Annotated in this window: 51 protein-coding genes, 1 tRNA gene and 1 pseudogene; 26 read left to right on the top strand and 27 right to left on the bottom strand. The window is 60.1% G+C overall.

What is annotated here, in order from left to right; all coding sequences use genetic code 11:
• Positions 1 to 141 precede the first annotated feature (141 nt).
• The 4 genes from AEQ67_RS22420 to AEQ67_RS22400 form a co-directional block, all read right to left on the bottom strand.
• Complete coding sequence (locus AEQ67_RS22420; RefSeq protein ID WP_059406001.1) at positions 142 to 816, bottom strand: polysaccharide lyase family 7 protein; 675 nt, start codon at positions 814 to 816, stop codon at positions 142 to 144.
• Between the two features lie 1,109 nt (positions 817 to 1,925).
• Entirely contained in the window at positions 1,926 to 2,219 is a 294-nt protein-coding gene (locus AEQ67_RS22410) for a hypothetical protein (RefSeq protein WP_059406043.1), read from the bottom strand.
• 107 nt (positions 2,220 to 2,326) lie between these two features.
• Positions 2,327 to 2,515 carry a UPF0146 family protein gene (locus tag AEQ67_RS22405; protein ID WP_059405999.1) on the bottom strand — a complete coding sequence of 63 codons (189 nt, stop codon included), beginning with the start codon at positions 2,513 to 2,515 and terminating at the stop codon, positions 2,327 to 2,329.
• 21 nt (positions 2,516 to 2,536) lie between these two features.
• Positions 2,537 to 3,241, bottom strand: coding sequence for a S24 family peptidase (locus tag AEQ67_RS22400; RefSeq protein ID WP_442965666.1), 705 nt, complete (start codon positions 3,239 to 3,241; stop codon positions 2,537 to 2,539).
• Positions 3,242 to 3,508: 267 nt separating this feature from the next.
• Here AEQ67_RS22400 and AEQ67_RS22395 point away from each other — a divergent pair, with 267 nt between their 5' ends.
• From AEQ67_RS22395 to AEQ67_RS22380, 4 genes are all read left to right on the top strand, one after another.
• Positions 3,509 to 4,231, top strand: coding sequence for a GntR family transcriptional regulator (locus AEQ67_RS22395; RefSeq protein WP_059405997.1), 723 nt, complete (start codon positions 3,509 to 3,511; stop codon positions 4,229 to 4,231).
• Positions 4,228 to 5,016, top strand: coding sequence for an SDR family oxidoreductase (locus AEQ67_RS22390; RefSeq protein WP_059405996.1), 789 nt, complete (start codon positions 4,228 to 4,230; stop codon positions 5,014 to 5,016). The genes AEQ67_RS22395 and AEQ67_RS22390 overlap by 4 nt, the downstream gene beginning before the upstream one ends.
• A 91-nt stretch (positions 5,017 to 5,107) precedes the next feature.
• The gene (locus AEQ67_RS22385) at positions 5,108 to 6,040 is read left to right on the top strand and encodes a 3-keto-5-aminohexanoate cleavage protein (protein WP_059405995.1); all 933 of its coding nucleotides are present in this window, start codon (positions 5,108 to 5,110) and stop codon (positions 6,038 to 6,040) included.
• 96 nt (positions 6,041 to 6,136) lie between these two features.
• Entirely contained in the window at positions 6,137 to 7,468 is a 1,332-nt protein-coding gene (locus AEQ67_RS22380) for an MFS transporter (RefSeq protein WP_059405994.1), read from the top strand.
• A 336-nt stretch (positions 7,469 to 7,804) separates the two neighbouring features.
• Here AEQ67_RS22380 and AEQ67_RS22375 read toward each other — a convergent pair.
• Positions 7,805 to 7,892: transfer RNA gene (locus AEQ67_RS22375), tRNA-Ser, on the bottom strand.
• Positions 7,893 to 8,015: 123 nt separating this feature from the next.
• Between AEQ67_RS22375 and AEQ67_RS22370 the strand changes: the two genes are divergently transcribed.
• A complete protein-coding gene (locus tag AEQ67_RS22370; protein WP_059405993.1) occupies positions 8,016 to 8,687 on the top strand; it encodes a Bax inhibitor-1/YccA family protein in 672 nt (223 codons plus the stop codon).
• Between the two features lie 65 nt (positions 8,688 to 8,752).
• Here the strand turns inward: AEQ67_RS22370 and AEQ67_RS22365 are convergent, their stop codons facing one another.
• On the bottom strand, positions 8,753 to 9,190 hold the full coding sequence (locus tag AEQ67_RS22365; protein ID WP_059405992.1) for an Lrp/AsnC family transcriptional regulator: 438 nt from the start codon (positions 9,188 to 9,190) through the stop codon (positions 8,753 to 8,755).
• Between the two features lie 135 nt (positions 9,191 to 9,325).
• Here AEQ67_RS22365 and AEQ67_RS22360 point away from each other — a divergent pair, with 135 nt between their 5' ends.
• The gene (locus AEQ67_RS22360) at positions 9,326 to 10,219 is read left to right on the top strand and encodes a DMT family transporter (RefSeq protein WP_059405991.1); all 894 of its coding nucleotides are present in this window, start codon (positions 9,326 to 9,328) and stop codon (positions 10,217 to 10,219) included.
• A gap of 14 nt (positions 10,220 to 10,233) precedes the next feature.
• Here AEQ67_RS22360 and AEQ67_RS22355 read toward each other — a convergent pair whose 3' ends face one another.
• From AEQ67_RS22355 to AEQ67_RS22340, 4 genes are all read right to left on the bottom strand, one after another.
• Positions 10,234 to 11,445, bottom strand: coding sequence for a hypothetical protein (locus tag AEQ67_RS22355; RefSeq protein WP_059405990.1), 1,212 nt, complete (start codon positions 11,443 to 11,445; stop codon positions 10,234 to 10,236).
• A 111-nt stretch (positions 11,446 to 11,556) separates the two neighbouring features.
• Positions 11,557 to 13,563 (bottom strand): hypothetical protein, encoded by a 2,007-nt coding sequence (locus AEQ67_RS22350; RefSeq protein ID WP_059405989.1) that lies wholly within the window; start codon positions 13,561 to 13,563, stop codon positions 11,557 to 11,559.
• 269 nt (positions 13,564 to 13,832) lie between these two features.
• Complete coding sequence (locus AEQ67_RS22345) at positions 13,833 to 14,873, bottom strand: FUSC family protein (RefSeq protein ID WP_177333671.1); 1,041 nt, start codon at positions 14,871 to 14,873, stop codon at positions 13,833 to 13,835.
• 47 nt (positions 14,874 to 14,920) lie between these two features.
• Positions 14,921 to 16,546 (bottom strand): NADP-dependent glyceraldehyde-3-phosphate dehydrogenase, encoded by a 1,626-nt coding sequence (locus AEQ67_RS22340; RefSeq protein WP_059405988.1) that lies wholly within the window; start codon positions 16,544 to 16,546, stop codon positions 14,921 to 14,923.
• Between the two features lie 259 nt (positions 16,547 to 16,805).
• On the opposite strand from AEQ67_RS22340, the gene AEQ67_RS22335 reads away from it, so the two are divergent.
• From AEQ67_RS22335 to AEQ67_RS22275, 13 genes are all read left to right on the top strand, one after another.
• The gene (locus tag AEQ67_RS22335) at positions 16,806 to 17,693 is read left to right on the top strand and encodes a Dyp-type peroxidase (RefSeq protein ID WP_059405987.1); all 888 of its coding nucleotides are present in this window, start codon (positions 16,806 to 16,808) and stop codon (positions 17,691 to 17,693) included.
• Positions 17,694 to 18,031: 338 nt separating this feature from the next.
• Positions 18,032 to 18,784: a GntR family transcriptional regulator gene (locus AEQ67_RS22330; RefSeq protein ID WP_059405986.1), complete on the top strand. Its 753-nt coding sequence runs from the start codon at positions 18,032 to 18,034 to the stop codon at positions 18,782 to 18,784.
• An 11-nt stretch (positions 18,785 to 18,795) separates the two neighbouring features.
• Positions 18,796 to 20,526, top strand: coding sequence for a fumarate reductase/succinate dehydrogenase flavoprotein subunit (locus tag AEQ67_RS22325; protein WP_059406041.1), 1,731 nt, complete (start codon positions 18,796 to 18,798; stop codon positions 20,524 to 20,526).
• Positions 20,527 to 20,552: 26 nt separating this feature from the next.
• Positions 20,553 to 20,798 carry a 4Fe-4S dicluster domain-containing protein gene (locus AEQ67_RS22320; protein ID WP_007946457.1) on the top strand — a complete coding sequence of 82 codons (246 nt, stop codon included), beginning with the start codon at positions 20,553 to 20,555 and terminating at the stop codon, positions 20,796 to 20,798.
• 234 nt (positions 20,799 to 21,032) lie between these two features.
• Complete coding sequence (locus tag AEQ67_RS22315) at positions 21,033 to 22,439, top strand: ABC transporter substrate-binding protein (RefSeq protein ID WP_059405985.1); 1,407 nt, start codon at positions 21,033 to 21,035, stop codon at positions 22,437 to 22,439.
• A 267-nt stretch (positions 22,440 to 22,706) separates the two neighbouring features.
• Positions 22,707 to 23,489 carry an ABC transporter permease gene (locus AEQ67_RS22310; protein WP_059405984.1) on the top strand — a complete coding sequence of 261 codons (783 nt, stop codon included), beginning with the start codon at positions 22,707 to 22,709 and terminating at the stop codon, positions 23,487 to 23,489.
• On the top strand, positions 23,489 to 24,337 hold the full coding sequence (locus AEQ67_RS22305; RefSeq protein ID WP_059405983.1) for an ABC transporter ATP-binding protein: 849 nt from the start codon (positions 23,489 to 23,491) through the stop codon (positions 24,335 to 24,337). Before AEQ67_RS22310 ends, AEQ67_RS22305 begins: the two co-directional genes overlap by 1 nt.
• A complete protein-coding gene (locus tag AEQ67_RS22300; RefSeq protein ID WP_059405982.1) occupies positions 24,334 to 25,296 on the top strand; it encodes a HEAT repeat domain-containing protein in 963 nt (320 codons plus the stop codon). Before AEQ67_RS22305 ends, AEQ67_RS22300 begins: the two co-directional genes overlap by 4 nt.
• Complete coding sequence (locus AEQ67_RS22295; RefSeq protein ID WP_059405981.1) at positions 25,293 to 25,580, top strand: DUF971 domain-containing protein; 288 nt, start codon at positions 25,293 to 25,295, stop codon at positions 25,578 to 25,580. Before AEQ67_RS22300 ends, AEQ67_RS22295 begins: the two co-directional genes overlap by 4 nt.
• A 171-nt stretch (positions 25,581 to 25,751) precedes the next feature.
• Positions 25,752 to 26,369, top strand: a complete 618-nt coding sequence (gene lexA, locus AEQ67_RS22290; RefSeq protein ID WP_059405980.1) for a transcriptional repressor LexA — start codon at positions 25,752 to 25,754, stop codon at positions 26,367 to 26,369.
• A complete protein-coding gene (gene imuA / locus AEQ67_RS22285) occupies positions 26,369 to 26,986 on the top strand; it encodes a translesion DNA synthesis-associated protein ImuA (RefSeq protein ID WP_059405979.1) in 618 nt (205 codons plus the stop codon). Before lexA ends, imuA begins: the two co-directional genes overlap by 1 nt.
• Before the next feature lie 7 nt (positions 26,987 to 26,993).
• Positions 26,994 to 28,409, top strand: coding sequence for a Y-family DNA polymerase (locus AEQ67_RS22280; protein WP_059405978.1), 1,416 nt, complete (start codon positions 26,994 to 26,996; stop codon positions 28,407 to 28,409).
• Positions 28,385 to 31,483 (top strand): error-prone DNA polymerase, encoded by a 3,099-nt coding sequence (locus AEQ67_RS22275; RefSeq protein ID WP_201782097.1) that lies wholly within the window; start codon positions 28,385 to 28,387, stop codon positions 31,481 to 31,483. The genes AEQ67_RS22280 and AEQ67_RS22275 overlap by 25 nt, the downstream gene beginning before the upstream one ends.
• 388 nt (positions 31,484 to 31,871) lie before the next feature.
• On the opposite strand, the gene AEQ67_RS22270 is transcribed toward AEQ67_RS22275, so the two are convergent.
• From AEQ67_RS22270 to AEQ67_RS22240, 7 genes are all read right to left on the bottom strand, one after another.
• A complete protein-coding gene (locus AEQ67_RS22270; protein WP_059405976.1) occupies positions 31,872 to 32,534 on the bottom strand; it encodes a flavin reductase family protein in 663 nt (220 codons plus the stop codon).
• A gap of 12 nt (positions 32,535 to 32,546) precedes the next feature.
• Entirely contained in the window at positions 32,547 to 34,034 is a 1,488-nt protein-coding gene (locus tag AEQ67_RS22265) for an amidohydrolase family protein (protein ID WP_059405975.1), read from the bottom strand.
• Positions 34,031 to 35,227 carry an amidohydrolase family protein gene (locus tag AEQ67_RS22260; protein ID WP_059405974.1) on the bottom strand — a complete coding sequence of 399 codons (1,197 nt, stop codon included), beginning with the start codon at positions 35,225 to 35,227 and terminating at the stop codon, positions 34,031 to 34,033. The genes AEQ67_RS22265 and AEQ67_RS22260 overlap by 4 nt, the downstream gene beginning before the upstream one ends.
• 156 nt (positions 35,228 to 35,383) lie before the next feature.
• Complete coding sequence (locus tag AEQ67_RS22255) at positions 35,384 to 36,436, bottom strand: extracellular solute-binding protein (RefSeq protein ID WP_059405973.1); 1,053 nt, start codon at positions 36,434 to 36,436, stop codon at positions 35,384 to 35,386.
• Between the two features lie 17 nt (positions 36,437 to 36,453).
• A complete protein-coding gene (locus AEQ67_RS22250; protein ID WP_059405972.1) occupies positions 36,454 to 37,242 on the bottom strand; it encodes an ABC transporter permease in 789 nt (262 codons plus the stop codon).
• Positions 37,239 to 38,156, bottom strand: a complete 918-nt coding sequence (locus AEQ67_RS22245) for an ABC transporter permease (RefSeq protein WP_059405971.1) — start codon at positions 38,154 to 38,156, stop codon at positions 37,239 to 37,241. The genes AEQ67_RS22250 and AEQ67_RS22245 overlap by 4 nt, the downstream gene beginning before the upstream one ends.
• A 1-nt stretch (position 38,157) precedes the next feature.
• Complete coding sequence (locus AEQ67_RS22240) at positions 38,158 to 39,243, bottom strand: ABC transporter ATP-binding protein (RefSeq protein ID WP_059405970.1); 1,086 nt, start codon at positions 39,241 to 39,243, stop codon at positions 38,158 to 38,160.
• Between the two features lie 141 nt (positions 39,244 to 39,384).
• Between AEQ67_RS22240 and AEQ67_RS22235 the strand changes: the two genes are divergently transcribed.
• The 3 genes from AEQ67_RS22235 to AEQ67_RS22225 all read left to right on the top strand — a co-directional run bounded on the left by AEQ67_RS22235 (position 39,385) and on the right by AEQ67_RS22225 (position 45,326).
• On the top strand, positions 39,385 to 40,074 hold the full coding sequence (locus AEQ67_RS22235; RefSeq protein ID WP_059405969.1) for a GntR family transcriptional regulator: 690 nt from the start codon (positions 39,385 to 39,387) through the stop codon (positions 40,072 to 40,074).
• Positions 40,075 to 40,362: 288 nt separating this feature from the next.
• Positions 40,363 to 42,426, top strand: coding sequence for a hybrid sensor histidine kinase/response regulator (locus tag AEQ67_RS22230; RefSeq protein ID WP_059405968.1), 2,064 nt, complete (start codon positions 40,363 to 40,365; stop codon positions 42,424 to 42,426).
• Positions 42,427 to 42,701: 275 nt separating this feature from the next.
• Positions 42,702 to 45,326: an excinuclease ABC subunit UvrA gene (locus AEQ67_RS22225; RefSeq protein WP_059405967.1), complete on the top strand. Its 2,625-nt coding sequence runs from the start codon at positions 42,702 to 42,704 to the stop codon at positions 45,324 to 45,326.
• A gap of 104 nt (positions 45,327 to 45,430) precedes the next feature.
• On the opposite strand, the gene AEQ67_RS22220 is transcribed toward AEQ67_RS22225, so the two are convergent.
• From AEQ67_RS22220 to AEQ67_RS22195, 6 genes are read right to left on the bottom strand one after another with little or no spacing between them, the layout of a single operon-like run.
• A complete protein-coding gene (locus AEQ67_RS22220; RefSeq protein ID WP_059405966.1) occupies positions 45,431 to 47,374 on the bottom strand; it encodes a response regulator in 1,944 nt (647 codons plus the stop codon).
• Complete coding sequence (locus AEQ67_RS22215; protein ID WP_059405965.1) at positions 47,364 to 48,224, bottom strand: sensor histidine kinase; 861 nt, start codon at positions 48,222 to 48,224, stop codon at positions 47,364 to 47,366. The genes AEQ67_RS22220 and AEQ67_RS22215 overlap by 11 nt, the downstream gene beginning before the upstream one ends.
• Entirely contained in the window at positions 48,221 to 49,228 is a 1,008-nt protein-coding gene (locus tag AEQ67_RS22210; protein WP_059406040.1) for an ATP-binding protein, read from the bottom strand. The genes AEQ67_RS22215 and AEQ67_RS22210 overlap by 4 nt, the downstream gene beginning before the upstream one ends.
• The gene (locus AEQ67_RS22205) at positions 49,225 to 49,629 is read right to left on the bottom strand and encodes an anti-sigma regulatory factor (protein WP_059405964.1); all 405 of its coding nucleotides are present in this window, start codon (positions 49,627 to 49,629) and stop codon (positions 49,225 to 49,227) included. The genes AEQ67_RS22210 and AEQ67_RS22205 overlap by 4 nt, the downstream gene beginning before the upstream one ends.
• On the bottom strand, positions 49,626 to 49,988 hold the full coding sequence (locus AEQ67_RS22200) for an STAS domain-containing protein (protein ID WP_059405963.1): 363 nt from the start codon (positions 49,986 to 49,988) through the stop codon (positions 49,626 to 49,628). Before AEQ67_RS22200 ends, AEQ67_RS22205 begins: the two co-directional genes overlap by 4 nt.
• 4 nt (positions 49,989 to 49,992) lie before the next feature.
• Positions 49,993 to 50,844 carry an STAS domain-containing protein gene (locus AEQ67_RS22195; protein ID WP_059405962.1) on the bottom strand — a complete coding sequence of 284 codons (852 nt, stop codon included), beginning with the start codon at positions 50,842 to 50,844 and terminating at the stop codon, positions 49,993 to 49,995.
• Between the two features lie 251 nt (positions 50,845 to 51,095).
• Between AEQ67_RS22195 and AEQ67_RS22190 the strand changes: the two genes are divergently transcribed.
• On the top strand, positions 51,096 to 51,281 hold the full coding sequence (locus tag AEQ67_RS22190) for a hypothetical protein (RefSeq protein ID WP_059405961.1): 186 nt from the start codon (positions 51,096 to 51,098) through the stop codon (positions 51,279 to 51,281).
• Positions 51,282 to 51,343: 62 nt separating this feature from the next.
• Positions 51,344 to 51,634 carry a hypothetical protein gene (locus AEQ67_RS36005; RefSeq protein WP_059405960.1) on the top strand — a complete coding sequence of 97 codons (291 nt, stop codon included), beginning with the start codon at positions 51,344 to 51,346 and terminating at the stop codon, positions 51,632 to 51,634.
• A gap of 31 nt (positions 51,635 to 51,665) precedes the next feature.
• On the opposite strand, the gene AEQ67_RS22180 is transcribed toward AEQ67_RS36005, so the two are convergent.
• The gene (locus AEQ67_RS22180) at positions 51,666 to 52,187 is read right to left on the bottom strand and encodes a DUF4142 domain-containing protein (RefSeq protein WP_059405959.1); all 522 of its coding nucleotides are present in this window, start codon (positions 52,185 to 52,187) and stop codon (positions 51,666 to 51,668) included.
• Between the two features lie 217 nt (positions 52,188 to 52,404).
• Here AEQ67_RS22180 and AEQ67_RS22175 point away from each other — a divergent pair, with 217 nt between their 5' ends.
• Positions 52,405 to 52,647 (top strand): DUF465 domain-containing protein, encoded by a 243-nt coding sequence (locus AEQ67_RS22175; protein ID WP_059405958.1) that lies wholly within the window; start codon positions 52,405 to 52,407, stop codon positions 52,645 to 52,647.
• A 110-nt stretch (positions 52,648 to 52,757) separates the two neighbouring features.
• Positions 52,758 to 53,018, top strand: coding sequence for a hypothetical protein (locus AEQ67_RS22170; protein WP_059405957.1), 261 nt, complete (start codon positions 52,758 to 52,760; stop codon positions 53,016 to 53,018).
• Positions 53,019 to 53,129: 111 nt separating this feature from the next.
• On the opposite strand, the gene AEQ67_RS22165 is transcribed toward AEQ67_RS22170, so the two are convergent.
• From AEQ67_RS22165 to AEQ67_RS22155, 3 genes and pseudogenes are all read right to left on the bottom strand, one after another.
• Positions 53,130 to 54,218: an SMP-30/gluconolactonase/LRE family protein gene (locus tag AEQ67_RS22165; RefSeq protein WP_059405956.1), complete on the bottom strand. Its 1,089-nt coding sequence runs from the start codon at positions 54,216 to 54,218 to the stop codon at positions 53,130 to 53,132.
• A complete protein-coding gene (locus AEQ67_RS22160) occupies positions 54,215 to 55,360 on the bottom strand; it encodes an SRPBCC family protein (protein WP_059405955.1) in 1,146 nt (381 codons plus the stop codon). Before AEQ67_RS22160 ends, AEQ67_RS22165 begins: the two co-directional genes overlap by 4 nt.
• A gap of 106 nt (positions 55,361 to 55,466) precedes the next feature.
• Positions 55,467 to 56,331 (bottom strand): annotated as a pseudogene (locus AEQ67_RS22155) (LysR family transcriptional regulator).
• Positions 56,332 to 56,626: the final 295 nt, after the last annotated feature.

The following is a 56,626-nucleotide window of genomic DNA, read 5'->3' as shown; positions in this document are numbered from 1 at the left end:
ATCGCCCAACATTGAGCTGGGCAACGATCAATGAGCCTGATTGCCGATACAGGGACTGGTAATTGCGACTTTGGCCAACTGCTCGCGCACTTGCATCGGGCTCATTGATCCCCTTCGTTTTCTGCCTTAATCCCGACAATATCAACCGTGAGTGATGGACAGCTCGCTGATGACGCAGGCTGAGCCGTCTTGCGGGTCGGTGGTTTCGGAGTAATCAATCTGGTTGTACACGCCGCCGTGGAAGGCGAGGGTCTTGGTGTCCCAGGTGTTGTCGAGCCGCATGATTGCGGAGGTGGATTGAACACCGTTACAACTCGCCGCTACGGAAACCGCACCGCTCGAATTGGCGTGAATGTTGATCTTGAACAGCGCGCCGAGCGGCACGTTTTCCAGCACCGTCGAGTTGACCGGATCGTCTTGCAGGTAACTCGATCGGAACCCCATGATGATTTTGCCTTTGTTCCAGAACACCTTGACCGGAGGTCGTTCTGAATCCTTCACATGAATCTGCGCGATCACCACCTTCTGCAGCGAGTTGACTTTCGTCAGTCGCATTTCCTGCCGGTTCCAGTGGTCTGCAGCGCTGGAGAACAGCCAGTAACCCGGCTCCTTCCATTCGCAACGGGTGCGTTTCGTACTCTTGCTCGACGCTCCGAGGGTTGGCGCCGTCATCTGCAGCGAACCGTCAGGCAGCATCGATACGATATCGGGGCATTCGACCAGCGCCCGCCAACCGATGAGCTCAAGCGCAATCGGGTTGGTGTCGGAGATTGGAAGCGGGGTGGCGATTGTGAAGTTAGTGATGTCTACAGTCATGGTGTGTGCCTCATTCCATTGATGTCGTCTTTGCTCAGTTGAGCCCTTCGTTTGATGCAGGCCTACATCCCGCTGCCCACTCGGTGAATGGGCAGAGGCGATGCTTTGCGCGGCGGTCCCGATGTGGGGTTGGGTTGCGATGGAATCAACATAGCCTTTAGGTAATCTTTTATGCAATACCTTTAGGTAATTAAAATTGCATTTGTGCAAAATAATGCCGGTTCAAGGCATAGTGGAGGAGCTGGGGACTTGATTTGGGGGTGTATCCGTTTTTTGGGTTGTGGCGGCTATTGGTTTCGCCCTTACGGCGAGTCATTTGGAAGAGCCCCAAGTAACCAAGGGCTCTTGCCCCTTTCGTTCGGTGCCTCGCCTAGGCTCGGCATGCCCTCAGGGGGGCGGTGCGTCAACATCAAAAGCACGGCGGCCTGCGGGCCGGCCTGATTTCAAACACACACGTCCCCCTGTAGGAGCTGGCTTGCCAGCGAAGGACGTTAACGATGACGCGTTGTAACAGGGTAAACACCGCGCATTCGAATCCTTCGCTGGCAAGCCAGCTCCTACAGAGTCGGTGTGGCGGTGGTTTTTAGATGTTGCGTTCGCTTTTTATCTTGCCGTTGATCTGTGCCCCTTTCCCAGAGGCCGAACGCAGGCGTTACGCAGGGAGCACCGCGTTAAGGAGGCTTTTCTTAAGTGAACAGCATTTCACTCAAGGCAGGCTTCAGACACAGATGGATTGGTTTGCAGAGTTCACCCTTTCGCATTTGTGGCGCACTGCCACCATTGGTCGGAGCAGTGCGTCATTGCGCTGAACGCTTTCACGCGCCTGGCCTCTACCGCCTGGTTGACCATTAGGGGGTTCAATGAGAGAGGCGCAAAGAAGATTGGCCATGACAGCTTGGCGCAAGCTGTTCACTCTGCCCGCAAGCAGCATAGATGCAGAGGACAGGTACTTCAGGCTATTGAGGGCGGCCGATGATATGGAACGCTCCAACCTCATAACCAGCGACGAGTGGCGAAAGCTCGTCCAGCAGGCGGGCGTTGCACTTGCCAATACCTCGGAGTGCATGGGTGGGCCCGGCTAGCAACGAGATGACGGGTATCACTGACACCTAGCTACCGGAGCCATTGCCGCCCTGTTTTTTTTCATCGTCCTTCGAGCTGTCCGCAGAGTCTGCGTCTTTCTCCAGGGTTTGCGAATCGGCGCCGGAGTTTGAGCCCGAAGCTTCCTCGCCTTTTTTACTGGCCTTGTCCTCGTTGGATTCAGAACCCTGCGCCTGGTTAATCCCGGGAAGCGCAGCAGGCGGAACGGCAGCTCCTGGCGTCGTCTTCTCGGCAGCAAGCGCGCCAAACGAGCAGGTCGACAAGAGCCCGGCAAGCGTAAGCGCTGCGATATGGATGTTCATTTTTGAGCCTTCCGCGCGAGGGGGGTACTGCATTGGAAGGTGGGGGAGAGCGAGCGTGCCGGGCGCCTGACGAGCGGCAATATGTCGTACTGAATGGGCTTACACCTTCAGCCTGCCATCGCAATTCTCAGTGCTACCGCCGCCTCGAGCAGCTTGTTTGCCTGGTTCGAGACAGTCGTCGCCAAGACATCATTTCCTGCATCTCTGAGCATGCCAGCCAAGTCGAGCAGCTTGCCAATCTCGATCTCCACGACGCGGACGGATTCGGTTATCTGGTATTGAAGTGAGTGCGCCATGCCATTAACCCTCGTTCCAGATCAGCGTGAATACATCGCCCACCAGAACACGTGCCCGATGATCAATAGTTGCTGCTCCTGGATCTGGGCGAAGGTGTAGTCCTCGTCCGGGTGCTCGTCACGATTGAAGCTACGCAGTCGAATGCCGGTGGGCAGGCGGTAAACCTGCTTCACGCGGAGTTGGCCGTTATGGTTGATCGCGTACATATCGCCATCGATGATATCACCCAGCGAGTTCTTGCCGACGTTCACACCGACTGTGGCGCCATCACGCAACACTGGCAGCATGCTGTTGCCGCTCACCGCCACGCATTTCGCGTTGCTGAATTGCACGTTGTTATGGCGCAAGTCTTTCTTGAAGAAGCGTAGCCGCGAACTGTCACTTTGCGCGATAGCAAACCGCCCGGAACCCGCTGCCAACTCCACTTCCTGGAGAAACGGCACGTAGACCTCATCGTCATCGAGCGGGGTTTCGTCATCCCAAGTCTCGATATCGGAAAGTCGAAAGGTCGGATTTGATCCGTCGACATCCGCAGCCATTCCCGCCTTGTCGAGCCGATATCGATCCAGACCGAGGGCCTGCTCAATGTCCCGGGCGAAATCCTCCCCGATGTTTTTCCTGCTCGATGCGGGCATCGAGGTCGAAAGACATCGCGAGATGTAATTTGCGCTCTTGCCAAGGGCGTCAGCCAGGCGAGCCTGCTTTCCTTCGAAGTGCTGCTTCATGAGCGACCGCAGGTTTTCGCGGCGAATATCTGAAATTTCCATCGGCAAATCATCCCTTCCTGTTACCAAAAGGTAAATCCCCTGTAGGGGTTTTTTATGATTACCATGGGGTAATAATTTGCTTGCTGGATAGGGAGGGCGGACCTGCTGACCAAACACCCCCGCAGACTTGGGATTGATCGCCTACGTCCCGCAAAATAATTTGACATATGTTATTTGTGATCACATATTGGGCCCCATAAGAACGTCCAATGTGAGCCATTACTCATGACAGATCGTCCGATCCTCCTGCCCACCATGCGTCAAGTCTCCCGCGATACCTTGCAAGATCAGGTGTACCGGCAGATTCGTGAAGCACTGATGAGCGGCCGCTTCCAGCCAGGCCAGAAACTGACCATTCGCGGTCTTGCCGAGGCGCTGGGTTCCAGTCCGATGCCGGTGCGCGAAGCACTGAATCGCCTCAGTGCAGAGAACGCTTTCGAAGTTACCGAAACCTCCCGTCTGCGTGTCCGCATGATGACCCCCGAACGACTGCGCGAGATCCGCGACGCTCGGGTGGCGCTCGAAGGTCTGCTGGCCGAGAAAGCGGTCATCCTGCTCAACGATACCGACCTTAAAGACATCAGCGATCTGTGCGACCAGATGCAGCAAGCCGCCGACAGCGTCGATGTGGCTCGTTATCTGTGGACCAACTTTGCCTTCCATCGGCGCATCTATGCCGTTGCCAAGGCTGAACTGACCGTCGCGGCAGTGGAGAATTTCTGGCTGCACATGGGCCCCTGTTTTGCGCTTGTAGCACCTGACAAAGCGCACCTTCAGCGCTCGATGGAAGCGCACAACCGCATCGTCGAGGCCCTTGCCGCGCGTGATGGGGCAGCGGCCCGAGCGGCAGTCACCGACGACATCATGCAGGCCGCCGATTCCCTGGCGCGCCTGATCGTCAAGAGCGACCGTTCGCGGTCGTCTGTCTCTGGAGTAAAAAAAGCATGAGCGTTCTCAACCGACTGATTCCCTACACCGGCCTGCGGGTGCTGATTTCTGGCGGCGCCGCCGGGATCGGCGAAGTGCTGGCGGCGGCTTACATGGAAGCAGGCGCCAAAGTGCATGTGTGTGACGTCAGCGAATCTGCCCTTGCCGCGTTTCGCGACCGTTATCCGAACAGCGTGGCCACCCGTGCGGACGTGGGTGACCCGGCGCAGATCGAAGCGGTGTTCAAGGTTCAGCGCGAACAGTTCGGCGGCCTCGATGTGCTGATCAACAACGCCGGGATCGCCGGGCCGACGGCGGGCATCGACGAAATTACCGATGAGGAATGGCAGCGCACCATCGACATCAACCTCACGGGGCAATACCGCTTTGCTCATCACGCGGTGCCGCTGCTCAAAGCGTCACCTAACGCACATCTGATCCACATCGCGTCAGTCGCCGGCCGCTTGGGTTACGCCTGGCGCACACCGTACGCCGCGACCAAATGGGCCATCATCGGCCTGATGAAATCCCTGGCGTGCGAGTTGGGCGACAGCGACATCCGCGTCAACGCCTTGCTGCCCGGCATCGTCGAAGGCCCGCGCATGGACGGTGTGATTCGCGCCCGCGCTGAACAGATGAACGTGCCAGAAGCCGAGATGCGTGAGGAGTACCTGAAAAAGATTTCGCTCAAACGCATGGTCACGGCTGAGGACGTTGCCGCCATGGCGCTGTTCCTGTGCTCACCCGCCGCACGCAACGTGACCGGCCAGGCCATCAGTGTGGATGGCAACGTCGAGTACCTCTAAGCGTCTCGACTTCAATCGCAACATCGGCCGGAAGTAATCCGCGTCGAGTGACCCCCAACTTTCTCGCCAAGAACAAGAACGGAGAACACTCATGTCCAAAAAACGCCCGATCATCATCACCTGCGCCGTCACTGGCGCCATCCATACACCTTCGATGTCGCCCCATTTGCCGATCACGCCGCAGGAAATCGCCGACGCTGCTATCGGTGCCGCCGAGGCGGGCGCATCGATTGTTCACCTGCATGCTCGCGATCCAATTGACGGTCGGCCGAGCCAGGATGTCGACCTGTTCCGTCAGTTCTTGCCGCAGATCAAGGCCAAGAGTGACGTGGTGATCAACATCACCACCGGCGGTGCGCCGACCATGGGCGTGGAAGAGCGCTTGCAGCCGGTGGCGCAACTCAAGCCTGAACTGGCTTCGCTGAACATGGGCTCGATGAACTTCGGGCTGTACGAAATGCTCGATCGTTTCACCGAGTTCAAGCACGATTGGGAACGGCCGTACCTCGCCGAGAGCGACGACCGGATTTTCCGCAATACCTTCCGCGACATCGCCCACATCCTCAACGCCTGTGCCGAAAACCGCACCCGCTTTGAAATCGAATGCTACGACATTGGCCACCTCTACACCGCTGCGCATTTCCTGCAGCGCGGGTTGCTCAAGGCGCCGATTTTCATTCAGTCGGTGTTCGGTCTACGCGGAGGCATCGGTGGTCACCCGGAAGACCTGGCGCACATGCGCCGTACGGCTGACCGTCTGTTCGGCGACGCTTACCAATGGTCGATTCTCGGTGCCGGTCGCAATCAGATTCCACTGGGCACCATGGGCCTGTCGATGGGCAGTCATGTGCGCGTCGGCCTTGAGGATTCGCTGTGGGACGGGCCGGGCCAACTGGCAGCGTCCAACGCCGATCAGGTCAAGCGCATCCGTACGGTGATCGAAGCCTTGGGTGCGCGCGTGGCGACACCGGACGAAGCCCGGGAAATGCTCGACCTCAAAGGCCAGGACAAGGTCGATTTTTAATAACCCATCGTTTTTCGCACGGGTGCGGGCGCCGTCCCGCACCTGCTGTCAACCGCGAAACGTGTCATCTCCATAACAACAAGACTGAGGTGAAACATGCGTGTCGAAATCGTACCTGATACCCCCCGGGATTCAGCGACGCTGAATAAACTGATGTTCGTCAAACTCATGCCGTTGCTGATTGCCGCTTACGTGCTGAGTTTTCTTGACCGGACCAACATCGCGCTGGCCAAGCATCATCTGGATGTCGATCTGGGCATTTCCGCCGCTGCTTACGGGCTCGGAGCCGGGTTGTTCTTTCTCACCTATGCACTGTCAGAAGTGCCCAGCAACTTGATCATGCACAAGGTCGGCGCGCGGTTCTGGATTGCGCGGATCATGGTTACCTGGGGTTTGATCTCTGCGGCGATGGCTTTTGTTCAGGGCGAAACGTCGTTCTACGTGCTGCGCTTACTGCTGGGCATCGCCGAAGCGGGCCTGTTCCCCGGCGTCATGCTGTACCTGACGTACTGGTTCGGCCGGGAACAGCGGGCCCGAGCTACCGGGTATTTTCTGTTAGGCGTGTGCTTTGCCAACATCATTGGCGGGCCGCTGGGCGCCGCGCTCATGCAACTGGACGGCGTCTGGGGTTGGCGTGGCTGGCAGTGGATGTTCATGCTTGAAGGCCTGCCGGCCGTGTTCTTCGCCATGGTGGTCTGGAAAAAATTGCCAGACCGCCCAAACAAGGCGCCTTGGCTGAGCGCCGCTGAAGCCGAGCAGATCGAGCAGAGGCTGGCCGCTGAATCGGAGGAGGGTGCCGGCCCCGGTGGTCACTCGTTCAAACAATGCCTGACCCCGCAGATTCTGTTGGCGATCCTTGTCTACTTCTGCCACCAGATCACGGTCTACACGGTGATCTTTTTCCTGCCCGGCATCATTGGTAAATACGGCGATCTGAGCACCTTGCAGATCGGCTTGCTGACCTCCTTGCCTTGGCTGGCGGCAGCGGCAGGCGCTATTGCACTGCCGCGATTTGCCACTACGCCGGCGCGCGCCCGGCAAATGCTGGTAGCGGGTTTGCTGACCATGGCCGCAGGACTGGGAATCGCCTCATTGGCGGGACCGGTGATCAGTCTGCTGGGTTTCTGCCTTTCGGCGGTGATGTTCTTCGTCGTGCAGTCGATCATTTTTCTCTACCCGGCTTCGCGACTTAAGGGCGCAGCGCTCGCAGGGGGCCTGGGGTTCGTCAACTCATGCGGTCTGCTCGGCGGTTTTGTCGGACCCTCTGTGATGGGGGTGATCGAGCAAAGTACCGGCAATGCAATGAATGGCATGAAAATCGTAGCAATTATCCTGGTGCTCGCGGCGATTGCCGCATTGCGTTTGCGTCAGGGGCATGAGCAAAAGGTGGGTAAACAGCGGTTGCACGGCCGGCGACAGCCTGTATGAGCGCGTTCTGACGAACAGGTTTCCGTCAGGGTGGGAGTGGTCGCGGTATTCGTGACATTTCCACCCAATTCACTTGTTTCCTCGTCCTTCGACAATTAGATCGCTTTGTTGATCTTGTACAGCAGGGAGGGGAGAGGGTCTGGATGGGACATCGCAAATCCTCGGTTTTGAGGACTGCGTAGCATCGCATTTGATGAAGGATGTTTTACGATTGGCAGGACGCCGGAGAAGGGGGGGTTAGCTGCTCAGTTATGGAACGCATACCCAGAGGCGAGAATGTCGCCAAACCCCAGAAACGACAAAGCCCTGAATAATCAGGGCTTTGTCGTATAAAGATGGCGGAGGCGATGGGATTCGAACTCATGGACCTGTTACAGTCGACGGTTTTCAAGACCGTTGCCTTAAACCACTCGGCCACACCTCCGTTTGCGTTGCGGGCGCCATAATACCTGAATGAAACACACTGTCAAACTCTCTGCATAGCTTGTTACAGGGCGTCTGTTATGATCTTTGCGACTGAACGTTTCAAACCAACAGGAGTGTCGCCATGCGCGAACAGGATTACGCAGTTAATAACAGCGTGCAGGCTGAGCAGCTAGAGGTTAGCCGCGTCCTGCGCAACACTTACGGCTTACTCGCCCTCACCCTCGCATTCAGCGGCGTGATGGCGTTCGTCGCTCAGCAGATGCGTGTCGGCTACCCGAACGTTTTCGTGGTGCTGATCGGCTTCTACGGCCTTTTCTTTCTCACCAACAAATTCCGTGATTCGGCTTGGGGCCTGGTGTCGGCATTTGCCCTGACCGGTTTCATGGGGTTCCTGCTCGGCCCGATTCTTAACCGTTACCTGGGCATGCAGGGCGGTGCTGAAGTCGTGAGTTCGGCCTTCGCGATGACTGCGCTGGTGTTCGGCGGCCTGTCGGCCTATGTGCTGATCACTCGCAAGGACATGAGCTTCCTGGGTGGTTTCATCACCGCAGGCTTCTTCGTGCTGCTGGGTGCGACGCTGGCGAGCTTCTTCTTCCAGATCAGTGGTCTGCAACTGGCGATCAGCGCAGGTTTCGTGCTGTTCTCCTCGGTCTGCATTCTGTTCCAGACCAGCGCCATCATTCACGGCGGCGAGCGCAACTACATCATGGCGACCATCAGCCTGTATGTATCGATCTACAACCTGTTCATCAGCTTGTTGCAGCTGTTCGGCATCATGAGCCGCGATGATTAATCGACGGCCTTGAGTAAAAAACCCGCTACGGCGGGTTTTTTATTGCCTGCGATTTGGCTGGCGGGTTACGCCATCGGTGGCAAACGGCGTTTGACCGGGGTTTTCTTGACGATCGCCGTGTTGGTTTCAGCGTGGGTATTGAGGCGGTCGAGCAGGGTGTCCAGTTGTTCCATCGAGCGCACATGCAGGCGAGCGATGAAGCAGTCGTCGCCGGTTACCTTGTCACACTCGGTGAATTCAGGGATGGCCTGGATCTGCCGTTCCACTTCCTGCAACTGGCCCGGCAGCGGGCGGATGCGGACGATGGCCTGCAGTTGATAGCCGAAGCACTTGGGATCAATCTCGACGGTATAACCCTTGAGCACGCCGCGCTCTTCCAGACGGCGCAAACGCTCGGCAACGCTGGGCGAGGACAGGCCGCTAATGTTCGCCAGCGTCTTGAGCGAGCGCCGCGAGTCTTCCATCAATGCGCTGATCAGCACTTGGTCGATGTCGTCGGTCATGGCGAATCCCCTATTAGGCAGTTAATCGAAACGGCCTTGATAAAAAAGGCAGAAATCGAGTTTAGCCTGATTTTTGCGCTGGAGAAGGCCCTCGGCGGATTGGCATACTTTGGCCTCACACACAGGAGTCTGATGATGGACAAATCAATGCGTCACGGGTCATTCGAAATGACCGCCGCCATGCTGATCTCCGGGACTATCGGCTGGTTCGTGCTGGTGTCCGGGCAACCGGTGCTGGACGTGGTGTTCTGGCGATGCGTATTTGGCGCCGGCACCTTGTTGCTGATTTGCGCAGCATTCGGCTTCCTGCGCCCCGGCATTTTGACTCGCACCACCTTTTTACTGGCCGTGCTCAGCGGCGTGGCGATTGTCGGCAACTGGGTGCTGTTGTTCGCGTCGTATTCCCGCGCCTCGATTGCCATCGGCACAGCCGTGTACAACGTGCAGCCGTTCATGTTGGTGGGGTTGGCCGCGCTGTTCCTCAACGAGAAAATCACCCTGCAGAAGCTGTTCTGGCTGGGCATCTCGTTTCTGGGGATGTTGGCGATTGTCAGCGCGCATGGCGGGCAGGGCGAAAGCGGCAATGATTACCTGATGGGCATCGCGCTGGCGCTGGGTGCCGCGTTCCTCTATGCGATTGCCGCGTTGATCATCAAGCGCCTGACCGGTACGCCACCGCATTTGATTGCGCTGATCCAGGTCACCACCGGGGTGCTGCTGCTCGCGCCCTTCGCGCACTTTTCCGCACTGCCGCAAGCGCCGAGCGCCTGGGCCAGCCTGGTGACCCTGGGCATTGTGCACACGGGTGTGATGTATGTGCTGCTCTACGGCGCGATTCAAAAACTGCCGACGGCACTCACCGGTGCGCTGTCCTTCATCTACCCGATTGCAGCGATTTTCGTTGACTGGTTTGCCTTTGGTCATCGCCTGGAGCCGCTGCAATGGATCGGCGTCGCCGCGATTCTGCTGGCCGCTGCCGGGATGCAACAGGGCTGGAGCCTGAAGTTTCGGCGGACGGTTGCTCAGTAGGCAGCCATGAGAGGTCAGATCTCAAAAATCCCGTTAATGATTTCAATGTGCTCCGCAGTTACTCGGTAAGTAGCGTAGTAATCCTGCGCACCTTTATTGTTGAATGCTTCAGCCTTGGGGCTATTGGCAATAAAGATGCCGCAGGACTCCAGCCACCCAGGAACAAGCTGGATATCTTCTTGAGTCATATTCCATATGTCTGAGCAGTTTTTTTTGAAAATCAGATAGATATCCATTTTGCTATCCTCCATTTTTCTGAAAACCGGGGTTGTACTGATGTGATGCTGATCAAGTAACTCTTGACATTTATATTGTAGATATTTGGCGCTTTCCTGCCAGTCAGGTTGTTGTAGGTCTATACGCTTCCATACGGACGGTAGGTGCCAGTCAAGTAGGCAAGCTTCTAAGTTGTCAGTGCGCCCGGGCGTATGGGCAAAGACGGGGAGGGGGGTGTCGTTTGGGATATATTGGAAGTGAGGAGTGTTTTTATCGCTGCTGCTCTCTAATGAGTTTTGCACAACGAAGTCTTTGGGGTGTCCTCGGTTAGTTAAATACTCCATCATTTCAATAAAGTAGTGTGCTTTGTTGAGTGCCTTCCCGTCAGCGCGTAAGTCAGTTTCTCTTGAGTGTATGTCGTAGTTGTGTTTTTGCAGTTGCTTGATTGGGGCATCGTCATAAAATATTTCACTATCATCACGGAACCCGCAGTTAAACAGGTTTGGTTTATGGCTGCCTGGGCTGTTTCGATATATACCAAAATCCGGCGTGATGATTTTTTGATGGCTAAAGTAGGGGGTTGTTGGCTCTTGTTCAACAAATGGCGATCCGTTTAATGTGATAGGTGCAGGCGGCGTACTATAAAATCTGGAAATAGCCGTATAGTCCGAGCGCAATTTATGCTGGCGTTGATTTTGTTGTGAATCATCAATGCCCAAACTATCCAACAGTCGTTTTCTTGGCGCTTGAAGGGCTTTTTCGGCAAAGGCTAATAAAGTTGATTCGCCTAGCAGGGATATCATGTACGGTGAAAAATAATCTGTGCCACTGGGTTCCGTCAGAGGGTGGGTCATTTTTTCAATATGACTTATGCTCTCTCCTCGCACATTGCTCAACTGAACATAGGTGCCCACCTTTTTCTTTGTTGTCAATTCAGCGATTTGCGGTTCCTTGCTTGAGGAAGGTGGAGTGAACCGCTCTACAGTCGTTCTATAATTGGTAATTGTCATTTGGTTGATTCTTAAGTGTGTGAGTCGCGCAGTATGTTATTAAGATAGGAGTGAGATGTAATCACTCCTGTCTTGTTTGTTAAAGCGTCTTATACGGTTGGGTGGGAGGCTTCAGTTTGAAAGGCTGTCATTCATTAGGCGGGCAGTGATAAAGTGTTGAAAGAGTCGTAATTTTTGCTCTTTGATAGTATTAAGGCGAGTCTCATCTACCGTAACGCCGTTATCGAGAAATGTCTGGTGGGTAGTGCCAAGATCATCAATCATGTAGTACAGGAAGAGACAGATTGTTTGATGGGTTTCAGGGTGCGTTGCTCTGAGTGGCAGTTGGCTTACATATTCATAGGCGAGTTCTGCTCGGCTTTCAAAGAGACTTAAGAGTCTGTTGTTCGGTTGTACATCTTTTAATTTCGAATTGTGCTGTGTGTAAAATTCAGTGAGACTTTTTGCAATACCAATGATTTCGTCCATGGGAAGCAGGCGTCGAGGATCAATAGTAAATTCGATTTTTTCCAGATCGCGCGTCAGCGGCTCGCCAAAAGCTTCATTTGTTCGTTCTCTGAGCTGAGTACGCGCGGGAAAGGCCTTGTTTTCTGAACAGTCAGGTTTGAGTTCTGCGTTTTGGTCATAGTTCATAAGCATCGGAACCATTTCGATTACTGTTTTTTTCAGTACATCACCTCCTTGTATCAAACGAGGGATTTTTTCAATTACTTCTGGAAGGCTGTCGTACGTATCAATTTGTTTTTTAAAGAGGGAGGCGTCTGTTACCTCGATGCCGCTACTACTGAATTTTGCGACAGTGATGCTTTCTAGAGGCTTGATCCCATTTTCTTCAATCAGTTTTCGTATTTGAGAATTAAGAAACGGCTTTTGATCGGCCATGTGCTCTATGAATTTTTCTGGGGCGCTATTTTTAAACCCACCTAACACGAAATTTTGCAAGGGCGTCAGATTGACGGCTTGCGCTAATTCCTGATGAGAAAGAAATGGCTGGCATCGGTCCACACCATGAAATGTCATTAACTCGGCACTTCTGGACTCTCCGTGATCCAGCCCATTTTTGTTACTGGCCGAACGATGGTGGGCAATCATTTCAGTGCGAATTCCAGCCTCTATTGGCACATCGTTATGTGGATTTTTTATGACAACATACCGTGCACCGGGAACATCGTGAAATTCATTTTCCAGGCTTTCCAATGTTGGAAACTTTGTGGCTGCTTCGGAGCGTGTGAAACGAATGGATTGTTTGGTGTCGTAAGGGAAGGCTGCCAGATACTGCTCTTTATTAGCGTCTAGTGTTCCTGTTTTACGGGTGGTTATGATTTTGAATTCGGCAGCATAATTGCTGTTGTCAAGGTGAAACATCCATTCCCTGTACTTGCCGTCGTCTTTGCTGGCGGGGTTGTCCATAAATCTAAAATTAGATACAGCGGGAATGTCACCCAATTGGAACGCTGCTTTAAAAAGTTGCAGTGGCGTTAATTTTGCATTGAGGCAACGGGCGTCAGTGATTTTTGGCTTTATATTCTGGGAGGAGAAGTCAACTTTTGAATAGTCTTCTTTTACAATGGAGTGGCTTTCCATTGTTTCATCATAGAATGCCTCGAAGTTTGTGTAGGCTGGTAGGTCAACTTCGCTTGCAGATACACCGAAGGTTTCCCACTCTTTTAGCATTGGTAAAAATTCTGCTTTCAAGTCTTCATCTATCAGCGCTATAAGGTTGCAGCGGAGGGTCTCTGTTTGTTCCAGATTGGACAGCTGTTTGTAGTTGAGGCGTTCTGTTTGACTCAAGTTCATGATGGCTTGAAAGCGATTGGGGATTGAACTGCTCGTATTGAATTGCCCCAGAATGGTATTGAATAGGCTGGGTTCTTTTAGCATCGCCGCTGGCGTGCAGGTGATTATTTTATCGATAAAGGTTATTTTCAGATTTTGAAGCTCTGTTTGTGTGATCGGCTTGAGAGCAGGTTCTGCAGTATTGCGTGTTTCGTTTAGTTGATATGTTAGTTTATAGGTGTTGTCATATATAAGCCGCTTGTTTCCCTGGTTGGTTTGTACTTCCATGTACTGATAGGATTGGGGCGAGGGTTGTAAGGCGCAAACGCTGTTTGTTGGCATTATTAGTTACTTTTTTGGCCTGTCTAATGAGCGCATCATTCTATTTAGGGGCGGTGTTCTGTCTATAAAGAAAGGCTCATTACTGTCGGTATTTAATACCCACCGACACGGCGTGAACCCTGTAGCAGCTGGCGAAGCCTGCGTTCGGCTGCGCAGCAGTCGTGAAATCGGAGTTCGCGGTGTATCAGGTAGACCCTACATTCCGGTTTGACGACTGCTGCGCAGCCGAACGCAGGCTTCGCCAGCTGCTACAGGTTGCGAGGTGTAGGTCAGATGTTCCAGCGCGGCGCAGTCTTGGCCAGCCGCTGGCGCATCTCGCCAATGTTGGTTGCCAACTGTCGGACCAATAATCGGTAGCCGTCCAGAGGGTTGTACACCGGAGTGTCCAGGCTTGAGTCCGACGGTAATTCAACGGGCCGATTGAGGCGCTGGGTCACCCCGGATTTCAGCGCTCGGGCCATACCAATCAGTTGCACCCGAATCAGCCGATGTTCCGCTTTCAATGCCGATTGCAGATTAGCCATGGCATGAGGGTCGTTGGCATCCGGTCGGGTGTTGCCGAGGATTTCCAGGGTGCTGACGCACATCCGCAAATGGCGCTGGATGGCATCAAGTTCAGTCATGGAAATCCGCACCTCCTTGGACACCGACGGCATCAGCGAGCGCAGTTGCACCATCACGGTGTTCAAGCGACTCATGAGTTTGTGGTGTTCGTCATCGCTGACCGATTGGCCATTGATGATGCGTCCATAAATCGTCGCGCAATCGCGCAAGGCATCGGCCAGGTTGTAGCGCCACGAATAAACCGCGTAGAGCGGCAGGGCGAAGGAAAACGCCAGGGCCAGGGCGATGCCGATCAGGATGTCGACCCCGCGCCATAACCCGTCGGTGATCGGATTGTCGCCATGCCCCGCGACAATAAACACGGTAATCGCCGACAGCAGCGCGGTGTAACCGCCCTTGCCGATGGCGTGGTAGCTGAAGAACCCGCACACCACCGCCATCGCGAAATAGGTCAGCCACGGCAACCCGAGCCAGGCCTGTTGCGCCACCAGCAGCAAGCCGACGCCCGCGCCGATCAAGGTGCCGATCGCACGCTCGGCGGCTTTTTTACCGATGTTGCCGTGGTGCTGCAAGCCGCCGATCACCACCAGCATCGTCACCGACGCCCACTCACCGTGGGGCAGGTTGATCCCGGTGGTCAGCAGAATCGTCGCCAGCAACCCCAGCGACACTCTGACCGCATGGATCACTCGGGCGTGGCGATAACGCCGATACGGGTCCAGCAACGGACGCAGCAGTCGGCGCATCAGCGGTGGCAGTCGGTTGGCTCTGAATGTACTCAGGCTGGGTCTCCTCAGAAGATGTAATCGGTGGTCAGGAAACTCGAACTGCGGCCGCTGATGATCTCGCTGATCAGCTCTTTGTTGGTCTCCAGGAACTTGGTCGCCACCAGCGTGCGGATCGAAAACACCCGCAGCGCATCATGCACCGACAACGTGCCTTCGGCGGAATTCTTGCGGCCGTTGAACGGGAAGGTGTCCGGGCCGCGCTGGCACTGCGCGTTGAGGTTGATCCGGCCGACCTGGTTGGCGAAAGTGTCCACCAGCCGGCCGACGGCCACCGGGTTGGTGCCGAAGATACTCAACTGCTGGCCGAAGTCCGATTCCAGGACGTAGTCGATCACCGTGTCCAGATGACGGTACGGCACGATCGGGATCACCGGGCCGAACTGTTCTTCCTGATAAACGCGCATTTGCGGGGTCACCGGGTACAGCACGGCAGGGTAGAAGAACGACGCGCGGGCTTCACCGCCATTGGGGTTGACCACGGTGGCGCCTTTGCTGACCGCGTCCGCCACCAACGAGTGCAGGTAGTCGACCTTGCTCGCTTCCGGCAACGGCGTCAGGGCTACGCCGCTGTCCCACGGCATTCCGGGTTTGAGACTGGCGAGGTTGGCGTTGAACTTCTCGATGAATGCCTCGACCACGTCTTCATGGACGAAGAGGATTTTCAGCGCGGTGCAACGCTGGCCGTTGAACGATAACGAGCCGGTGAGTGCTTCGCTGACTGCGTTGTCCAGATCGACCTCCGGCAGCACGATGCCAGGGTTCTTCGCGTCCAGCCCCAGTGCCGCGCGCAAGCGATGCGGTTTTGGATGGAGTTTTTTCAGGTCGCTGGCGGCCTTGTTGGTGCCGATGAAGGCAAAAATATCAATCTTGCCGCTGGCCATCAGCGCGCTGACGGTCTCGCGGCCGCTGCCGTAACTGACGTTGATCACCCCGGCCGGGAAGCTGTCGCGGAAGGCTTCCAGGAGCGGGCGAATCAACAACACGCCAAGCTTGGCCGGCTTGAACACCACGGTGTTGCCCATGATCAACGCCGGAATCAGCGTGGTGAAGGTTTCGTTCAACGGGTAGTTGTAAGGCCCCATGCACAACGAAACGCCCAGCGGTACGCGACGGATCTGGCCGAGGGTGTCTTGTTCCAGTTCGAAGCGGCTGGAGCGGCGGTCGAGTTCCTTGAGGGCGTTGATGGTATCGACGATGTAGTCGCAGGTGCGGTCGAACTCTTTTTCCGAGTCCTTGAGGTTCTTGCCGATTTCCCACATCAGCAGCTTGACCACGGCTTCGCGCTGTTCGCGCATGCGCCGCAGGAACGCTTCGACGTGCTGGATGCGCTCGGCCACGCGCATGGTTGGCCATAGGCCCTGGCCCCGGTCATAGGCGCGGACGGCGGCGTCGAGGGCGGTCAATGCGGTATCGGCATCGAGCAGCGGCGTGCTGCCGAGGATCACTTGTTCGTCGCCCTTTTCGCCGGTCAGGTACACCGGGCTACGGACCTGGGCGAGGGGGCCGTTCCAGGTTCTCAGTTCGCCGTCGACCAGGTATTCACGCTGTTCGGTCTGGCCGTCGAGGCGGTATTTTTCCGGGATGCTACTGGCGTCGGGAAACAGGTTGCCAAGGATATGTGCTGTGGTCATGTCGTTACCCCATGTGTGATGTCAGCCATGCGTTGGCGGCTTGCAGTTGCGAATTTCACTTCAAAGGTTATACGCCTTAATGGCTCGACTTTTTAACTGGCATTGAGCTGTGATGGGCAGAACAGAGGGGTGATGGTCTGGATCTTGTGCCTCAAGCGTAGACTGCTTTGCCCGCTTGTTGAAAACCGATCTTTTGACTTGGGAACACACAACGGCCGACGCTGCGGTTAAACTTCGCGCTCTTTCTAAAGGAGTTCATATGAGTTACTACCAGCCGGGCATTCTCGCCACCCCCGTTCCGCCTCAAGCCCGTCATATGTTCTTCGCCCTTGAATCCGCCGCCGCATTGCCAGCTGCGCTCGACAAATTGCAGGGGCTGGTGGACGGGAAGTCGGCGGTGGTCGGTTTCGGTGAATCCCTGGTAAAAGCCCTTCAGGGGCACATCGAAGGCCTGCGTGCCTTTCCGGCGCTGACCGGTGTCGGCGTCGACAACCCGTCGACCCAACACGCGCTGTGGTGCTGGTTGCACGGTGTCGACCGTGGCGAATTGCTCAATCGCAGCAACGCCATCGAAGCCGCTCTGGCGCCGGCCCTGCGCCTGGTGCAGATGAACGAAACCTTCCGCCACCGCACCGGCCACGACCTGACCGGCTACGAAGACGGCACCGAAAACCCGCACGACGAAGCCGCCGTGGCTGCCGCGCTGGTGGGCGAGGGTGCTGACGGAACCGTCGGTGGCAGCTTCGCCGCGATCCAGCAATGGCAGCATGACCTGAAGGGCTTCCACGCGATGCCGCCCCATGAGAAGGACAACATCATGGGCCGCCGCTTGAGTGATAACGAGGAACTCGACGACGCGCCGATCTCGGCCCACGTCAAACGCACCGCCCAGGAAAGCTTCGCCCCCGAAGCGTTCGTGGTCCGTCGCTCGATGCCGTGGATCGAAGGCGACCGCGCTGGCCTGATGTTCCTGGCCTTCGGTTTTTCCCTCGATGCCTTCGAAGCCCAGCTGCGGCGCATGAGCGGTCTGGAAGACGGCATCACCGACGGTTTGTACCGCATCAGCCGCCCGATCACTGGCGGCTATTACTGGTGCCCGCCACTCAAGGACGGTCATCTGGACCTGCGCGCATTGCGCGTTGGTTAACCAAGCATCCGGCGTTGAATACCGATCGGATAATGGACCAGATCCTCAAGCGCTAACGCAGCCCTTGTAGCAGCTGTCGAGCCTGCGAGGCTGCGTTCGGTGCGGGCCGCGTTCGGACGAAGCCGTCGTGAAATCAGATATCGCGGTGTGTCAGGCAAACCTTGCATGCAGGGTTTACGACGGCTTCGCCGCCGAACGCAGCCTCGCAGGCTCGACAGCTCCTACACGGCTGCTACACGGCTGCGTGTGAATCTAACCTTATGCTTAAACAATATTTCTCAACCCCCGCACCGTCTCTCTAAGATCACGTCATAACTCGTTATAACAAGTGATCTTCCATGACCGATAACGTTCTATCCCTTGGCAGCGTCCCGCTGTACACCCAACTGCGGGATGTGTTGCGCACCCGTATCCTCGACGGTGAATACCCGCAAGGCAGCCAGATGCCCTCGGAAAGTGAGCTCGGTGCGCTGTTCAAAGTCAGCCGCATCACCGTGCGCCAGGCCCTCGGCGACCTGCAAAAGGAAGGGCTGATTTTCAAGATCCACGGCAAAGGCACCTTCGTCGCCAAGCCGAAAACCTTCCAGAACGTCAGCACCCTGCAAGGCCTGGCCGAGTCCATGACCGGTCGCGGCTACGAGGTGATCAACCGCCTGCGCAGCTTCAAATTCATCGCCGCCGACAAACTCGTCGCCGAGCGTTTGCAGGTCGCCGAAGGTGACGCCGTGGCGCAGATCAAACGCGTACGGCTGATCAATCGCGAGCCGATCTCGCTGGAAATCACCTACCTGCCCAAAGACATCGGTGAGCGTCTGGAGAAGGCCGACCTGGTCACCCGCGACATCTTCCTGATCCTGGAAAACGACTGCGGCCTGACCCTCGGTCATGCCGACCTGGCCATCGACGCGGTGCTGGCCGACAGCGACCTGACCCAGGCCCTGAACGTCGAAGCCGGCTCGCCGATCATGCGCATCGAGCGTCTGACCCACGATGCCAGCGGCCAGCCCGTGGACTTCGAACACCTTTACTACCGCGGCGATGCGTTCCAGTACCGCTTGCGGATCGACCGGCAAAAAGGGGATCAGGCATGACCCACAGCTCCATGAATAGACAGACGCTCGAACAGGAATACGACATCGTCGTGATCGGCGGCGGCACCGCAGGTCCCATGGCAGCGATCAAGGCCAAGGAACGCAACCGCAATTTGCGCGTGTTGCTGATCGACAAGGCCAACGTCAAGCGCAGCGGCGCGATCAGCATGGGCATGGACGGCCTGAACAACGCGATCATTCCCGGCCACTCGACGCCGGAGCAGTACACCAAGGAAATCACCATCGCCAACGACGGCATCGTCAATCAGGCGGCGGTCTACGCCTATGCGACCCACAGCTTCGAAACCATCGAGCAACTGGACCGCTGGGGCGTGAAGTTCGAGAAGGACGAAACCGGCGACTACGCGGTGAAAAAGGTCCACCACATGGGCGCCTACGTGTTGCCGATGCCGGAAGGACACGACATCAAGAAAGTCCTGTACCGCCAGTTGAAGCGGGCGCGGGTGAGCATCACCAATCGCTTGGTGTGCACGCGCTTGCTGACGGACGAAGAGGGCGCGGTCAACGGCGTGATGGGTTTCGATTGCCGCACCGCCGACTTCCACGTGATCAAGGCTAAAGCGGTGATCCTCTGCTGCGGTGCGGCCGGACGCCTGGGTTTGCCTTCCTCGGGTTACCTGATGGGCACCTACGAAAACCCGACCAATGCCGGCGACGGTTACGCCATGGCCTATCACGCCGGGGCCGAGCTGGCGAACCTCGAATGCTTCCAGATCAACCCGCTGATCAAGGACTACAACGGCCCGGCTTGTGCCTATGTCACCGGTCCATTGGGTGGCTACACCGCCAACAACAAGGGTGAACGCTTCATCGAGTGCGACTACTGGAGCGGGCAGATGATGTGGGAGTTCCACCAGGAACTCGAAAGCGGCAATGGCCCGGTGTTCCTCAAGCTCGATCACCTGGCCGAGGAAACCATCCAGAACATCGAGGAGATTTTGCACAGCAATGAACGCCCAAGTCGTGGCCAGTTCCACGCCAATCGCGGCACCGATTACCGCACGCAGATGGTCGAGATGCACATCTCGGAGATCGGTTTTTGCAGCGGCCATTCGGCGTCGGGGGTGTGGGTCAACGAAAAGGCTGAAACCTCGGTCAAGGGCTTGTACTCGGCGGGTGACATGGCCGCCGTGCCGCACAACTACATGCTCGGCGCGTTCACCTATGGCTGGTTTGCCGGCACCAACGCGGCGGATTTTGTCGCGGGACGTGAGTTCTCGGAAGTCGATGCCCAGCAGATCGAAACGGAAAAACAACGGGTCTACGCGCCGCTGGATCGCGAACACGGTCTGCCACCGGCCCAGGTCGAGTACAAGCTGCGCCGCTTCGTGAACGACTACCTGCAACCGCCGAAAGTGACGAAGAAGATGCAAATCGGCTTGCAACGCTTCAGCGATATCCAGCGTGATCTCGATCAGATCAAGGCCCACAACGCCCACGAACTGATGCGCGCCATGGAAGTCAGCATGATCCGCGACTGCGCCGAAATGGCCGCCCGCGCTTCGTTGTTCCGCGCCGAAAGTCGCTGGGGCCTTTATCACTATCGGGTTGATCACCCGCAACGCAACGACAGCGACTGGTTCTGCCATTGCCACCTGAAGAAGGACGAAAACGGCCAGATGAGCAGTTTCAAGAAAGCCGTCGAGCCTTACATCATCCCGCTGGATGCCGATGAAATGCAGGCCTACGACCGGCTGCGGGTCGGTGCCTTTGCGGCCTGAGCAACACACAAGAGAGAGACCGCGAAATGGCCTATCAACCCCAGGAAATCTTCTTCCGTTCCAACGCCCCCGTCACGGTCGACGAGGACCTGTGTATCGCCCACAAGGGCTGCACCGTGTGCGTCGACGTCTGCCCGATGGATTTGCTGGCGATCAACCCGGCCACGCAAAAGGCCTACATGGCCTTCGACGAATGCTGGTACTGCATGCCGTGTGAAAAGGACTGCCCGACCGGGGCGGTGAAAGTGGAAATCCCGTACCTATTGCGCTGAATGACAGGGCGCCTTCGCGGGCAAGCCCGCCCCCACAGGGATTTGTGGTGAACCTTGATTTTGCAGACACCAGTGAAACCTGTGGGAGCGGGCTTGCCCGCGACGAGGCCGGCCCAGAGAACTAAAAAGCTATCCGGCAACACCGGACGCCTGATTCAAACACCCCTCGTTTCCCACCACGCCCTGATCGTGGCGGAGACGAACATCCAATAAATGATTCGAGGGGATACACCCATGTTATTGCGTGCAGCATTTGCCGGTCTGGTACTGGCCTCATTCACCTTGTCGGCCTCGGCCGAAACCATCCGCATTGCCATCGGCACCCAGGACACCACGATCAACTGCGCCGCGGGCGGTCTGTTGATTCGCGAGCTCGGTTTGCTCGACAAATACTTGCCACACGATGGCCAATACAAAGACGCGAAATACGAGGTGGAGTGGAAGAACTTCACCAGCGGCGCGCCGCTGACCAACGAGATGGTCGCCGGCAAACTCGACTTTGGCGCCATGGCCGATTTCCCCGGTTCGTTCAACGGTGTGGCGTTCGAAACGGCGGGCAAGCACAGCCTGTTCATTAGCGTACTTTCGGGCAGCATCAAGGGCAGTGGCAATGGCATCGTGGTGCCGAGTGCCTCGGGCGTGCAGTCCCTGGCGGAATTGAAGGGCAAGACCATTTCCGTGCCGTTCGCCTCCACGGCCCACGGCATGTTGCTGCGGGCGGTGGCGGCCCAGGGCTGGGACCCGCTCAAAGACGTGAACATCATCGCCCAGCCACCGGAAGTCGCCGGTTCGGCGTTGCAGGCCGGGAAAATCGATGCACACGCCGACTTCGTGCCGTTCGCCGAACTGTTCCCGAGCCGTGGTTTCGCGCGCAAGATTTACGATGGTTCCCAGGCCGGTGCACCGACCTTCCATGGCGCGCTGGTGGATCAGAGCTATGCGAAAAAGTACCCGGAAATTGTCGTCGCTTACCTGCGCGCCAGTATCGAAGCCAACCAGTTGCTGGCGGCTGAGCCGGAGAAGTACAGCGAGCTGATCGCCAAGGTCACGGGTGTCGATGCCGAGGTCAATTACCTGTTCCATGGTCCTCTGGGCGTGCAGACCCGCGACCTGAGCTGGAAACCGGAATACCGTCAGGCCGTCGGCACGGCCATCGATACGCTCAAGCTGTTGAAGAAGGCTGATCGCGGTCTCGACCTCAACACCTTCATCGACGACCAGTACATCCGCGCCGCCTTCAAGGCCTCGAACCTGGACTACACCGCGCAACTGGCCAACTACGCACAGACGCCGCTCACAGCGGTGGATGCGGTCAGCGGTAAAGCCATCACCGACGTCAGCCATGTGGCCGAAATCTGGGTGCGCGGCGAGCCGAAAGTTCGTCGGTACGCCTCGGCGGAATCGGCGTTCAGCGCGTTGGCCAGCCTGAAACAGGAAGGCAAAAACATCCGCGCGGTGTATGCCCAGGCGTCCGACAGCGGGATCAAGTTGCTGGCCGATCAAGCGTGGTTTGCCAGCGATGCGCAAGGCCGCCTCAGCGCGTTCCTGCTCAAAGGCCAGGCCCAGCAGTTCGCCACGGCCCAGGGCGGAAAAGTCTTCGACTTCACCGACGCCACCACCCAGGCCGTCGCAACTCGTTAACCCCTAGAACACCGCAATTCCCTGTGGGAGCGAGCTTGCCCGCGATGAGGCCAGACCAGTCGACATTGATGTCGCTGACACACCGCTATCGCGGGCAAGCCCGCTCCCACAGGGATGGGGGGCAAATGCAAATATCACGTTCACCAAGATCAACTGTAGGAGCTGGCTTGCCAGCGAAGACGTTTGACTAGCCAGCATCAATGTTGAATGTCAAACCGCCATCGCCAGCAAGCCGGCTCCTACGGGATTGGGTTGAGAGGATTTATTGTGTACGGATCATATTTACGCTGGCTCCCAAGAACGGCTTCGCTGCTGTTCTGCCTCCTGTTCTGGCAACTCGCCGCCAGCCACCACTGGAACCTCGGCCTGGTCACCTTCGCCAACGTCCCGACGCCACTGGCGGTCATTGAAGCAGCTCTGGGCCTCGGCGACTCCGGCAAGCTCGCCCAGCACCTGAGCAGCAGCCTCAGCCGGGTCTTCGCCGGTTACCTCGCGGCGCTGGTGGTCGGCATCGCGTTGGGCCTGGCGATCGGCCGCTCGAAATGGGCCGAAGATTTATTGCTGCCACCTCTGGAGGTCCTGCGCCCGATCCCCGCAGTGGCCTGGATTCCCTTGGCCATCCTGATGTTCCCCTCGTCAGAACTGTCGATGGTCTTCATCACTTTCACCGGCGCGCTGTTCCCGATCCTGCTCAACACCGTGCACGGCGTCGAAGGCGTCGACCCACGGCTGATCGCCTCGGCGAAAAGTCTCGGGGCAGGGCGCCGGGCGATTTTGCTGGAAGTGATTTTCCCGGGCGCCGCGCCGAGCATCATCACCGGCCTGGCCATCGGCATGGGCACTTCATGGTTCTGCCTGGTGACCGCCGAAATGATCTCCGGCCAGTACGGCATCGGCTATTACACCTGGGAGTCCTACACCATCCAGAACTACGCCGACATCGTGGTCGGCATGTTGCTGATCGGCGTCCTCGGGATGGGCAGCAGCCTGCTGATCAAACGCCTCGGCGGGCTGTTCACGCCTTGGCATCGACCACGAGGAAAAGCCTGATGAGCGTGATGCAAACCCCTGAAGGGCGGATCGACATCCGCCAATTGTCCATCGTCCTCGGTGAAGGTCCGCAGGCGTTCGAGGCCGTCCAGGGGCTCGACTGCCAGATCGAGCCGGGGCAATTCGTGTGCATTCTCGGGCCGTCCGGTTGCGGCAAGTCGACCTTGCTCGGCGCGCTGGCCGGCCACCTGCAAGCCAGCACCGGCAGCCTGAACGTCGATGGCACGCAGGTTTCCGGTCCATCACCCCAACGCGGCATGGTGTTCCAGCAGCACACGCTGTTCCCCTGGCGCACGGTGCGCGACAACGTCGCGTTCGGCCTGAAGATGCGTGGCATCGGCAAAACCGAACGGCACCAGGCCGCCGACGAAATCCTCGCCCTGGTGGGCCTCGATGGCTTTGCCGATCGCTGGCCCGATCAGCTATCCGGCGGCATGCAGCAACGGGTGGAAATCGCCCGGGTGCTGATCAACCGTCCGCGCCTGTTGCTGATGGACGAACCCTTCGGTGCCCTCGATGCCCTGACTCGCTTGAACATGCAGGAACTGCTGCTGGACATCTGGACGCGGATTCGCACCACCGTGGTGTTCGTCACCCATGACATCGACGAGGCGCTGTTCCTCGCCGACCGGCTGCTGGTCATGAGCACACGCCCCGGCCGGATCATCGAAGACCTGCGCCTCGACTTCCCCCGGCCACGCACCACCGAACTGGTTACTAGCCATGAGTTCTCCCGCTTGAAGCGTCACTGCCTCGAGCTGCTGCGTCACGAAGACGGTCGGCAATTACCCCGCCTGAACCCTCTCGGACTTCCCCCTGAAAACAAACTGCCGCGATTTGCCCTATGACCTCTCTATTCGATGTAACCGATAACGACGACATTCTTGCCCTGCAACCGCGCCTGACCGATGAAGACCCCGGCGTGCGCCGCATCGCGCTGATCGAACTGGCCGACCTCGAAGAGCCGGACGGCCTGCTTTGGCTGGTCGACCGACTGGCCCGGGACCCGACCGAAGAAGTGCGTGCCGAAGCCGCGCGCCTGCTGGAAGCCTGGGAGGATGAACCGGTGGTGGCGGCGCTGTGCCAGGCGCTGACCGATCCGTCATTGGCCGTGCAAACCGCCGCCGCGCAGAGCCTGAGCCTGCTCAAGAGTGAAGCGGCGGGCCGGGTGATTCTGCCGTGGACCGGGCATGCCGACATCAACGTGCGCATCGCTGCGTTCCGGGCCTTGCGCGAACTGCGTTTTCCCGATGCTGCCGAGGTGGCCATCGTGGCGTTGACCGATGCAGACGCCGGTGTTCGCCGCGAGGCGGTCGGCGTACTCGGCTGGCTCAAGCAACTGGATGCCTTGCCGGCCTTGGCGCGGTTGGCCAGTGACGACCCGGACACCGAAGTTCGCCGCGCCGCCACCGGCGCTCTCGGTCTGGCGTCTGACGATCAAGTGCTGCCGGCATTGCGCCAGGCGTTGCAGGACCACGCCTGGCAAGTGCGCGAAGAAGCCGCGACGACGCTGGGCAAGGTCGGTCACCGCGACGCAGGCCCGGCCCTGGTCGAAGCCTTGAGCGACGATTACTGGCAAGTGCGCCTGCGCGCCACCCGCAGCCTCGGCCGCTTGCGTTACGTGCCGGCCCTCGACGCGCTGATCGAGACCCTCGGCCACCGCATCAGCAATTTGCGCAAGGAAGCGGCCCTGGCCCTCGGCGAATTGAACGACAAAGGGGCCATCGCGCCGTTGCAGGCCGCGCAGGATGACGGCGACCCGGAAGTGCGCAAAGCCGTGCGCATCGCCTTGAGCCAACTGCAATGAACCCGCTGGCGATCGGCAATTCCCAGAGCAAACAGCAACTGCGGCTGAACTGGCCGGACGGCCGCGAACAGTTGCTTGATCACGCTGAATTACGCCGCCAATGCCCATGTTCCCAATGCCGGGCGTTTCGCCTGCAAGGGCGGGTGCCGAAGGTTGACGCCCGCGTGCGCGTGATCGAACTCAATCAGCAGGGCTACGGCCTGCAACTGATCTTCAGCGACGGCCACGAACGCGGCATCTACCCCTGGCCTTACCTTGCACAACTCACCCCCCAAAACAGCTGACTCCCAACACGACTGACCTCCCCTGTAGGAGCTGTCGAGAGAAACGAGGCTGCGATCTTTTGATCTTCAGCAAATTCAAAGCCGCCCAAGGATCAAGATCAAAAGATCGCAGCCTCGTTTCTCTCGACAGCTCCTACAAGTTCTTGCCAGGAAAGGGTCAAAAGAGTACAAATGTACTCCATGACGACTCTCACTCCCCGCCGTACCGCCATCCTGACCTTTATCCGCGATCGCATCGCCGAGCACGGTCAGTCTCCGAGCCTTGCTGAAATCAGCGAGGCGTTCGGTTTCGCCTCCCGCAGCGTGGCGCGCAAGCATGTGCTGGCGCTGACCGACGCCGGTTTCATCGAGGTCAACCCGCATCAGGCCCGGGGCATTCGTTTGCTCGGGCAACCGGCGCGCCCCGAACTGTTGGACATTCCGGTGCTGGGTCGAGTGGCGGCCGGTGCGCCGATCGGGGCCGATGCCGAGGTCCACAGCCGCTTGATGCTCGATCCGGCGATCTTCTCGCGGGTGCCGGACTACATGCTGCGGGTCCAGGGCGACTCGATGATCGAAGACGGCATTCTCGACGGCGACCTGGTGGGTGTGCACCGCAACCCCGAGGCGGTCAACGGCCAGATCGTCGTGGCGCGCCTCGACGGGGAAGTCACCATCAAGCGCTTCGAACGGGTCGGCAACGCTGTGCGCCTGTTGCCACGTAACCCGGCCTACAAGCCGATCATCGTTCGCGCCGATCAGGACCTGGCGATCGAAGGGGTGTTCTGCGGCCTGGTGAGGCAAGGGTGATGGGCGCCGTCGTTGCGCTGGATACGCTGTTCAATGGCGGCCAGGTCTGGAAGGGCCGGCCTGCGCCACCGGCTGTCAGCCCGCAACCCACCGGGCATGCCGCGCTGGATGCGGCGTTGCCGACCGGTGGCTGGCCGGAAGCGGCGCTGACCGAAATCCTCCTGGCCGGGCAGGGCGTGGGCGAGTTGCAACTGGTGTGGCCGGCGCTGGCGCGGTTGTCGGCGGCGGGCGAGCGCATCGTGCTGGTGGCGCCGCCTTACGTGCCGTATCCCCAGGCGTGGCAGAACGCCGGGGTTGATCTGCGCCAGTTGTCGATCATCCAGGCCAGCGAGCGCGATGCGCTGTGGGCGGCGGAACAATGCCTGCGTTCGGGCAGTTGCGGCGCGGTGTTGTGCTGGCCGCATAAGGCCGATGACCGTGCGTTGCGGCGCTTGCAGGTGGCGGCGGAAACAGGCTCGACCCTGGCGTTTGCCTACCGCTCGATCAATGAGGCGATCAACCCTTCGCCCGCGGCGTTGCGCATTGCCATCGATGCCAAACCTGCGCAATTGCGCGTGCTCAAGTGCCGGGGCGGGTTGGCGCGTTCGGCACCGATTGCCTTTGCCATGGGGCATTGAGGTTGCCATGCGCTGGGTCTGCATTCTCTTCCCGCAATTGGCGCTGGACGCGGTACTGCGTCAGCGCTGCGACCCCGATACGCCGCTGGCGCTGCTGACCGGCCCGGCCCAGCGTCGGGTGTTGCAGGCGGTCAATGCGTCGGCGCGGGCGCTGGGCTTGCGGCCCGGCCAGTCGATGACCGCCGCCCAGGCCCTGAGCAAAAGCTTTGTCACGGCCGAATACGACGCTGCCGAGATCGAGCACTGGCAGCAGTTCCTGGCCGCCTGGGCCTATCGGTTCAGTGCTCAGGTCAGCGTCCATTACCCGCGTGCGGTGGTGTTTGAAATCGAATCCAGCCTGGGCTTGTTCGGCGCCTGGCCACAGTTCGAAGCGCGGTTGCGGGCGGAGCTTGGCGAACTGGGGTTTCGCCATCGGATCGTTGCCGCGCCCAACCCGGTGGCGGCGCGGGTACTGGCCAATGCCTATGACGGCCTGGTGGTGCCCGACGATCAAGCCTTGCAGCATCACCTCGGGCAGTTGCCCATCGACCGGATCGGGCTGGAGGCCAGCGTGGCCACGGCGTTGTCGCGAATGGGCTTGCGCACCTTGAGTCAGGTGCAGGCGCTGCCCCGGCATAGCCTCGCGCGGCGGTTCGAAGCGCACGTGCTCAAGCACCTCGACACCCTGCTCGGTACGCGGCGGCTGGCGCTGGCGTTCTACCTGCCGCCGGACCGCTTCGATGTGCGCATCGAACTCAACTTCGATGTGCAGTCCCATCAGGCGCTGCTGTTTCCGTTGCGCCGGCTGACCGGCGATCTGTCGGCCTTTCTCTGCGGTCGCGACAGCGGCGTGCAGCGCTTTGACCTGCACCTGGAACACGCCGGGTTGCCGGATTCTGTAATCAAGGTCGGGCTGCTCAGCGCCGAGCGTGATCCGGCGATGCTCTTCGAACTGGCGCGGGGGCGGCTGGAACAGGTCCAGGTCGCGGCCCCGGTGCGCGGTTTTCGCCTGCGCGCCGAAGACCTGCCAGCCTTCGTTCCCCAGTATCAGGAGCTGTTCGACGACCGCCCGCAGCAGTCCTTGCCCTGGGAGCAACTGCGCGAACGCCTGCGCGCACGGCTGGGGGATGACGCGGTGCATGGCTTGCGGTTCCAGGCCGATCACCGCCCCGAGTGCGCGTGGCAGGCCAGCGCCGACCATCAGGCATGTAGCGGGCTGGCGGGCGTGCAACGGCCGGGCTGGCTGCTGACTGAACCGTTGGCGGTACACGAAGGTTCGACGCGCATCCTCATGGGACCGGAGCGCATCGAGTCCGGCTGGGGGGACGGCGCCGACGTGCGCCGCGATTACTACCTGATTGAAACCCGTTCCGGCCAGCAGGGCTGGGCCTATCGTGCGGTGGGCGAGGACGGCCCGTTGTGGCTGCAAGGCTGGTTCGCATGAGCGTCGAATACGCCGAACTGCACTGCCTGTCGAACTTCAGTTTCCAGCGCGGTGCTTCCAGTGCGCTCGAACTTTTTCAGCGGGCGAAAAAGCAGGGCTATCAAGCCCTGGCGATCACCGACGAATGCACCTTGGCCGGCATTGTTCGCGCCTGGCAAGCGGCCAAATCCGTGGAGCTGCCGCTGATCATCGGCAGCGAAATACGCATCGAGAACGGCCCGAAACTGGTGCTGCTGGTGGAAAACCTCGAGGGCTACCAAAACCTCTGCCGACTGGTTACCCGAGCCCGCCGCCGAACGCAGAAAGGCCAGTACCAAGTGCTCCGGGAAGATTTCAACGAAGCGTTGCCGGGGCTGTTGGCGTTGTGGGTGCCGGACGCTGTCGATGCCTTCGAACAGGGCCACTGGCTGAAACAGGTCTTCGCCGAACGCCTGTGGCTGGCGGTCCAGTTGCACCGTGGCCAGGACGATACCCGGCGACTGGCCGCGCTGCTGACCCTGGCGGGCGAACTGCGAATCCCGGCGGTGGCCAGCGGCGATGTGCACATGCACGCCCGTGGTCGGCGCGCCTTGCAGGACACCATGACCGCGATCCGTCATCACCTGCCGGTGGCCGATGCCGGGTTGCGCCTGCACCCCAATGGCGAACGGCATTTGCGCAGCCTCGACATGGTGTCCGGTCTTTATCCCAAGGCCTTGCTCGACGAGACGCTGACCATTGCCCGGCGCTGTACGTTCGACCTCGGCCAGTTGCGTTATCAATACCCGCGCGAGCTGGTGCCGGCCGGTCACACGGCCACCTCATGGCTGCGTGTGCTGACTGCAAAGGGTATCAAGTGGCGCTGGCCAAAAGGTCCGCAAGGCAAGGTGCTGGTGCAGATCGACAAGGAACTGGAGCTGATCGCCGAACTGGGCTACGAAAGCTACTTCCTGACGGTCCACGACATTGTGCGATTCGCCCGTGATCAGCACATTCTCTGTCAGGGGCGCGGTTCGGCGGCCAACTCGGCGGTGTGCTTTGCCCTGGGCATCACGGAGATCGATCCGGATCTCACTACGCTGTTGTTTGAGCGCTTTCTCTCCAAAGAACGTAATGAACCGCCGGACATCGACGTCGATTTCGAACACGAGCGGCGTGAAGAAGTCTTGCAGTATGTGTTCCAGCGTTACGGGCGGACCCGCGCCGCGCTGACAGCGGTGGTCAGCACTTATCACGCGGCTGGCGCGGTGCGCGACGTGGCCAAGGCCTTGGGTTTGCCGCCGGATCAGATCAATGCCCTGGCCGATTGCTGCGGCCACTGGAGTGATGCAACACCGCCCGTGGAGCGCCTGCTTGAAGGCGGTTTTGATCCCGAGAGTCCGGTGCTGCGCCGGGTGCTGAGCCTGACCGGGCAGCTGATCGGTTTTCCTCGTCACCTGTCCCAGCACCCTGGCGGCTTCGTGATTTCCGAGCAGCCCCTGGACAGTCTGGTGCCGGTGGAAAACGCCGCCATGGCCGAGCGCACCATCATCCAGTGGGACAAGGACGATCTGGACGCGGTGGGGCTGCTCAAGGTGGATATTCTGGCGTTGGGCATGCTCAGCGCCATCCGCCGCTGTTTCGACCTGCTGCGTCGACACCGCGACCTCGACCTGAGCCTGGCGACGATCCCGTCCGAAGACTCGCACACCTACGACATGATTGGCCGTGCAGATACCATCGGCGTGTTTCAGATCGAGTCCCGGGCGCAGATGTCGATGCTGCCGAGGCTCAAGCCGCGGACCTTCTATGACCTGGTGATCGAGGTGGCGATCGTCCGTCCGGGACCGATTCAGGGCGGCATGGTGCATCCGTACCTGCGGCGGCGAAACAAGGAAGAACCCGAGGTCTATCCGTCTCCGGCACTGGAAGCCGTGCTCAAGCGCACCCTGGGCGTGCCGCTGTTTCAGGAACAGGTGATGCAGATCGCCATCGTCGCCGCCGACTACAGCCCCGGCGAGGCCGATCAGTTGCGCCGCTCCATGGCCGCGTGGAAACGCCACGGCGGGCTCGAACCGCACAAGGATCGCCTGGCTGCCGGGATGAAGAAAAACGGCTACACGGCCGAGTTCGCCGCGCAGATATTCGAGCAGATCAAAGGCTTCGGCAGTTACGGTTTTCCCGAGTCCCACGCCGCCAGTTTCGCCTTGCTGACCTACGCCAGTTGCTGGCTCAAATGCCACGAACCGGCGGCGTTCGCCTGTGCGCTGATCAACAGTTGGCCCATGGGTTTCTACAGCCCGGACCAGATTCTGCAGGACGCGCGTCGCCATCACTTGCAGATTCGCCCGGTAGACGTGCGCGCCAGCGACTGGGATTGCAGTCTCGAACCGATCACCGGCGCGCAACCGGCGATTCGCATGGGGTTGCGGATGATCAAGGGCTTTCGCGAGGACGATGCCCGGCGCATTGAGGCGGCACGGGCGAAGGGGACGTTTGTCGACGTAGCCGACCTCGGCGAGCGGGCGCGGCTTGATGCCCGTGCTCAGGAGCAACTGGCCGATGCCGGGGCGTTGCGCGGGCTGGCCGGTCACCGTCATCGGGCGCGCTGGGAAGTGGCGGGGGTGCAGAAGCAGCTGGGGTTGTTCGCGGGGTTGCCGAGTCAGGAGGAGGGCGCGGTGGCATTACCCAAACCCACCGTGGGCGAGGACCTGCTGGCCGATTACAACAGCGTCGGCACCACCCTCGGTCCGCATCCGCTGGCCTTGCTGCGGGGTGAATTGAAAGCCCGGCGTTGTCGCAGTTCGAAGGAACTGCTCGACGTCGAGCATGGCCGTCCCGTCAGCGTCGCCGGGCTGGTGACCGGCCGACAACGCCCGGGCACCGCCAGTGGCGTGACCTTCGTCACCCTGGAAGACGAGTTCGGCAACGTCAACGTCATCGTCTGGCGCGACCTGGCCGACCGGCAGCGCCAGGTCCTGGTCGGCTCGCAATTGCTCAAGGTCGACGGGCGCTGGGAAAAGGAAGGCGAGGTGCGACACCTGATCGCCGGCCGCTTGAGTGACCTGAGCCCGTTGCTCGACGGCATCAGCGTGCGCAGCCGGGATTTCCGCTGACCTCGACCTGATTGCGGTTGATCACGGAATCCGGGGTCACCCAATAACCCTGTAGGAGCGGGCTTGCCCGCGAAGGCGGCATCATGGCCACTACCGCTTCGCCAGCAAGCCGGCTCCTACAGGTTTGATGTCATTCAGAAAACTAACGCCATATCCACAACCCCCTGTAGGAGCTGGCTTGCCAGCGAAGGCGGCATCACGGCCACTACCGCTTCGCCAGCAAGCCGGCTCCTACAGGTTTGATGTCATCCAGAAAACTAACGCCATATCCACAACCCCCTGTAGGAGCTGGCTTGCCCGCGAAGGCGGAGTATCAGTCCAAGCAGATGCTGGATGTGCCGGCCTCTTCGCGGGCGAGCCCGCTCCCACAGGATTTGTGCAACGCTGATTACTTGGTTATAGGCCAAAACCGCTCCCCGCCCCCCGGCGCATCGGTCCACGCCTGCAACGACCGTGTCGGCAAATCAAAATAATCCCGCGTGCGCGCGTACCCATGCCCGCCCATCCGCCCGATCGCATCGAGCCCCAGTTGATCGATGTACAGGGTTTTCGGGTCGATCAGTTCATCCCGCACATGCGCCATCAGCACTTCGCCAAAGATAATCTCCCGCGACTGCCCGATGGACAGCGCCATCATTCGCCGGCATTCCAGGGCCACCGGTGCTTCGCCGATGCGCGGGCATTTGACCGTGGTGCCGGGAATGGCGGTGAGGCCGGCGGCGGTCAGTTCGTCGAAGCCGGGGGCGAAGGGCACGGCGCAGACGTTCATCGCTTCCACGAGCGCATCGCTGACGATGTTCACGGTGAATTCCTGATTGAGCTGGATGTTGCGGGTGGTGTCCTTGGGGCTCTGGTCGCCGTAGTTCTCCACGCCCAGCGCGAGGATCGGCGGATCAGCCGACAGCGCATTGAAAAAACTGAATGGCGCCGCATTGATGCGGCCTTCGCCGTCGATGGTGGTGACCAGCGCAATCGGCCGTGGCACCACGCTGCCGATCAGAATCTTGTACTTGTCCCGTGGGCTCAGTTGACTGAAGTCGAAGCTTTGCATGGGCAGGCATCTCTAGAGAAGTGGGTCAATCGCGCTCAGCGGCGCGTGTGCGCTGTAGTCGTCGGCGAACGGGATGGCCGGTTTGAACAGGTCTTTCCAGTCCGGTTGACCGAAGGCCCGGTCGCTGTGGCTGCGCATCAGTTTTTCGAATTGCTGTTGGGCCTGGCGTTGCAAATCGGGGTAATCGACGCCTTGAACCTGACCGTCCTGCATCACGCAGCGGCCATCGATGTAGCTGGCGATGCAATCGTCGCCGCGCCCGGCCAGCACCAGGTTTTTCAGTGGATCGAACAAGGGCCCCAGGTGCAGGCCACGCAGGCTGAACACCGTGATGTCGGCCTTGGCCCCCGGCGCCAAACGGCCGATGTCGTCGCGCCCGAGGGCCTTGGCGCCGCCGAGGGTGGCGGCGTTGTAAAAGTCCAGCGTACTGGTCAAAGAACTGCCGCCCTCCATCAGGCGAGCGATGTTCAGGCCCTGACGCATGTTCTCCAGCAAGTCCGCCGGCCAGGTGTCGGTGCCCAGGGCGAAGTTGATGCCCTTGGCGCGGTAACGCCCGAACGAATTCAATGCCTCGCCATCCCGGGCAAACACCACCGGGCAATGCACCAGACTGGCGCCGCCATCCACCACGCGTTGCAGGTCGTCATCGCCGTGGGTATAGAGGCCGTGGGGCAGCAGACTGCGCGGGGTCAGCAGGTCCAATTCCTCCAACCAGCCCAGCGGCGAACACCCGCGAAGTTGTTCAACCATCGCCACTTCACCCAGCCCCTGGCAGCAATGCAAACGCATCGGCGCGTTGAGCTCGCGACTCAGCGCGGCGGTGCGTTGCAGCAGCGCCGGGGTGCAGGTCTGGATGCGGTCGGGCAGCAGCGCGCCGCGAATCAGCCCGCCCTGTGAACCGTCGAAATCCTGGAAAAACCGTTCCGCCGCATCGAGCCCGGCCAATCCCCGCGCTTCATTCCAGTGATGCCCGAGGCTGCCATCGGCGCGCCAGTAACTCATGCCGCTCATGTAGCAGGGGCCGAGGTAAGTGCGCAGTCCCAACTCGCCCGCCACACCGGCCACCGCCGCAAATTCGTCGTAAGTTTCGGCCCACTCGCGGTAGTACATCGAGGTGATCGGCATGGTTGTGGTGATGCCATTGCGGATCAGCTGCGTGAAGGCGTAGCGGTATTTGAAAACCTCCTCTTGCGCGGTGTAACTCTCCCGTGGACCGGCTGCCAGATAGTCCTCCGACCACATCCGGCCCATGTTGCGCTCGTCGCCGTTGTCCAGCGTCAGCACCGTGGAATCAAGATCGCCGAGCGCATCCAGATCGATGAAACCCGGCCCGATCAGCGCATTGCCATAATCGACCCACTGATCCACCGGCCCCGGAAAACCACGCCCGACAAACACAATGCGCGAGCCTTCGAACACCACTTCGCCGTCACGCCACAGCACATGTTGCGTGCCGTCGAAGCCGACCACGCAGCTGCTTTTCAGGCCGATGCGCTTCACAAACGGCTTTCCAACAGTCGGCCATCGGCGGCGATCAACTCACCAGCGCGATACACCTGTCGCACCGGCCGCGAGACGATGGCCTCACCCAAGGTTTGCACCGGCATCAACAGGAAATCCGCTGGCCGGCCGATCTCCAGACCATAACCCTCACAACCCAACGCCCGGGCACCATTGACCGTCGCCGCCTCAAACGCCGCCGCCAGTTCGTCGTCCTTGTTCAAGTCAAACCGGAACGCCAGCAGCATGGCCCGTTCGAGCATGTCGCCGTTGCCCATGGGCGACCAGGCATCGCGAATGCCGTCGGAACCGAGGCAGACATTGACCCCGGCTTCGCGTAGGGCGAGGAACGGCGGCACCGCGCAATCGGCCGGCGCTGAACTCATCAGCGAAATACCCAGCGTCGCCAGACGTTCGGCCACCGGTTTGACCTGGCTCCACGGCAGCATGCCCAGGCAATACGCATGGCTGATCATCACCCGACCGTGACGCCCGAAACGCTCGGTGTAGTCGGCAATCAGCGCGATCTGCCACAGGCCCAATTCACCCTTGTCGTGCAGGTGAATGTCCACGCCACGGTCGAATTCGCTGGCCAGTTTGAACACCACATCGAGCTGCGCGATGGGGTCGTTGTCGATGCCGCACGGGTCGAGTCCGCCAACGTTTTCCACGCCCAGGCCCATGGCTTCGCGCATCAGTTCGGCGGTGCCGGGGCGGCTGATCAGGCCGGTTTGCGGGAACACCACCAGTTGCAGGTCGATCAAGTCGCGGTAGTTTTCGCGCAGCTGCTGCATGGCTTCGACATGGCGCAGGCCGAAGTCCGGGTCGATGTCGACGTGACAGCGCAGGGTCAGAGAGCCACGGGCGATGCAGTTTTCCAGCAGGGTGCCGGCGCGCTGGGCGATCGGCGTTTCGACTTCACGCAGCACGCGACGCTCGTTGGCGATGTAATCCTTGAGCGTCGGGCCCGCGCTGTTAGGGCGCCAGGGTTGGCCCCAGAGGGTTTTGTCGAGGTGGACGTGGCTTTCCACCAGGGCTGGGGTGAGGAGCTGGTTTTGGCCGTCGATGTCGGTGGCGGCCAGTGCGGCGCTTGATGCGGCGCGGCGTTGTTTGAACAGGCCGTTTTCGATTAAAAGGTCTTCGGCGGCGGAACCGTAGGGCCGCACGTTGCGCAGCCAGTGGGGTTGAATCATTGCGTACCTCAAGTTCTGTGTTGGGTGGGAGGGCCTCATCGCGGGCAAGCCCGCTCCCACAGGATTTGTGTCGATCATGGAATTTGTGAACAACCCATAACCCTGTGGGAGCCGGGCTTGCCCGCGATGGCTGCGCCTCGGTCTCAAGCCAGGCAATCAGCCCTTGAGCTTCGCCCAGATCCGGTCCTGCAGTTCCCGCGCCTTGTTGCTGCATTCTTTTTCCGGGCGCAGGCGCGAGGCGAATTCGTCGGGCATGTTGATCGCATCCATCACCCGCCATTTGGCGTCGATCAACGTGTCGCTCTGGATGCCGTTGGCGTAGGCGATGGCGTTGGACACGGCGGCGGCGTTTTCCGGCTTCATCATCCAGTCGATGAAAATCTTCGCGTTACCGGGGTGCGGTGCACTTTTCGGTACGGCAAAGTTGTCCTGGAACATCGCCAGGCCTTCCTTCGGGTACACGTATTTGATCGTGCTCTTCTGCAACGTGGCCCGCGCGGTGGAGCCGTTCCAGTTCTGCATCATGATCACTTCACCGGAGGCCATGCGGTCGACGGTGTTGTCCGAGCTGTACATCTTCAGGAACGGCTTCTGTTTTTGCAGCAGCTCCAGAATGCGCTTGGCGTCCTGCGGGTTTTCGCTGCATTCGTCGACGTTCAGGTAATGGCTGGCCGCGTTGATTACGCTGCTGGAGGTGTCGAGGGCGGCGAGTTGGCCTTGCAGTTCCTTGCGCGGTTCGAAGAACTCTTTCCATGAGTCGTCGAGCTTGCCGCCCGGCACTCGCGCGCTGTCATAGGAAAACCCGGTGCTGCCCCACAGGTAGGGCGCCGAGAACTTGCGGCCAGGGTCGAAGCTCGGGTCGCGGAACGCCGGTTTGACGTACTGGAAGTTCGGCAGGGTCGAGGCGTCGATTTGCAGCAGCAAATTCTGGTTGATCAAGGTGCGCATGATCGACTGCGACGGCACGATCACGTCATACGCGGCGCCACCGGCCTGCAATTTGGCCAGCAGGGTTTCGTTGCTGTCGTAGCCGTCCATGGTGACCTTGATCCCGGTCTCCTTTTCGAACTTGGCCAGCAAGTCGACCGGGTAGTAATCGGTCCAGTTGTAGAAAAACAGTTCCTTGGGCTCGGCGGCCTGTGCGGTTAAAACGGTGAAGCAACTGAGGGCCAGACCGGCGACGCCGTAACACATGCTTTTCAATTTCATAGAAGAACACTCCAGGCTCATTGTTGTTTGCCGCGCTGTCCCAGCCAGAAGGCCAGCACCACCAGCACGATGGAAATCACCAGCATCAGGGTCGAGATCGCGTTGATCTCCGGCGTCACGCCGGCCTTGATCGCCGAGAAGATGTACACCGGCAACGTCGTCGAGCCGGGGCCGGCAACGAAGAAGGTCATGATGAAATCGTCGAGGCTGACCACGAACGCCAGCACCGACCCGGACAACACCGCCGGCCACAACAGCGGCAACGTCACCCGGCGGAACACCTGCCACGGATTTGCGTACAGATCGTTGGCCGCCTCCAGCAGGCTCTTGTCCAGATCATTGAGCCGCGCACGGATCGGCAAGTAAGCGAAGGGAATGCAGAAGCCGATGTGCGCGACGATCACCGTCAGCAAACCGAGCTTGATCCCCAGCGCCATGAACAGCAGCAGGGTGGCCACGGCGGTGACGATCTCCGGCAGGATCAGCGGCAGGTTGATCCCGCCCTCGACCATCTTCTGTCCGTAGAACGGCCGGTACGTTGCCAGCGCCGCGAGCAAGGCAATGGCCGTGGCGCAGACCGTGGCGATGCTGGCGACGATGATCGAATTCAGCGCCGCCGTCTGGATCGACGGGTTGGCCAGAATCCGTCCGTACCAGGCGAACGAGAACTCGGTCCACACCGTCGCCGAGCGGTTGGCGTTGAAGCTGTAGGCAATCAGCACGAAAATCGGCAGGTACAGATAGGCCAGGATCAGCAGGCTGACTTCCCGGGTCATCGGCAGTTTTTTCAGGTGCAGGGCGATCATGCGGTGGCTCCCCGGCGAAGTGTTTTGGCGGCGTTGCGGCTATAGAGCGCGTAAAGCACCAGGGACAGCAGCAGAATCCCCAGCAGCAGGAACGACAGCGAGCTGCCCAGCGGCCAGTTGCGCGCGGTGCCGAACTGTTGCTGGATCAGGTTGCCGATCATCAACGTCTTGCCGCCGCCGAGAATCGCCGGCGTGATGAACGCGCCGAGGCTCGGCACGAACACCAGCAGCGCACCGGCAATGACGCCCGGCATCGACAGCGGCAGGATGATCCGCCGCAACGCATGCCAGCGATTGGCGCCCAGGTCGTAGGCCGCTTCCACCAGACGCCAGTCGAGTTTTTCCAGGGTCGAATAAATCGGCAGAATCATGAACGGCAGGAAGCTGTAGACCAGCCCGACGCTGACCGCGAAGTCGTTGTAGAGGAGGGTGATGCCACCGGCCTGGGGGAACAGCGCGTTGAGGCTCTGGGCGACCCAACCGTGCTCGCGCAGGATGATCAGCCAGGCGTAGTTGCGGATCAGCAGGTTGGTCCAGAACGGGATGGTGATCAGCAACACCATGAGGTTGCGCCGCCGTGGCGTCAGGCTCGACATCCACAGCGCCACCGGAAAACCGAACAGGAAACACAACACCGTGGTGCCCCCGGCCTGGAACACCGAGCGCAACAGCGCCTGGGCGTAGACCCAGTTCAGCTCCAGTTCACCGTCGAAACCTTCCTGGAAAAACAGTTGCACGTAGCTTTGCAATTGCCAGTTGGCTTGCCAGTCGACGCCGCCATAGACGTTGCGCGGCAACAGGCTGATGTAGCCCATGATGCCCAGCGGAATGGCGATCAGGGCCAGCAGGGTCAGAACCACCGGGCTGAGCAACAGCGCGCGGTTGAGGGCGGGAGAAGTGCTGCTGACGCTCATCTCAGGCCTCCATCAACAGGCAGGCGTGGGGCGGCAAATTGACCGCAACGCGATCACCGACCACCCGGCCACGGTTCAGGCCTTCATTGTTTTCGCGCAGCATGACTTTGATGTCGTTGTTCAAGCGGCATTGATAGAGGGTGGCGGTGCCGACGTACAACACCGCTTCGATCACACCGCGCAGGTGATGCGGTTGCTCAAGGTCGACCAGTTGCGAACGCTCCGGACGGAACGCCAGCTGCACCTTGGCGCCGTCGAAGCCTTGGGCCGGGCAGGGGATTTCCACCGGCATGCCGCTCGGCACGAAGAGTTTTTCATTTTGCTGGCCGCGCTTGAGGTGGCCGGGGAGAAAGTTGATGTCGCCGATGAACTGCGCGACAAACTGATGCTTGGGCCGTTCGTAGATTTCGTTGGGCGTGCCGATCTGCAGAATCTTGCCGGCGGATATCACCGCGATGCGATCAGACAGGGTCAGCGCTTCTTCCTGATCGTGGGTGACGAAAATGAAGGTGATCCCGGCTTCCTTCTGCACGCGCTTGAGTTCGACCTGCATTTCCTTACGCAGCTTGAGGTCGAGTGCCGACAGCGGTTCATCCAGTAACAAGACTTTGGGTTTCGGCGCCAAGGCCCGTGCCAGCGCCACGCGCTGCTGTTGGCCGCCGGACAACTCGGCGGGTTTGCGCTGGGCCAGGTGTTGCATTTGCACCAGCGCGAGCATCTCATCCACACGCTGCGCAATCTGCTCGCGATCAAGACCCTGCATCTCGAGGCCGAAGGCGATATTCTGCGCGACACTCATGTGCGGAAACAGCGCGTAACTCTGGAACACCGTGTTGACCCGCCGCTTGAACGGCGGCAGGTCGTTGACCGCTTCGCCGGCGAGACGGATCTCGCCCTCGCTGACATGCTCGAAGCCGGCGATGGTGCGCAGTAAAGTGGTTTTGCCGCAGCCGGAGGGGCCGAGCAGGGTGAAGAATTCGTTGTCGGCAATGTCGACTGAAACGTTGTCGAGGGCTGGAGCCAGCCCCGGATCGTCGGAATACCGCTTGGAGACGTTACGCACTTCAATCGCTACTGGATGACCCATAATGGTGCATTCCTCTAATTATTGTATGCAATATCTGGATGCAATCTAGAAATAGCCGGATTAATCTGCTTGTGCAACCCCCTTTTTCAATGGCTGTTCATCCGCCAGGGGTTGGTTGCTTAGCGCGAAAGGAGTGTTCGAATGGCGGAAAAGAAACTGGAAACCACGGTCGATCGCGTCTACCAAGGGGTTTACGAGGCGATCAGCAAACACACGTTGCGTCCGGGGATGAAGCTCGGCGAGGCCTCGCTGGCCGAGCTTTTTAATGTCAGCCGAACGTCGGTTCGTGCCGCGCTCAAGCAATTGGAGGCCGACGGCCTGGTCACCACCGAGCCCAACAAAGGGGCGTCGGTGTCGCTGCCGAGTGACGAGGAGATCCGCTCGCTGTTCGAAACCCGGCGCCTGATCGAGATCGGCATCGTCAGTGAACTGTGTCGTCGCCGAGATACGGCGGTGACCCAGGACCTGCGCGATCACCTGTTGCTGGAAGATGAAGCAGCGAAGAGCGGCGACCATGAACGGCTGATTCATCTGCTCGGCGAGTTCCACATCAAACTCGCGCAAAGCCTGAACAACCCGGTGTTGCTGGACTGGTTCCGCAAACTGATCTCCCGCGCCTCGCTGTACGCCGCCGCGCTGGATGACGACAGCCACGAAGCCTGTCGCGACAACGAGCACCTGCGGCTGATCGAGTACATCGAAGCCGGCAATCAAAGCGCCGCGATCGAACTGACCTGCATGCATTTGAACGGCATCGAGAAAGCCATCCTCGACGTCGCCGCCACCCTCAAAACCGGCTACCACCCGCTCAAGCACCTGATCGAGGTGTAGGTATTGGTGTAGGAGCGAGCTTGCTCGCGAAGAACGTCAGAACACCGCGTTCCTCCAGGCCGCCCCGTTTTTCGTTAACGTCCATCGCGAGCAAGCTCGCTCCTACAGGGGAATACCGGAATCAGCTAACCTCTATGAAACCATTGACGACGGTGATGCTCGAAACAAACGGGCGCGCTCGTTGGTCATGCCGAGGCGATCCCTTAAGCCATGTCATTTACAGGGACACAGAGCCAGTCGATGCAGTTTCTAGACGATAGCCACGGGTGTGCCGGCTGGAACGGTGAAATGGCCGGGCGTATCCGTGCGTTCGACTGGAGCCAGACCGAATTGGGGCCCCTCGACACCTGGCCCGCAAGCCTGTGCAGCACTGTGCAATTGATGCTCGCGTCGCCACTGCCGATGGTGATGCTCTGGGGCCGGTCCGGTTACATGATTTACAACGACGCTTACTCGATCTTCGCCGGTGGCCGCCATCCGTATCTGCTGGGCGCCCCGGTGGAGATGGGTTGGCCGGAAGTCGCCGAATTCAATCGACATGTAGTCGATACCTGCCTGGCCGGCGGCACCTTGTCCTATCGCAATAAAGTCCTGGAGTTGCTGCGCGATGGCGTCCCCGAAGACGTCTGGCTGGACCTCTATTACAGCCCTGTGGCGAATGATGACGGGAAGCCGGCCGGGGTCATGGCGATGGTGGTCGAGACCACTGAACATGTGATTTCCGAACGCCGCCGCCAGGCAGCCGAAGACGCCTATCGCGCCGACAATGAGCGAGTCCGCCTGGCACTCAACGCCGGTGCCTTGCTCGGCTCGTTCGTCTGGGACATCAAGGGCAATGTGCTCTCCGGCGACGAACGCTTCGCCCGGACCTTTTCCTATCCGCCCGAACAAAACCTGGCCGACCTGCCGACGGACATCGCCGAAGCACAGATCCATCCCGACGACCGCAGTTGGGTTCAAGAGCAGGTCAATCAATCAGTGGAAACCGGCGATCCGTTCAACGCCGAGTACCGGGTCCTGCGCCCTGATGGCAGTTATCTGTGGGTGCAGGCGAGCGGCTGCTGCGAGTTCAACGAACAGGGCGAACCATTCCGTTTCCCCGGCGTATTGATCGACATCCACGAACGCAAGACCGCCGAAGAATCCTTGCTCAAGTTCACCCGTAACCTGGAGCAGCGCGTTGCCGACGAAGTCGAAGCGCGGCTGGCGGCGGAAGAGCAACTGCGTCAATCACAGAAACTCGAAGCCATCGGCGGCCTCACCGGTGGCGTCGCCCATGACTTCAATAACCTGTTGCAGGTGATTGCCGGCAACCTGCACTTGCTGGCACGGCATGAGCCGGACAACGCTAATGTGCAACGCCGTGTCAGTGCCTCGATTGCCGCCGTCGAGCGTGGCGCGAAGCTTTCTTCACAATTACTCGCGTTCGCCCGCCGCCAGCCGCTCTCGCCCGCGGTGTGCGATCCACGGCAGATCTTCGACGGTCTGGGGGAATTGCTGCAACGGGCGCTGGGGGAAACCATCCAGATCAACGTCAGTGCGCCGGATGATTCCTGGCGCCTCTACGTGGACCGCAATCAACTGGAAAACGCCATCCTCAACCTCGCGATCAATGCCCGCGACGCTATGCAAGGTGAGGGGACCATTGGCCTCAGTGCCGAGAACATTGTCCTGGATCGCAAGTTTTGTGCAGGCAAGGGCATTACGGCGGGCGACTATATCCGCGTGTCGGTGACCGACACGGGTGTCGGTATGTCGCCGCAGGTGCTGGCTCAGGCGTTCGAACCGTTCTTCACCACCAAGGCCGACGGCCAGGGCACGGGGCTGGGCTTGAGCATGGTGTTCGGTTTCGTCAAGCAAAGCGGGGGGCATATCGAGATGTCCAGCGTGGTCGGGGAAGGCACGCGAGTGCAGCTGTATTTCCCCCGGAGCCTGCGAGCGATGCCGAGCGAAACGCCGAATCCGGATGCGCAGCAGCGGGGCGGACACGAAACCATTCTGGTGGTCGAGGACAACGAGGCGGTGCGGGTTTCGGCGGTGGAATTACTCAGTGAAGAGGGGTATCAGGTCCTGACCGCCGGCAACGCTGACGTGGCGATGCAGATGTTGCTGGACGGTGTGACGGTGGACCTGATTTTCACCGACGTGGTCATGCCCGGCCTGATCAAGAGTTCGGACCTGGCGGCCTGGGCCAAGGTGCAGACGCCGCCGGTGGCCGTGCTGTTCACCTCGGGCCACACCCGTGACATCATCTCGCGCAACCACCAGCTCAGCCCTGACACTTATTTGCTGAGCAAACCCTATGGCCCGGAGGCGCTGACCCAAATGGTTCGCACCGTGCTCAATGGCTGAACACAAAACCCGACGGACTGAACGCAAATCGAACGGCGGACACAAAACCCGACGGCTGAACGCAAATCGAACGGTTGGACGCAAAACCCGACGGCTGAACGCAAATCGAACGGTTGGACACAAAACCCTGTAGGAGCTGGCTTGCCAGCGAATGCGGTGTATCAGGCGACATCTTTATCGACTGGCAGGACGCTTTCGCTGGCAAGCCAGCTCCTACAGGTGTTTTGCGTGAACCGATACGTCATTCTTTTGAACCCTCGAATCAAGGCTGGCCCATGACTTCCAACCCTCCCTCCGGCATGGTCAGGGTGCGCGGCGCCCGGGAACACAACCTCAAGAACATCGATGTCGACATTCCCCGGGATGCCCTGGTGGTGTTCACCGGCGTGTCGGGTTCGGGGAAGTCGTCGCTGGCGTTCTCGACCCTCTACGCCGAAGCGCAACGTCGCTATTTCGAATCCGTGGCGCCTTATGCGCGGCGCCTGATCGATCAGGTTGGCGTGCCGGACGTCGACTCCATCGAAGGCTTGCCGCCCGCCGTGGCCTTGCAACAACAACGGGGCACGCCAAGCACACGTTCTTCGGTGGGCAGCGTGACGACGTTGTCGAGCCTGATCCGCATGCTCTACTCCCGGGCCGGCAGTTACCCGCCGGGGCAGCCGATGCTGTACGCCGAAGACTTCTCGCCCAACACGCCCCAAGGCGCGTGCCCCGACTGCCATGGCTTGGGCCGGGTCTATGAAGTCACCGAAGCATTGATGGTCCCCGACCCGAGCCTGACCATCCGCCAGCGCGCCGTCGCTTCCTGGCCCACGGCGTGGCAGGGGCAGAACCTGCGCGCCATTCTGGCGACCATGGGGCACGGCGCCGACAAACCCTGGCGCGATCTGCCGAAAAAGCAGCGTGCCGGGATTCCCTTCCCCGAAGAAACCCCGACGGTTCCGGTGTATGCCGGGCTCACGCCGGAAGAAACCAAAGTCGCGCTCAAGCGCAAAATGGAACCGAGTTACCAGGGCACCTTCACCGGCGCCCGGCGCTACATCCTGCACACGTTCACACACTCGCAAAGCGCGCTGATGAAGAAGCGCGTTTCGCAGTTCATGCTCGGCAGCCCATGCCCGTTGTGCGACGGCAAACGGCTGAAGCGCGAGGCGTTGTCGGTGACCTTTGCCGGTTACGACATCGGCGAACTGTCGCAGATGCCCTTGCTGCAAGTGGCGCAAGTGCTGAAGCCAGTGGCGGCCCACCGTTACCTCGAACAGGCCGATGAGGCCGGCGAAGTGTTGACGCACAGCCAGACCCGCGAGGCCCGCGAACAGCGTGTGGCCCACGGCGCCAGTGGCCACGCCAACGCGCCGGATGTGCGCCACACGCCAAACCTGTCGGTGGAAAAACGCCTGGCCGCGCAACGCATCGCCCAGGATTTATTGGAGCGGGTCAGCACCCTGCCCGATCTGGGCCTGGGTTACCTGGCGCTGGAACGCAGCACGCCGACCCTGTCGTCCGGTGAGTTGCAGCGTCTGCGCCTGGCGACGCAATTGGGTTCGCAATTGTTCGGTGTGATCTACGTACTGGACGAACCCTCGGCCGGTCTGCACCCGGCGGATGGCGAAGCGCTGTTCGAAGCCTTGCAACGGCTGAAGGCGGCTGGCAATACGCTGTTCGTGGTCGAGCATGATCTGGAAACCATGCGCCGCGCCGACTGGCTGATCGACGTCGGGCCGGCAGCGGGCGAGCATGGCGGGCGGATCCTCTACAGCGGGCCGCCGCCAGGTTTGGCGCAGGTCAGCGATTCGCAGACGCGCGCCTATCTGTTCGCCGAGCAAGTCATCCAGCCCCGCGCCAGCCGCAAGGCGTCGGACTGGTTGCGGCTGGAAGGCATCACCCGCAATAACCTGAACAACCTTAGCGTCGAGTTTCCGCTGGGTTGTTTTACTGCGGTGAAGGGGGTTTCGGGTTCGGGTAAATCGAGCCTGGTCAGCCAGGCATTGCTGGAACTGGTCGGCGCGCATCTGGGGCGGTCGGCGAGTGACAGCGAGGCTGAAGAATTGAGCCTTGAAGACGATGCGCCGCAAGTCAGCGGCGGTCAGGTCACAGCGGGACTGGCGTCGATCAAGCGCCTGGTGCAAGTCGATCAGAAACCCATCGGCCGCACACCGCGCTCGAACCTGGCGACCTACACCGGCCTGTTCGACAACGTGCGCAAACTCTACGCCGCCACACCTCAGGCGCAGGCCGAGGGTTACGACGCCGGGCAGTTCTCCTTCAACGTCGCCAAGGGCCGTTGCCCGACGTGCGAAGGCGAGGGTTTTGTCAGCGTCGAGTTGCTGTTCATGCCCAGCGTCTATGCGCCATGCCCGACGTGTCACGGCGCCCGCTACAACCCCGAGACGCTGGCGATCACCTGGCAAGGTTTGAACATCGCCCAGGTGTTGCAGCTGACGGTGGATGAAGCGGTCGAGGTATTCGCCGAGCAACCGGGGATACGCCGCTCGCTGGAGGTGCTGCGCGACATCGGTTTGGGCTACTTGCGCCTCGGTCAGCCGGCGACTGAACTGTCGGGCGGCGAAGCCCAGCGGATCAAACTGGCCACCGAACTGCAACGCAACCAGCGTGGGGCGACGCTGTACGTGTTGGACGAACCAACGACCGGATTGCATCCACGGGACGTTGATCGTTTGCTCGAACAGTTGAATACGCTGGTCACGGCGGGGCACACGGTGATCGTCGTCGAGCATGAAATGCGCGTGGTGGCGCAGAGTGACTGGGTGATTGATATCGGACCGGGAGCGGGGGATCAGGGTGGCAGGATTGTGGTGAGTGGCACGCCGCAGAAAGTCGCGAAAAGCAAAAAAAGCCGGACGGCAGCGTTTTTGGCCAGGGTGCTTGGTCCGGTTTGAATGCAGGGTGTTCTTACGGACCTCATCGCGGGCAAGCCCGCTCCCACAGGATGTGTGAACACCGCAGATCCTGTGGGAGCGGGCTTGCCCGCGATGGCGATGGGTCAGGCGCCATCAATCGTGCGCCGAACCTTGTCCAGCAGTTCATTGATCTGAAACGGCTTGATCAGCATCTCCATCCCGTCACCCAGAAACACCTGGCGGTTGATCGCGGTTTCGGCGTAGCCGGTCATGAACAGGATCGGCAACTTATCGCGCCAGCCTCGCGCCACATCGGCCAACTCGCGGCCGCTCATGCGGGGCAGTCCGACATCCGTCAGCAACAGGTCGATGGACTCGTCGTTCTGCAAACGCTCAAGGGCCGTTTCGATGTCGCCCACCTGCGTGCAGCGATAACCGGCATCCACCAACACCTCGGCGACGAACATGCGCACCGACGGCATGTCCTCGACGATCAACACATGCTCGCCGGCCCCCTGGGAATCCACGGTGGCCGGTTCGACGTCACTGGCCGTAAGGTCGGAACTGGCTGGCAGCATGATCGTGACTTCAGTGCCGCGCCGGGCAATGCTGCGGATGTGCGCATCACCCCCCGATTGCCGGGCGAAGCCGTAGATGGTCGACAACCCCAACCCAGTGCCTTGCCCCAAGGGTTTGGTGGTGAAGAACGGGTCGAACACCTTGTCGATCACGCTGTGGTCGATGCCGGTGCCGTCGTCGCGTACCGACAACGCCACATACGCGCCATCGGCCAGATTGGGGTCGCCGTGAGAATAGGCGGCGTAGGTGCTGACCCAGATGTTGCCGCCCTGGGGCAAGGCATCGCGCGCGTTGATCACCAGATTGAGCACGGCACTTTCGAGCTGGATCGGGTCGACCAGGGCGATTGCGGCTTTGGAGGTCAATTCCAGTTTCAGGGCAATGCGTTCGCCAATGGTGCGCACCAGCAATTCCTCAAGGGAACGCACGTGCTCGTTGATGTCCACGGGGCGGGTGTCGAGCGGCTGCTGACGGGCGAACGCCAGCAGGCGATGGGTCAGGGACGCGGCGCTCATGGCCGAGTTCAAGGCCGCTTCGGCGTAAAACTGAACCTTGTCGGTGCGTGAATCGGCGATGCGTTTCTGGATCAGTTCCAGGCTGGTGATGATGCCGGTCAGCAAGTTGTTGAAGTCATGGGCGATGCCGCCGGTGAGTTTGCCCAGCGCATCCATCTTCTGCACTTGCAACAGCTGCGCCTCGGTGCGCACACGTTCGGCGACTTCCTTGGCCAACTGCGTGGTGGCGTCGTCCAGGCGGGCCAGGTGCGAGCGTTCGCGGTGACGGTGTTCGGTGACATCCTCGACGAACACCAGGCTCAATTCCGGGGTGCGATAGGGCGAAAGCTGCCATTCGGTTTCACGAGCCTCACCCTGGACCTTCATGCTCAGGGTGCCTTTCCAGCGCTCACCGTAAGCCAGGCGCAGGCGCAGTTCCTCGATGATTGCGCTCTGGTCTTCGGCAAAGCACTCGCGCAGGGCGTCCGGGTCGCGATTGTCCTGGATCAGCTGGGCGAAGGCATGGTTGCATTCATGAACCTTGAGCTCGGCATCCAGCACCGCAATCGGCGCCGACACGTTGACGAAAATCTCCCGGAAACGCGCCTCGCTTTCACGCAGTGCGTTTTCGGTTTCGCGTACCCGCAATAAGGTGCGCAGGGTGGCCAGCAGCACATCCGGGTCGACCGGGTGGATCAGATACGCATCGGCACCGGCATCCAGGCCAGTGATGATGTCGCCGGTCTGGATCGAGGCCGCCGACACGTGAATCACCGGCAGCAGGGCGGTGGCGCTTTCGGAACGCAGTTTGCGCACTATGTCGAAGCCGCTCATGTCCGGCAGGTTGACGTCGAGGATCAGCGCATCGATCGTGACGCTGTCGATCAGCTCCAGGCCTTCGGTGCCGGTGCCGGCTTCGAGCACTTCATAGCCATGGCGTTCCAGGCGCCGGCGCAGGGCGTAGCGCGTGGCGACGTTGTCGTCGACGATCAGCAAACGAATGTCACGTTTCATCGGCGGGCTCCATGGCAATGGCCAGCGGGATGATCACGAAGAAGGTCGAGCCCGAGCCCGGCGTACTCCGGACCCCGACTTCGCCGCCCAGCAATTCGGCGAAGCGTTTGCACAGGGACAGTCCGAGTCCGGTGCCGCGCAGGCGTTTTTGCAGCGGCGAGTCGACCTGAGAGAAGTCCTCAAACAATGCGCCATGTAGCTCCGGGGCGATACCTATTCCGGTGTCGCTGACGGCGAAGCGCACGTGGGTGCTGTTTTCCAGGCGTGCCGACACGCGGACTTCGCCACGGGTGGTGAACTTCAGTGAGTTGGAAATGAAGTTGCGCAGGATCTGCGCGAGTTTCTTGTCGTCGGTGTACAGCCTTGGCAGGCCCACCGGCTCTTCGAAAATCAGGTCCACGGCGCTGGCATCGACAATCGGGCGAAACATGCCGCGTAGGGCGGAGAACAGGTCGAACATGTCGAACCAGGCCGGCGAAATGGTGATGCGCCCGGCTTCGATTTTCGCCAGGTCCAGCAAGTCGTCGACCATGTCGCTCAACTCGCGCGCGGCACCGCTGACGAAGGCCACCTGCTTATGTTGCTCGGGGCTCAAGGGGCCGTCGAGTTCATCGGTCAGCAGCCCGGTGATACTCAGGATCGAGCCCAGCGGCGTGCGAAACTCATGGCTCATGTACGACAGGAAACGGCTTTTCAGGTCCGAGGCCTGGCGCAACTGTTCGGCCTGGGTGTCGAGCTCGGCGTACAACGCCAGGACGCCCTGATTGGTTTCATCCAGCTCTTCGCGCAGGGCATTGGCTTCGCCCTGTAATTGCGCGATCAGTGCGGCTTGTTCGTCCACCTGACTCATGGGTGGGCCTCCAGAGCAATGACCAACACCGTGACATCGTCCCGTCCACGGCAGAAGTCGCGGTGCAGTATGGCGGCAATCACCGCGGGATGGCGGTGCACCAGGCCGGGGTAATCGTGCAGGTTCCAACGGGACTGCAGGCCGTCGCTGTACATGATCAGTAGCTGTCCGTTCACTTGAGCATAGTCAAAGGGTTGGGCCTTTCTATATTGGCCGCCGACGATGCCGGGGTGAGAAGCCAGGCCACGGGATTTGTCCGCGGCGATCAGGCAGGCGCCAATGTTGCCGATACCGACGAATCGCAGTGCATCGCGGTCGCCGTCGAACTGCGCGATCGCCAGGGCACCGCCGCGGGTGCCGGTCATCGCTTGATGAATGTCCTCCAGCAGCAGCAACGGAGAGTCGAATGGCGACAGGGCAAAGGTTTTCTCACCGGCGCGGGCGGCACGCTCGGCTTCTTCGCCATGACCCAGGCCGTCGATCACCAGGGCGCTGATGCGCGGGCCGTCAAACGCCAGGTGCCAGACATCGCCGCAGGCCGGGTCGTCGCGCAACGAATGTTGGCTGACGCCGATCCGTCGATCCGCCGCCTTGTCATTGCGCGGATACAACCGCGTCAACAGCACCGCGCCCCGCGAGTCGGCGTACACATCGAACACTTCGGTCTGCCGCGCAACCGCCCCGAGCCCGATGCCCTGGGTGCCGCCGGTGGAAAAACCATCGGTCAGGCACGCCTGCAAATCAAAGCCCTTGGCCCGGTCGACGGCAAGCATTTCGATGCCGAAGCCAGACGGGCGCGGCAAGACCCTCAGGTGCAGTTCGCCCCGGGTCGCGTGCTTGAGAATGTTGCTGGCCAGTTCGGTGGCCACCAGCGCCACACGACCGGCATCGGTAGCGTCAAAGCCATGTTGTTCCGCGAGTTTCTGCGCCGTGCGCCGTGCATGGCCGATCTGGCTGATGTCTTCGATCGGCAGCACCTGCGTCACTGAGCCGCCAATGTTCATGTCCATCGTGTGATCGTTATGCGAGTGCCTTTGCCGGGCGCGGTGTCGAGTTCGAACTCTTCGACCAGCCGCTTGGCGCCGGTCAGGCCCAGCCCCAGGCCGCTGCCGGAGGTCCAGCCATCGGTCATCGCCAGTTTGATGTCGGGGATGCCGGGGCCTTCGTCGCGGAAGATCAGGCGCAAACCGGTGCGCGCGTTCTCGTCGAGGATCTGCCAGTCCATGTCGCCACCACCGCCATACACCATGGTGTTGCGCGCCAGCTCGCTGACGGCGGTCACCAGTTTGGTCAGGTCGATCAGGCGCATACCGCATTCCTGGGCGAGCTTGCGCGCCAGTTGCCGGGCCAGCACCACGTCCTGCTCGATGTGAATCGGGTGAGTGCCGCTGCTGCGCACGGTCATTGTTCGCGTACTCGGGCCTGCAACAGTTTCATCCCGCGCTCGACGTTCAGCGCGGTGCTGACGCCGGGCAGGGTCAGGCCGAGTTCCACCAGGGTGATGGCCACGGCGGGCTGCATGCCCACGAGCACGGTCTGGGCGTCCATGATTTTCGACAGGCCGGAAATGGTCCCGATCATGCGGCCAATGAAAGAATCGACCATGTCCAGGGCAGAGATGTCGATCAGCACCCCACGGGCCGAAGTCCGGCTGATGCGCTCGGACAAATCGTCCTGCAGGGTCAGGGCCAACTGGTCATGCATGTCGACCTGAATGGTCACCAGCAGGAAGTCGCCCATTTGCAAAATCGGAATGCGCTCCATCGGCTCAGTCCGCCTTGCTGACGGACAATCCCAGCCGGGTCAGGGCCAGTTTCAGGGCATCGGCCAGATTGGCCTTGGTCACCACGCCTTGCAGGTCCAGGCCTAGATGCACGATGGTCTGGGCGATCTGCGGACGCACGCCGCTGATGATGCAATCGGCGCCCATCAGGCGAATCGCGGTCACGGTTTTCAGCAGGTGCTGCGCCACCAGGGTGTCGACGGTCGGCACGCCGGTGATGTCGATGATGGCGATTTCCGAACCGGTGTCGACGATCCGCTGCAACAGCGATTCCATCACCACCTGGGTGCGTTGTGAATCGAGGGTGCCAATCATCGGCAGCGCCAGTACGCCGTCCCAGAGCTTGACCACCGGGGTCGACAGTTCCAGCAATTCTTCCTGCTGACGCTTGATCACCGCTTCGCGGGATTTCTGGAAGGTGCGGATGGTGTGCATGCCCAGGGCGTCGAGCAGTTCGGAGACTTCCCAGAGTTGTTCGGCGAGCAGCGCCGGATTGTCCTGGTAATGGTTCTGCAGCAGGGAAAACAGCGGGCCTTTCAGGGCGAAGATGAAGCTGGCGGTCTGATGCGAGTCCTGGCCGAGCTGGGCGCGGCTGTGGGAGAGCTTTTCGAGAAACTGGCGAATCTCGTCCCAGCCGGGTGTCGCAACGTTTTGCCCGTTGCCGCGTTCAAGCCCGGAAATGATCAGGTGCAGGAACTCCGACGTCTGTTGCTGCAAATCCTGCTCTTTGAGGTTGCGCGAGGCACCGCTGGCTTCCAGGCCGCTCTTCCATTCGGCGAGCAGTTGCGCCTGGTTAGTTTTCATCGCATCGAGTGTGCTGGTTTGCAGTGCCGCCATGTGCCTTGACTCCTTGGAAGTGTTTGCCGATTCCCCAGAATTCGATCGACGTAAAATCAGTGACATTTGCCGTATGAAATAGTTGGTCGTCAGGCCAGGTTTTTTTTCATCCGGTGCTTATGCACTTTAGTTGGCGCTGTCGAAGGATGCGATTTTTTAACCGGCTTTGAATGGAACCCTGCCCACGGGATGGCTTCGAATCTACAAGGCCCGACTGTTTCAGCCGCGCCATTGCACTGAACGAGGTACGTATGAAAGACGAAAGGAGTCTTGAGGACGCGAAAACCGCCGAACCGGAAAGCGCCGATAAAGCGGTCGACCAGAAGAACGTCCACAGCGACAACGACAATGAGTTCAGCCCGGGTTTCAAGCCGCACCCGGATCGGCCGAAGCCTGGGGATGAGACCGATGCCGACATTGATACCGACGGGGGCTAGGCATGCCCTCGCTCCGGTCTAATCCCCTGTAGGAGCTGGCTTGCCAGCGAAGGACGTTAACGATGACGCGTTTAATCCAGGTAAACGTGGCGCGTTCAAATGCTTCGCTGGCAAGCCAGCTCCTACAGTTGAGCGGGGTGTTCGGACGGGCACGGTCAACTGTGGGAGCGAGCCTGCTCGCGATGGTCGTTAACGATGACGCGTTTAAACCGGGTAAACGTGGCGCCTTCGAATGCTTCGCTGGCAAGCCAGCTCCTACAGTTGAGCGGGGTGTTCGTGTAGGAGCGAGCTTGCTCGCGAAGGTCGTTAACGATGACGCGTTTCCTCCGGGTAAACGTCGCGCATTCAAATGAAACTCCATCAATGCGGCCTTTTATGCGGACGTTATTTGCTCGGATGAGCGGCCTGGAGTTTTTTCGCCATGTCCAGATGCTTCTCCAGCCCCGGCAACATTTTTTGCGCGAACCCCTTGAGCTCCGTGGCGCCTTTGACTTTGTCGTCCGTCACGGTGTTGGCTTCTTTCTTGAACAGCGCGATGGTTTCTTCGTGAGCCTTCACCTGATTATTGGCGTAGGCCGCATCGAAGGATTCATCGCGCATGTCGAGGATTTTCTCTTTCGCCTGCTTGACCAGCGTCGTGCTGTCCGGCACCTCGATGTCATTTTTCTTCGCGATCGCCGCCAGTTCATCATTGGCCTTGGAATGATCGGTGATCATCATGTTGGCGAATTCCTTGATGTCCGCCGATGAGCTTTTTTCCAGGGCCAGCCGGCTGGCTTCGATTTCTGCGATGCCGCCCGCCGCCGCGTTATCGACGAAGTCATTGGAAGTGGCAGCGCAGGCCATGCCCATGCTGGTGCTCAAGGCGATGGCCAGAGTCAGGTGGCGCAGGGTAAATCCGTCCATTGGTTATTCTCCACACAGGTTTTCATGGGCGATCGGGTGATCGTTAAGCTGTGGAGGCCGACGGGCGGACAAAGGTTTTATCGCATTTTCGGCAGGACGACGAACGGACACCGCTGGTCTGATAGGCGGTCGACAGAACCGGCTAACCGAGGCCATTCTGATAGTTGGTGAACGCAATCGATCGCGTTTGCCACCGATCAACAAACGGAGGTGTTCCATGCCGGTGCCACACGATCTTTATCAGGACTTGAAACTGTCAAAGGAAGATGTCCAGCAAAAACGCACCAAGGATCCGTTACTGGATTCACTGATCAACAAGTATTCGCAAGCGGACGCCGAGGTGGTAAAGGCTGAGTCCGCCAAATCGGATGCGCCGAGCGATGACGCCCTGAAGAAGCTCAAGGAGAAGCGCGTGCAGGTCAAGAACCAGATCGTAGACCGACTTCAGACCCCATCCTGACGGGCCGTATCCAGCCACCGACGATCGGTGACGCGATAATTTGAACGGCGATTAATACCGGCACCTCGAATGATCAGAGTCCGAATTTACGGCTCCATGCGAGGTGCCTCATGCCTGATCCAGCCTTTCCCGGAAAACCAAAGTACCCCAGCGAAGAACAGGGCGGCTACGACCCGATTCCGACGCACCCCGAACCTTTGAGTCCGGGCCGCACCACGATCAACCCCGAGGATGAACCCGGTATCGACGAACTGCCGAATAACGAAGGTGCCATCCCGCTGGACGACGATGACACCACGGTGATGGACCCGGAGCGCGTGCGAGAAGAAACGGATAACGCGGTACGCGATAACGAGATGGATCCCCGTTAGCCGAGTCTTTCACACATCCTGTGGGAGCGGGCTTGCCCGCGATGACTGCGGTATGATCAACATTGATGTGCCAGATAGATTGCTATCGCGGGCAGGCCCGCTCCCACAGGTTTATTGCAACGCGGTGCTCAGCGGCAACCGCGCCATGTGATCGGCCTTCAACGAGCCGAAATACAACCAGTCCCCGTATTCGCGCGCGGTGGTAATCGGCGAATAATTGTCGCTACTCCCATCCTGCAGATTGGCAATCACCTTGCCTTCAAGATCCAGCCCCAACGCAAACGCGCGTTTTTCCACCGGTTTCGGCAAAACGATCAGCGCTCGCACAATCATCTTGCGTACGAAGGGATGCGGCGCCGTGGCATCGAGCAGTGCATTGCGTGGAGCATAAAGCGCCACCCAGAAGCGGTCCCGGCCGTTGAATGCCAGGTTGTCCGGCAACCCCGGCAAGTTGTCGATGAACAGGTCGTGGGTGCCGGCCTTCGGGCCGCTCAGCCAGTACCGACTGATGCGGTAGGCGCCGGTTTCATTGACCAGCACAAAGCTGTCGTCCGGGCCCAGCGTCACGCCGTTGGCGAATTCCAGCTTATCCAGCAGCACCGTCGTTTTGCCGGTCTGGAAGTCATAACGCAGCAACCGGCCGTCGCCACCGTGTTCCATGATCGCTTCGCCGTCCCGGCCATAGCCGAAGCGGCTGGACGCATCGCTGAAATAGGCATAGTGCCCGGGCTTGTCGATGGCCACGTCGTCGGTGAAACCGAAGGGCACGCCGTTGGCGGCGGTGGTCAATGGAATCAGCCGGCCCTGGGCATCCAGCGACAGTAAGCCCTTGACCCCGTCGGCAATCACCAGCAACCCATTGGGATGGCGGGCCAGGCCCAACGGCCTGCCACCGGTATCGGCCAGGACCTTGGTCACCTTGCCGTCCAGACTGGTGCGAATCAGCCGGCCGTCATGCAAGCCGGTGATCAGAGCGCTGTCTTCCAGCAGCAACGCCTCCGGCCCCTCAATACCGGCGATCCCGACGCGTTCGACACCTTTGAGCCGCTGATTGTCGGCGTAGAGTCCGCTTGTGAGGGAGGGCGCCGGTGGCGGCGTCCAGGCCACCGGTTGCACCTTGGTCGGCATCAGCAACAGGAAGGCGACGACGGCGACGATCACCAGCAACACGACATGGCGAAACTTGACGGTTCGACTCACGCCGTGGCTCCTGTCGATGCCAGGTGTCTGAGCGCCATTTCACGCAAGGCCTGCATCGACGCTGCCGATTCATGGTCAATGCGTCGCTTGAGCAGCAGGCGATTGGCGATGCGCATCGCCAGTCCGCTGAATTGATACTCCAGGGTGCGGACAAACCGCGTACCGTCACCCTCGGCCTCGCACTCGTAAGTCACCACCAGCGACAGGCCATGATCGCCCCGCGCCCGAGCGCTCCAGCGCCGCCCTGGCAAATACTCGTCGACGATCCAGCTCAAGTGCCCCTCACGTCCGCCGGCCCGAATGTCCTCTTCGAAGCGCACCCCGGCATGCAACGGCCCCCGCTGACCCTCGACCTTGAGTGACGATGGATGCCATTCCGGCCAACGGGTCACGGTGCTGGCGTAGGCGAGCACGTCAATCGGATTTCCAGCGATGTCGATCTGATGCTGCATGCGGGTCATGGATGTACTCAGCGAGTGCGGGGAAATTTGCTCCGGCTCCCAATAGAGGGTGCCGAACAGATAATCCATCAGCGGAAATACGATGTTGAAGTTGCGCTCCTGCATCAGCTCGCGACGGTGATGCAACTCATGCAGGCGACGCATCTGGCGGATCCACGGTAGGCGCGTGAGCGGGTTGCCAGGGGGCAGGTGCTCGCAGGCGTGAAACACTTCGTAGGTCAGGTAGCCGAGGACCAGGCACCCACCGAACAACCCGGCGACATTGGCGTCGAACTGCTCCAGCAGCCACCAGAGGGGCAGGGTGACGACCAGCGTGTGCAGCACGATCAGCCAGGCTGGAAACAAAATCACTCGCCAGTCGCGGGCGCTGTCGTAGGTCATGTGGCCGGGGACAAAAAAACTGTGATGGTCGCCGGCATGCCGCGCATAGAACATCCGCGCGAAGTTTTTTTTGTGATGCCCCAGGTCCCGGTGCACCCTGTACACGCCGAAGTTGAAAAGCAGCAACGTCAGCGGCAGCGCCAGCCACTCCAGCGGCTTGACCTGATGCACAGTGCTCCAGAACACGCCGATGGCCAGCAGCCCGAACAGCAGCACAAAGGCACCGTGCAGCCAGGGGTTGTAGAGCGGATGAATGTCGGCGCGATAGCGGGCGCGAAATGATTCGGTGGTCTGCCTCACTGCGTTCACCTGTGATTATTGTTATAACCAGCAGAGTAGCCGATCCCGCCGTTTTGGCTGGCCGAACCTTGAGGACACAAACGCCATGCTCCGGTGCAAACCGGACTCAGGTCAGAGGGTTCCAGCGCTGTGACCAGTCATCGTCGGACTGGATGACTTCGCGCAGCAGGTCGAAGGCCCGCTGCAGGGTCGCCGAGTCGCGGTCGCGCGAGTAAACCAGGTAGGTGGGGTAACTGAATTCCGGGGCCTTGGGCACCGGCTCCAGCAGGCCACTTTCCAGATAACTCTGGACGACTCGGGTGCGGAAGTAGCCGCTGCCGCCGTTTTCCAGAATGTATTGCAAGCCCAGTGGGCCGAGGTTGAAGCTCAACGCCGCCTTGGCTTTTTCCGGCAATGCAGCATCGTGCTGGCGGCGGAAATCCTGGCCCCAGTCGATGTACACGTAAGGATCGGGTCGTCCGGCCAATTGGACCTGGACCAGTTTTTCTTCCAGTACCTGTTCGACTTGCAGGCCCGGCCAGTATTCCGGCTGATAAACCAGCGCCGCATCCAGCACCCCCAGTTCCAGTTGGCGCAGGAGGTTTTCGCCGTCACGGATTTCCATGCGCAGGGCGTGGCTGGGGATTTTCTCGCGCAATTCGCCAGCCCAGCTGAGCATCAACGGGTTACACAGACTGACCTCGCCACCGATGTGCAGCACGTCGTGGTAACCCTCGGGGAGCGGCAAGTCGCGGCGTGCGGCTTCCCAGGTTTGTACCAGTTGATTGGCGTAGACCACAAAGGCCTCACCGTTGGGGGGTCAGGCGGGCGCCGGCGCGGTTACGCACGAACAGCGTACTGCCCAATTGGCTCTCAAGCTTTTGCACGCGCGCGGTGATTGCAGTCTGGGTGACGTGGAGTTTTTCGGCGGCAGCGGCGAGGCTGCCGTGGCGAACGATTTCCAGGAAGGTGCGGGCGAGTTCGATGTCCATGGGGCGGCCGGTGTGGGAAGTGCAGGCATTGTAAACGGATACGGTCGGACCCGTTTATGTAGCAGCTGGCGCAGCCCACGCGGCACCTGTAGCAGCTGGCGAAGCTCACGCGGCACCTGTAGCAGCTGGCGAAGCTTACGCGGCACATGTAGCAGCTGGCGAAGCCTGCGTTCGGCTGCGCAGCAGTCGTAAAATCAGACACTGCGGTGTGTCAGGTAGACCAAGATAGCCGGATTTGCGACTGCTGCGCAGCCGAACGCAGGCTTCGCCAGCTGCTACAGGTTTCGCGTGGGTT

The sequence above is a fragment of the Pseudomonas sp. RIT-PI-q genome, assembly GCF_001297125.1.
In the GTDB taxonomy this organism is placed as follows: Bacteria; Pseudomonadota; Gammaproteobacteria; order Pseudomonadales; family Pseudomonadaceae; genus Aquipseudomonas.
The sequence above is the reverse complement of the archived record's forward strand: the minus strand, read 5'-3'. Positions and strand labels throughout refer to the sequence as shown.

What these genes read in the sequence shown, in the direction of transcription:
- AEQ67_RS22410 (WP_059406043.1), bottom strand. Translation starts at nt 2,219, where the DNA reads ATGAACATCCATATCGCAGCGCTTACGCTTGCCGGGCTCTTGTCGACC.
- AEQ67_RS22225 (WP_059405967.1), top strand. Translation starts at nt 42,702, where the DNA reads ATGACTTCCAACCCTCCCTCCGGCATGGTCAGGGTGCGCGGCGCCCGG.
- AEQ67_RS22405 (WP_059405999.1), bottom strand. Translation starts at nt 2,515, where the DNA reads ATGGCGCACTCACTTCAATACCAGATAACCGAATCCGTCCGCGTCGTG.
- AEQ67_RS22235 (WP_059405969.1), top strand. Translation starts at nt 39,385, where the DNA reads ATGGCGGAAAAGAAACTGGAAACCACGGTCGATCGCGTCTACCAAGGG.
- AEQ67_RS22255 (WP_059405973.1), bottom strand. Translation starts at nt 36,436, where the DNA reads ATGAAATTGAAAAGCATGTGTTACGGCGTCGCCGGTCTGGCCCTCAGT.
- AEQ67_RS22270 (WP_059405976.1), bottom strand. Translation starts at nt 32,534, where the DNA reads ATGCAAAGCTTCGACTTCAGTCAACTGAGCCCACGGGACAAGTACAAG.
- AEQ67_RS22365 (WP_059405992.1), bottom strand. Translation starts at nt 9,190, where the DNA reads ATGACCGACGACATCGACCAAGTGCTGATCAGCGCATTGATGGAAGAC.
- AEQ67_RS22220 (WP_059405966.1), bottom strand. Translation starts at nt 47,374, where the DNA reads ATGAAACGTGACATTCGTTTGCTGATCGTCGACGACAACGTCGCCACG.
- AEQ67_RS22250 (WP_059405972.1), bottom strand. Translation starts at nt 37,242, where the DNA reads ATGATCGCCCTGCACCTGAAAAAACTGCCGATGACCCGGGAAGTCAGC.
- AEQ67_RS22190 (WP_059405961.1), top strand. Translation starts at nt 51,096, where the DNA reads ATGAAAGACGAAAGGAGTCTTGAGGACGCGAAAACCGCCGAACCGGAA.
- AEQ67_RS22180 (WP_059405959.1), bottom strand. Translation starts at nt 52,187, where the DNA reads ATGGACGGATTTACCCTGCGCCACCTGACTCTGGCCATCGCCTTGAGC.
- AEQ67_RS22400 (WP_442965666.1), bottom strand. Translation starts at nt 3,241, where the DNA reads ATGAAGCAGCACTTCGAAGGAAAGCAGGCTCGCCTGGCTGACGCCCTT.
- AEQ67_RS22380 (WP_059405994.1), top strand. Translation starts at nt 6,137, where the DNA reads ATGCGTGTCGAAATCGTACCTGATACCCCCCGGGATTCAGCGACGCTG.
- AEQ67_RS22205 (WP_059405964.1), bottom strand. Translation starts at nt 49,629, where the DNA reads ATGACCGTGCGCAGCAGCGGCACTCACCCGATTCACATCGAGCAGGAC.
- lexA (WP_059405980.1), top strand. Translation starts at nt 25,752, where the DNA reads ATGTACTCCATGACGACTCTCACTCCCCGCCGTACCGCCATCCTGACC.
- AEQ67_RS22200 (WP_059405963.1), bottom strand. Translation starts at nt 49,988, where the DNA reads ATGGAGCGCATTCCGATTTTGCAAATGGGCGACTTCCTGCTGGTGACC.
- AEQ67_RS22345 (WP_177333671.1), bottom strand. Translation starts at nt 14,873, where the DNA reads ATGCGCCGACTGCTGCGTCCGTTGCTGGACCCGTATCGGCGTTATCGC.
- AEQ67_RS22385 (WP_059405995.1), top strand. Translation starts at nt 5,108, where the DNA reads ATGTCCAAAAAACGCCCGATCATCATCACCTGCGCCGTCACTGGCGCC.
- AEQ67_RS22300 (WP_059405982.1), top strand. Translation starts at nt 24,334, where the DNA reads ATGACCTCTCTATTCGATGTAACCGATAACGACGACATTCTTGCCCTG.
- AEQ67_RS22295 (WP_059405981.1), top strand. Translation starts at nt 25,293, where the DNA reads ATGAACCCGCTGGCGATCGGCAATTCCCAGAGCAAACAGCAACTGCGG.
- AEQ67_RS22360 (WP_059405991.1), top strand. Translation starts at nt 9,326, where the DNA reads ATGGACAAATCAATGCGTCACGGGTCATTCGAAATGACCGCCGCCATG.
- AEQ67_RS22240 (WP_059405970.1), bottom strand. Translation starts at nt 39,243, where the DNA reads ATGGGTCATCCAGTAGCGATTGAAGTGCGTAACGTCTCCAAGCGGTAT.
- AEQ67_RS22280 (WP_059405978.1), top strand. Translation starts at nt 26,994, where the DNA reads ATGCGCTGGGTCTGCATTCTCTTCCCGCAATTGGCGCTGGACGCGGTA.
- AEQ67_RS22230 (WP_059405968.1), top strand. Translation starts at nt 40,363, where the DNA reads ATGGCCGGGCGTATCCGTGCGTTCGACTGGAGCCAGACCGAATTGGGG.
- AEQ67_RS22245 (WP_059405971.1), bottom strand. Translation starts at nt 38,156, where the DNA reads ATGAGCGTCAGCAGCACTTCTCCCGCCCTCAACCGCGCGCTGTTGCTC.
- AEQ67_RS22340 (WP_059405988.1), bottom strand. Translation starts at nt 16,546, where the DNA reads ATGACCACAGCACATATCCTTGGCAACCTGTTTCCCGACGCCAGTAGC.
- AEQ67_RS22335 (WP_059405987.1), top strand. Translation starts at nt 16,806, where the DNA reads ATGAGTTACTACCAGCCGGGCATTCTCGCCACCCCCGTTCCGCCTCAA.
- AEQ67_RS22355 (WP_059405990.1), bottom strand. Translation starts at nt 11,445, where the DNA reads ATGACAATTACCAATTATAGAACGACTGTAGAGCGGTTCACTCCACCT.
- AEQ67_RS22215 (WP_059405965.1), bottom strand. Translation starts at nt 48,224, where the DNA reads ATGAGTCAGGTGGACGAACAAGCCGCACTGATCGCGCAATTACAGGGC.
- AEQ67_RS22175 (WP_059405958.1), top strand. Translation starts at nt 52,405, where the DNA reads ATGCCGGTGCCACACGATCTTTATCAGGACTTGAAACTGTCAAAGGAA.
- AEQ67_RS22370 (WP_059405993.1), top strand. Translation starts at nt 8,016, where the DNA reads ATGCGCGAACAGGATTACGCAGTTAATAACAGCGTGCAGGCTGAGCAG.
- AEQ67_RS22395 (WP_059405997.1), top strand. Translation starts at nt 3,509, where the DNA reads ATGACAGATCGTCCGATCCTCCTGCCCACCATGCGTCAAGTCTCCCGC.
- AEQ67_RS22260 (WP_059405974.1), bottom strand. Translation starts at nt 35,227, where the DNA reads ATGATTCAACCCCACTGGCTGCGCAACGTGCGGCCCTACGGTTCCGCC.
- AEQ67_RS22315 (WP_059405985.1), top strand. Translation starts at nt 21,033, where the DNA reads ATGTTATTGCGTGCAGCATTTGCCGGTCTGGTACTGGCCTCATTCACC.
- AEQ67_RS22305 (WP_059405983.1), top strand. Translation starts at nt 23,489, where the DNA reads ATGAGCGTGATGCAAACCCCTGAAGGGCGGATCGACATCCGCCAATTG.
- AEQ67_RS22350 (WP_059405989.1), bottom strand. Translation starts at nt 13,563, where the DNA reads ATGCCAACAAACAGCGTTTGCGCCTTACAACCCTCGCCCCAATCCTAT.
- AEQ67_RS36005 (WP_059405960.1), top strand. Translation starts at nt 51,344, where the DNA reads ATGACGCGTTTAATCCAGGTAAACGTGGCGCGTTCAAATGCTTCGCTG.
- AEQ67_RS22420 (WP_059406001.1), bottom strand. Translation starts at nt 816, where the DNA reads ATGACTGTAGACATCACTAACTTCACAATCGCCACCCCGCTTCCAATC.
- AEQ67_RS22210 (WP_059406040.1), bottom strand. Translation starts at nt 49,228, where the DNA reads ATGAACATTGGCGGCTCAGTGACGCAGGTGCTGCCGATCGAAGACATC.
- AEQ67_RS22195 (WP_059405962.1), bottom strand. Translation starts at nt 50,844, where the DNA reads ATGGCGGCACTGCAAACCAGCACACTCGATGCGATGAAAACTAACCAG.
- imuA (WP_059405979.1), top strand. Translation starts at nt 26,369, where the DNA reads ATGGGCGCCGTCGTTGCGCTGGATACGCTGTTCAATGGCGGCCAGGTC.
- AEQ67_RS22320 (WP_007946457.1), top strand. Translation starts at nt 20,553, where the DNA reads ATGGCCTATCAACCCCAGGAAATCTTCTTCCGTTCCAACGCCCCCGTC.
- AEQ67_RS22390 (WP_059405996.1), top strand. Translation starts at nt 4,228, where the DNA reads ATGAGCGTTCTCAACCGACTGATTCCCTACACCGGCCTGCGGGTGCTG.
- AEQ67_RS22170 (WP_059405957.1), top strand. Translation starts at nt 52,758, where the DNA reads ATGCCTGATCCAGCCTTTCCCGGAAAACCAAAGTACCCCAGCGAAGAA.
- AEQ67_RS22325 (WP_059406041.1), top strand. Translation starts at nt 18,796, where the DNA reads ATGAATAGACAGACGCTCGAACAGGAATACGACATCGTCGTGATCGGC.
- AEQ67_RS22330 (WP_059405986.1), top strand. Translation starts at nt 18,032, where the DNA reads ATGACCGATAACGTTCTATCCCTTGGCAGCGTCCCGCTGTACACCCAA.